This window comes from Psychromonas sp. SR45-3 (assembly GCF_014163575.1).
GTDB classification, from domain to species: Bacteria; Pseudomonadota; Gammaproteobacteria; order Enterobacterales; family Psychromonadaceae; genus Psychromonas; species Psychromonas arctica.
This window is the reverse complement of record NZ_JACJDP010000002.1, coordinates 57,672-115,342: the sequence shown is the minus strand read 5'-3', so window position 1 is coordinate 115,342 and position 57,671 is coordinate 57,672. Positions and strand designations below refer to the sequence as shown.

At 37.7% G+C, this 57,671-nt stretch carries 58 protein-coding genes (2 of these 58 cut by a window edge); 31 read left to right on the top strand and 27 right to left on the bottom strand.

Going from position 1 to position 57,671, the window contains the following annotated elements; all coding sequences use genetic code 11:
- Positions 1–1,331 carry the 5' end (the start) of a bifunctional aconitate hydratase 2/2-methylisocitrate dehydratase gene (locus H5084_RS01870; RefSeq protein ID WP_182689357.1) on the bottom strand. Its footprint begins 1,474 nt before the window's first position, so only the first 1,331 of its 2,805 coding nucleotides appear in the window; its start codon is at positions 1,329–1,331; its stop codon lies beyond the left edge, outside the window.
- 839 nt (positions 1,332–2,170) lie between these two features.
- Between H5084_RS01870 and H5084_RS01865 the strand changes: the two genes are divergently transcribed.
- On the top strand, positions 2,171–3,004 hold the full coding sequence (locus H5084_RS01865; RefSeq protein WP_028867489.1) for a winged helix-turn-helix domain-containing protein: 834 nt from the start codon (positions 2,171–2,173) through the stop codon (positions 3,002–3,004).
- Positions 3,005–3,223: 219 nt separating this feature from the next.
- A complete protein-coding gene (locus H5084_RS01860) occupies positions 3,224–3,586 on the top strand; it encodes a YacL family protein (protein ID WP_028867490.1) in 363 nt (120 codons plus the stop codon).
- A gap of 138 nt (positions 3,587–3,724) precedes the next feature.
- Here H5084_RS01860 and mgtE read toward each other — a convergent pair whose 3' ends face one another.
- The 9 genes from mgtE to kdsC form a co-directional block, all read right to left on the bottom strand.
- Positions 3,725–5,086 carry a magnesium transporter gene (mgtE, locus tag H5084_RS01855; protein ID WP_028867491.1) on the bottom strand — a complete coding sequence of 454 codons (1,362 nt, stop codon included), beginning with the start codon at positions 5,084–5,086 and terminating at the stop codon, positions 3,725–3,727.
- A 15-nt stretch (positions 5,087–5,101) separates the two neighbouring features.
- Entirely contained in the window at positions 5,102–5,377 is a 276-nt protein-coding gene (locus H5084_RS01850) for an HPr family phosphocarrier protein (protein ID WP_182689356.1), read from the bottom strand.
- A 6-nt stretch (positions 5,378–5,383) separates the two neighbouring features.
- Positions 5,384–6,226 carry an RNase adapter RapZ gene (rapZ, locus tag H5084_RS01845; RefSeq protein ID WP_028867493.1) on the bottom strand — a complete coding sequence of 281 codons (843 nt, stop codon included), beginning with the start codon at positions 6,224–6,226 and terminating at the stop codon, positions 5,384–5,386.
- A gap of 15 nt (positions 6,227–6,241) precedes the next feature.
- A complete protein-coding gene (locus tag H5084_RS01840) occupies positions 6,242–6,685 on the bottom strand; it encodes a PTS sugar transporter subunit IIA (RefSeq protein ID WP_182689355.1) in 444 nt (147 codons plus the stop codon).
- A gap of 94 nt (positions 6,686–6,779) precedes the next feature.
- Positions 6,780–8,225 (bottom strand): RNA polymerase factor sigma-54, encoded by a 1,446-nt coding sequence (locus H5084_RS01835; protein ID WP_028867495.1) that lies wholly within the window; start codon positions 8,223–8,225, stop codon positions 6,780–6,782.
- A 49-nt stretch (positions 8,226–8,274) separates the two neighbouring features.
- Positions 8,275–9,000 (bottom strand): LPS export ABC transporter ATP-binding protein, encoded by a 726-nt coding sequence (lptB, locus tag H5084_RS01830; RefSeq protein WP_028867496.1) that lies wholly within the window; start codon positions 8,998–9,000, stop codon positions 8,275–8,277.
- 2 nt (positions 9,001–9,002) lie between these two features.
- Complete coding sequence (lptA, locus tag H5084_RS01825; protein WP_182689354.1) at positions 9,003–9,563, bottom strand: lipopolysaccharide transport periplasmic protein LptA; 561 nt, start codon at positions 9,561–9,563, stop codon at positions 9,003–9,005.
- Positions 9,550–10,113: an LPS export ABC transporter periplasmic protein LptC gene (lptC, locus tag H5084_RS01820; RefSeq protein WP_028867497.1), complete on the bottom strand. Its 564-nt coding sequence runs from the start codon at positions 10,111–10,113 to the stop codon at positions 9,550–9,552. The genes lptA and lptC overlap by 14 nt, the downstream gene beginning before the upstream one ends.
- On the bottom strand, positions 10,114–10,662 hold the full coding sequence (kdsC, locus tag H5084_RS01815; RefSeq protein WP_028867498.1) for a 3-deoxy-manno-octulosonate-8-phosphatase KdsC: 549 nt from the start codon (positions 10,660–10,662) through the stop codon (positions 10,114–10,116).
- A gap of 361 nt (positions 10,663–11,023) precedes the next feature.
- On the opposite strand from kdsC, the gene H5084_RS01810 reads away from it, so the two are divergent.
- From H5084_RS01810 to murA, 7 genes are read left to right on the top strand one after another with little or no spacing between them, the layout of a single operon-like run.
- Complete coding sequence (locus H5084_RS01810) at positions 11,024–11,830, top strand: ATP-binding cassette domain-containing protein (RefSeq protein WP_028867499.1); 807 nt, start codon at positions 11,024–11,026, stop codon at positions 11,828–11,830.
- The gene (gene mlaE / locus H5084_RS01805; protein ID WP_037070800.1) at positions 11,830–12,618 is read left to right on the top strand and encodes a lipid asymmetry maintenance ABC transporter permease subunit MlaE; all 789 of its coding nucleotides are present in this window, start codon (positions 11,830–11,832) and stop codon (positions 12,616–12,618) included. The genes H5084_RS01810 and mlaE overlap by 1 nt, the downstream gene beginning before the upstream one ends.
- A gap of 1 nt (position 12,619) precedes the next feature.
- Positions 12,620–13,093: an outer membrane lipid asymmetry maintenance protein MlaD gene (mlaD, locus tag H5084_RS01800; RefSeq protein ID WP_028867501.1), complete on the top strand. Its 474-nt coding sequence runs from the start codon at positions 12,620–12,622 to the stop codon at positions 13,091–13,093.
- The gene (locus H5084_RS01795; protein WP_182689353.1) at positions 13,093–13,713 is read left to right on the top strand and encodes a phospholipid-binding protein MlaC; all 621 of its coding nucleotides are present in this window, start codon (positions 13,093–13,095) and stop codon (positions 13,711–13,713) included. Before mlaD ends, H5084_RS01795 begins: the two co-directional genes overlap by 1 nt.
- Positions 13,710–13,961 (top strand): lipid asymmetry maintenance protein MlaB, encoded by a 252-nt coding sequence (locus tag H5084_RS01790; RefSeq protein WP_037070801.1) that lies wholly within the window; start codon positions 13,710–13,712, stop codon positions 13,959–13,961. The genes H5084_RS01795 and H5084_RS01790 overlap by 4 nt, the downstream gene beginning before the upstream one ends.
- A 9-nt stretch (positions 13,962–13,970) precedes the next feature.
- Complete coding sequence (locus tag H5084_RS01785) at positions 13,971–14,219, top strand: BolA family protein (protein WP_028867504.1); 249 nt, start codon at positions 13,971–13,973, stop codon at positions 14,217–14,219.
- Positions 14,220–14,238: 19 nt separating this feature from the next.
- A complete protein-coding gene (gene murA / locus H5084_RS01780) occupies positions 14,239–15,498 on the top strand; it encodes a UDP-N-acetylglucosamine 1-carboxyvinyltransferase (protein WP_182689352.1) in 1,260 nt (419 codons plus the stop codon).
- A 202-nt stretch (positions 15,499–15,700) separates the two neighbouring features.
- Here murA and degS read toward each other — a convergent pair whose 3' ends face one another.
- The 3 genes from degS to H5084_RS01765 all read right to left on the bottom strand — a co-directional run bounded on the left by degS (position 15,701) and on the right by H5084_RS01765 (position 19,913).
- Positions 15,701–16,765, bottom strand: coding sequence for an outer membrane-stress sensor serine endopeptidase DegS (degS, locus tag H5084_RS01775; protein ID WP_028867506.1), 1,065 nt, complete (start codon positions 16,763–16,765; stop codon positions 15,701–15,703).
- A 176-nt stretch (positions 16,766–16,941) separates the two neighbouring features.
- On the bottom strand, positions 16,942–18,351 hold the full coding sequence (gene pykF, locus H5084_RS01770; RefSeq protein ID WP_028867507.1) for a pyruvate kinase PykF: 1,410 nt from the start codon (positions 18,349–18,351) through the stop codon (positions 16,942–16,944).
- Positions 18,352–18,566: 215 nt separating this feature from the next.
- Positions 18,567–19,913: a DegQ family serine endoprotease gene (locus H5084_RS01765; protein WP_028867508.1), complete on the bottom strand. Its 1,347-nt coding sequence runs from the start codon at positions 19,911–19,913 to the stop codon at positions 18,567–18,569.
- Positions 19,914–20,160: 247 nt separating this feature from the next.
- On the opposite strand from H5084_RS01765, the gene zapE reads away from it, so the two are divergent.
- The 9 genes from zapE to H5084_RS01720 all read left to right on the top strand — a co-directional run bounded on the left by zapE (position 20,161) and on the right by H5084_RS01720 (position 27,142).
- Positions 20,161–21,270 (top strand): cell division protein ZapE, encoded by a 1,110-nt coding sequence (gene zapE, locus H5084_RS01760; protein WP_182689351.1) that lies wholly within the window; start codon positions 20,161–20,163, stop codon positions 21,268–21,270.
- A 341-nt stretch (positions 21,271–21,611) separates the two neighbouring features.
- Positions 21,612–22,040, top strand: a complete 429-nt coding sequence (rplM, locus tag H5084_RS01755; RefSeq protein WP_028867510.1) for a 50S ribosomal protein L13 — start codon at positions 21,612–21,614, stop codon at positions 22,038–22,040.
- A gap of 15 nt (positions 22,041–22,055) precedes the next feature.
- Positions 22,056–22,445, top strand: coding sequence for a 30S ribosomal protein S9 (gene rpsI, locus H5084_RS01750; protein WP_025565144.1), 390 nt, complete (start codon positions 22,056–22,058; stop codon positions 22,443–22,445).
- 111 nt (positions 22,446–22,556) lie between these two features.
- Complete coding sequence (gene ftnA, locus H5084_RS01745; protein WP_028867511.1) at positions 22,557–23,081, top strand: non-heme ferritin; 525 nt, start codon at positions 22,557–22,559, stop codon at positions 23,079–23,081.
- A gap of 249 nt (positions 23,082–23,330) precedes the next feature.
- Positions 23,331–23,921 carry a ubiquinol-cytochrome c reductase iron-sulfur subunit gene (gene petA / locus H5084_RS01740; RefSeq protein WP_028867512.1) on the top strand — a complete coding sequence of 197 codons (591 nt, stop codon included), beginning with the start codon at positions 23,331–23,333 and terminating at the stop codon, positions 23,919–23,921.
- Positions 23,921–25,198, top strand: a complete 1,278-nt coding sequence (locus tag H5084_RS01735; protein WP_028867513.1) for a cytochrome bc complex cytochrome b subunit — start codon at positions 23,921–23,923, stop codon at positions 25,196–25,198. The genes petA and H5084_RS01735 overlap by 1 nt, the downstream gene beginning before the upstream one ends.
- Positions 25,198–25,935, top strand: a complete 738-nt coding sequence (locus H5084_RS01730) for a cytochrome c1 (protein ID WP_028867514.1) — start codon at positions 25,198–25,200, stop codon at positions 25,933–25,935. Before H5084_RS01735 ends, H5084_RS01730 begins: the two co-directional genes overlap by 1 nt.
- A 106-nt stretch (positions 25,936–26,041) precedes the next feature.
- Positions 26,042–26,677, top strand: a complete 636-nt coding sequence (sspA, locus tag H5084_RS01725; RefSeq protein ID WP_182689350.1) for a stringent starvation protein SspA — start codon at positions 26,042–26,044, stop codon at positions 26,675–26,677.
- Between the two features lie 33 nt (positions 26,678–26,710).
- Entirely contained in the window at positions 26,711–27,142 is a 432-nt protein-coding gene (locus tag H5084_RS01720) for a ClpXP protease specificity-enhancing factor (RefSeq protein ID WP_182689434.1), read from the top strand.
- A gap of 586 nt (positions 27,143–27,728) precedes the next feature.
- On the opposite strand, the gene H5084_RS01715 is transcribed toward H5084_RS01720, so the two are convergent.
- The 9 genes from H5084_RS01715 to miaB form a co-directional block, all read right to left on the bottom strand.
- Positions 27,729–28,697: an alpha-L-glutamate ligase-like protein gene (locus tag H5084_RS01715; protein WP_182689349.1), complete on the bottom strand. Its 969-nt coding sequence runs from the start codon at positions 28,695–28,697 to the stop codon at positions 27,729–27,731.
- Between the two features lie 3 nt (positions 28,698–28,700).
- Positions 28,701–30,227 (bottom strand): inactive transglutaminase family protein, encoded by a 1,527-nt coding sequence (locus H5084_RS01710; protein ID WP_182689348.1) that lies wholly within the window; start codon positions 30,225–30,227, stop codon positions 28,701–28,703.
- A gap of 8 nt (positions 30,228–30,235) precedes the next feature.
- Positions 30,236–31,024, bottom strand: coding sequence for an ATP-dependent zinc protease (locus H5084_RS01705; RefSeq protein ID WP_182689347.1), 789 nt, complete (start codon positions 31,022–31,024; stop codon positions 30,236–30,238).
- A gap of 101 nt (positions 31,025–31,125) precedes the next feature.
- Positions 31,126–32,496 carry an MATE family efflux transporter gene (locus tag H5084_RS01700; RefSeq protein ID WP_182689346.1) on the bottom strand — a complete coding sequence of 457 codons (1,371 nt, stop codon included), beginning with the start codon at positions 32,494–32,496 and terminating at the stop codon, positions 31,126–31,128.
- A 69-nt stretch (positions 32,497–32,565) separates the two neighbouring features.
- The gene (lnt, locus tag H5084_RS01695) at positions 32,566–34,305 is read right to left on the bottom strand and encodes an apolipoprotein N-acyltransferase (RefSeq protein ID WP_259396662.1); all 1,740 of its coding nucleotides are present in this window, start codon (positions 34,303–34,305) and stop codon (positions 32,566–32,568) included.
- Positions 34,302–35,174 carry a CNNM family magnesium/cobalt transport protein CorC gene (gene corC, locus H5084_RS01690; RefSeq protein ID WP_028867522.1) on the bottom strand — a complete coding sequence of 291 codons (873 nt, stop codon included), beginning with the start codon at positions 35,172–35,174 and terminating at the stop codon, positions 34,302–34,304. The genes lnt and corC overlap by 4 nt, the downstream gene beginning before the upstream one ends.
- A 9-nt stretch (positions 35,175–35,183) precedes the next feature.
- Positions 35,184–35,660 (bottom strand): rRNA maturation RNase YbeY, encoded by a 477-nt coding sequence (gene ybeY / locus H5084_RS01685; protein ID WP_028867523.1) that lies wholly within the window; start codon positions 35,658–35,660, stop codon positions 35,184–35,186.
- A complete protein-coding gene (locus H5084_RS01680; RefSeq protein WP_037070806.1) occupies positions 35,660–36,694 on the bottom strand; it encodes a PhoH family protein in 1,035 nt (344 codons plus the stop codon). Before H5084_RS01680 ends, ybeY begins: the two co-directional genes overlap by 1 nt.
- A 45-nt stretch (positions 36,695–36,739) precedes the next feature.
- Positions 36,740–38,161, bottom strand: coding sequence for a tRNA (N6-isopentenyl adenosine(37)-C2)-methylthiotransferase MiaB (gene miaB, locus H5084_RS01675; RefSeq protein WP_182689345.1), 1,422 nt, complete (start codon positions 38,159–38,161; stop codon positions 36,740–36,742).
- Positions 38,162–38,398: 237 nt separating this feature from the next.
- Here miaB and H5084_RS01670 point away from each other — a divergent pair, with 237 nt between their 5' ends.
- The gene (locus H5084_RS01670; protein ID WP_182689344.1) at positions 38,399–39,610 is read left to right on the top strand and encodes an FAD-dependent monooxygenase; all 1,212 of its coding nucleotides are present in this window, start codon (positions 38,399–38,401) and stop codon (positions 39,608–39,610) included.
- A 124-nt stretch (positions 39,611–39,734) separates the two neighbouring features.
- Here the strand turns inward: H5084_RS01670 and H5084_RS01665 are convergent, their stop codons facing one another.
- Both H5084_RS01665 and H5084_RS01660 read right to left on the bottom strand, forming a co-directional pair.
- A complete protein-coding gene (locus tag H5084_RS01665) occupies positions 39,735–41,417 on the bottom strand; it encodes an NAD-dependent malic enzyme (RefSeq protein ID WP_182689343.1) in 1,683 nt (560 codons plus the stop codon).
- A gap of 211 nt (positions 41,418–41,628) precedes the next feature.
- Positions 41,629–42,537, bottom strand: a complete 909-nt coding sequence (locus H5084_RS01660) for a LysR family transcriptional regulator (RefSeq protein WP_182689342.1) — start codon at positions 42,535–42,537, stop codon at positions 41,629–41,631.
- A gap of 295 nt (positions 42,538–42,832) precedes the next feature.
- Between H5084_RS01660 and H5084_RS01655 the strand changes: the two genes are divergently transcribed.
- Entirely contained in the window at positions 42,833–43,519 is a 687-nt protein-coding gene (locus H5084_RS01655) for a type 1 glutamine amidotransferase domain-containing protein (protein WP_259396661.1), read from the top strand.
- Positions 43,520–43,688: 169 nt separating this feature from the next.
- Here the strand turns inward: H5084_RS01655 and H5084_RS01650 are convergent, their stop codons facing one another.
- A complete protein-coding gene (locus tag H5084_RS01650) occupies positions 43,689–43,880 on the bottom strand; it encodes a CPXCG motif-containing cysteine-rich protein (RefSeq protein ID WP_182689341.1) in 192 nt (63 codons plus the stop codon).
- Positions 43,881–44,380: 500 nt separating this feature from the next.
- Between H5084_RS01650 and H5084_RS01645 the strand changes: the two genes are divergently transcribed.
- The 3 genes from H5084_RS01645 (at position 44,381) to sugE (ending at position 46,170) form a co-directional block, all read left to right on the top strand.
- Positions 44,381–44,965: a DJ-1/PfpI family protein gene (locus H5084_RS01645; protein ID WP_182689340.1), complete on the top strand. Its 585-nt coding sequence runs from the start codon at positions 44,381–44,383 to the stop codon at positions 44,963–44,965.
- 142 nt (positions 44,966–45,107) lie between these two features.
- Positions 45,108–45,743: a LysE family transporter gene (locus tag H5084_RS01640; RefSeq protein WP_182689339.1), complete on the top strand. Its 636-nt coding sequence runs from the start codon at positions 45,108–45,110 to the stop codon at positions 45,741–45,743.
- A 109-nt stretch (positions 45,744–45,852) separates the two neighbouring features.
- On the top strand, positions 45,853–46,170 hold the full coding sequence (gene sugE, locus H5084_RS01635) for a quaternary ammonium compound efflux SMR transporter SugE (protein ID WP_028867532.1): 318 nt from the start codon (positions 45,853–45,855) through the stop codon (positions 46,168–46,170).
- A gap of 387 nt (positions 46,171–46,557) precedes the next feature.
- Here the strand turns inward: sugE and H5084_RS01630 are convergent, their stop codons facing one another.
- Positions 46,558–47,190 (bottom strand): putative quinol monooxygenase, encoded by a 633-nt coding sequence (locus tag H5084_RS01630; RefSeq protein WP_182689338.1) that lies wholly within the window; start codon positions 47,188–47,190, stop codon positions 46,558–46,560.
- Between the two features lie 240 nt (positions 47,191–47,430).
- Here H5084_RS01630 and H5084_RS01625 point away from each other — a divergent pair, with 240 nt between their 5' ends.
- From H5084_RS01625 to H5084_RS01605, 5 genes are all read left to right on the top strand, one after another.
- Positions 47,431–47,925: a hypothetical protein gene (locus H5084_RS01625; protein ID WP_182689337.1), complete on the top strand. Its 495-nt coding sequence runs from the start codon at positions 47,431–47,433 to the stop codon at positions 47,923–47,925.
- Positions 47,926–48,175: 250 nt separating this feature from the next.
- Positions 48,176–49,174, top strand: coding sequence for a thiamine ABC transporter substrate binding subunit (gene thiB, locus H5084_RS01620; RefSeq protein WP_310735724.1), 999 nt, complete (start codon positions 48,176–48,178; stop codon positions 49,172–49,174).
- Positions 49,175–49,181: 7 nt separating this feature from the next.
- Positions 49,182–50,813: a thiamine/thiamine pyrophosphate ABC transporter permease gene (thiP, locus tag H5084_RS01615; protein WP_182689335.1), complete on the top strand. Its 1,632-nt coding sequence runs from the start codon at positions 49,182–49,184 to the stop codon at positions 50,811–50,813.
- A complete protein-coding gene (thiQ, locus tag H5084_RS01610; protein ID WP_182689334.1) occupies positions 50,806–51,516 on the top strand; it encodes a thiamine ABC transporter ATP-binding protein in 711 nt (236 codons plus the stop codon). Before thiP ends, thiQ begins: the two co-directional genes overlap by 8 nt.
- A gap of 294 nt (positions 51,517–51,810) precedes the next feature.
- Positions 51,811–52,434, top strand: coding sequence for a PEP-CTERM sorting domain-containing protein (locus H5084_RS01605; RefSeq protein ID WP_182689333.1), 624 nt, complete (start codon positions 51,811–51,813; stop codon positions 52,432–52,434).
- A gap of 138 nt (positions 52,435–52,572) precedes the next feature.
- On the opposite strand, the gene cra is transcribed toward H5084_RS01605, so the two are convergent.
- Positions 52,573–53,553 carry a catabolite repressor/activator gene (gene cra, locus H5084_RS01600; protein WP_028867541.1) on the bottom strand — a complete coding sequence of 327 codons (981 nt, stop codon included), beginning with the start codon at positions 53,551–53,553 and terminating at the stop codon, positions 52,573–52,575.
- Positions 53,554–53,813: 260 nt separating this feature from the next.
- Here cra and fruB point away from each other — a divergent pair, with 260 nt between their 5' ends.
- The 3 genes in view from fruB to fruA are tightly spaced (at most 30 nt apart) and all read left to right on the top strand, a layout consistent with a single transcriptional unit that may run on beyond the window.
- Complete coding sequence (gene fruB / locus H5084_RS01595; RefSeq protein WP_182689332.1) at positions 53,814–54,944, top strand: fused PTS fructose transporter subunit IIA/HPr protein; 1,131 nt, start codon at positions 53,814–53,816, stop codon at positions 54,942–54,944.
- A gap of 3 nt (positions 54,945–54,947) precedes the next feature.
- Positions 54,948–55,970, top strand: coding sequence for a 1-phosphofructokinase (gene pfkB, locus H5084_RS01590; protein ID WP_182689331.1), 1,023 nt, complete (start codon positions 54,948–54,950; stop codon positions 55,968–55,970).
- A 30-nt stretch (positions 55,971–56,000) separates the two neighbouring features.
- On the top strand, positions 56,001–57,671 hold the 5' portion of the coding sequence (fruA, locus tag H5084_RS01585; RefSeq protein ID WP_182689330.1) for a PTS fructose transporter subunit IIBC. It continues 90 nt past the right edge of the window; 1,671 of the gene's 1,761 nt are visible here — the first part of the coding sequence; it begins with the start codon at positions 56,001–56,003; its stop codon lies off the right edge, out of view.

Below are 57,671 nucleotides of genomic sequence, written 5' to 3'. Positions count from 1 at the left end.
GTGTCTTGAGAACCAACGATATTAACGGTAACACGTACGTCAGAACCTGCGTGCAGATTTGATTCAGAAGCAACACCGACTGCATTTTTATTGAATATTTTTTCAACTGCTGTAAGACCTTGGCCTTCATGTGAGATTTCTTTAGATGGTGCATAAACAGGCTGTAATGGAACACCTAAAGTTTCAGCTGCAAAGTTTTGTAGTTTTTTACCAAAAACGATTGCGTAAGAACCACCGGCTTTCATGAATTCAACTGACTGCGGTGTGAAAGCTGAAGAAACGTCCACAAGCTCTTTGTCACCGTTGTATAGTTTTTTCGTTTTAGTATTAATCGTCAGTACTGTGCCTGTTTCTACAGAATAGACTTGCTCTAATACTGGGTCACCATTTTCATTAAGCACTGTTTTGCCATCTGCATCGGTCTTTTTAACCCAGTTTTTAAGGTCTAAACCAATACCGCCAGTTACACCAACAGTTGTTAAAAATATTGGAGAGATACCATTCGTGCCAGCTACAACGGGAGCAAAGTTTACAAAAGGAATGTAAGGACTTGCTTGTTCACCTGCCCATAAAGCCACGTTGTTAACGCCAGACATACGAGAAGAACCCACGCCCATAGTTCCTTTTTCAGCAATTAACATTACTTTTTTGCCTGGATATTGCTTTTGTAGTGCTTGAATATCTGCTTGTGCTTCTGGAGAAATTAAGCATTTTCCGTGTAGTTCACGGTCTGAACGTGAATGTGCTTGATTACCTGGTGATAATAAGTCAGTAGAAATATCACCTTCACCAGCGATGTAGGTAACCACTTCTATTTTTTCAGCTATTTCAGGGAGTTTGGTGTAAAAGTCTGCTCTGGCATAACTTTCAAGAATGTCTTTAGCGACCGTATTACCTGCTTTGAAGGCTTCCTCTAAGCGGCTTGTGTCTGCTTCATACAAAAATACTTGTGTTTTTAATACTTCAGCGGCAGGGTGTGCAACTGATAAATCGTCAGATAATGCTAAATCAAGAAGAACTTGAATTGAAGGTCCACCTTTCATGTGTGACAACAACTCAAAAGCAAATGTAGGGGAAATTTCTTCTACTACAGACTGGCCTAAAATAATTTCTTTTAAAAACTCAGACTTAACACCTGCAGCGCTCGTTGTGCCCGGTAAAGTGTTATAGATGAAAAAATGCAGTGAATCTTTACGGTACTCATTATTTACATCTTTAATTTGAGCAATTATTTCAGATAATAATTCAGCACCATCAATCGGCAGAGGAGCCAATCCAAGATCCTTTTTACGACTTTCAATTTCCTTGATGTACTCTATATATAGATTCATTTAAAACTCTCTCTAGCTATAATGTGCTAACAATATTGTCATCATTAGCAAGGACAAAATTCAGCAGTAGTTTACCTTATTTTTCTACCACTAAGAATCATTTGCTTAATTTAACATTAAATTAACATTAATCTTGTGATTTATGCCTGATAGAATAAACACTTATATTAATCTTATTAAATTATTACTCATTCCGTTAACGCTTTGTCTTGCTCTCTCCTGTGTATATTTATTTTTTGGCTATGAATGATAACGGCCATACATAATTAAAATTTAATGCCTAAGAAAGGTAGGATTTTACTATAAAAATGATTCTGTTTAATGATAACTGTGCCGCTTATTTTCTTTTATTACGAACTATTAATTGTTATAAATATGATTATTTCTTGGTCATACACTACGCATTTAAACAAACACTATCGTGAGACGGTTTATAGCAATATTTTTTTTAAATATTAGAGAAATGATTTACTTGGTAAGTAGGATAAAAGGAGCGCAAGTCAAAAGCTGATTTGCTAAAGCTAAGGCTGTACTAGTGGCTTGAAAGATTGAGTTTTTACTATGAAATTTATACTGTTTTTAGAACAATTAAAGCTGCTTTAAGCAACTTATTAGATTTTTTATTTGCATGATATAAAACTTACCCTATAGTAAATGTTTATGATAAAATTATTACAAAATTATGATGATCATGAAATACGTTTGTGTTTTTATGTTAATTTGATAATATGTTTGAGATTATATAAGAGATTGCTCAAGCAGTCCGAAAATTAAAATAAAAAATAGTCAAATCCACAGAGATTGGCATTTATATAAAACAAAAAATGGGTACTATTATTATGTTAGAAAAAAGTTTAATTGTGGGTGAATTCCACATTGATACAAGCCAAAACAGTTTAATTCACGGAAGTCGAAAAGTTTACTTAGGTCCATTACGTACATCACTATTACATTTTCTATGTAAAAACGTAAACACTGTGGTTACTCGCGAAGATCTAGCTCAACATGTATGGGGACGTCTAGTGACAGACCATACTATCAATCAACATATTTCTCAACTACGCAAAAGTGTAGGTACTTTAAGTCTTCATGGTTTAAATATTTCTACTATTCCTAAGCGTGGCTACATTGCACGAATGGAAGGGTTAGCTGTTTCTGAAAGTACAGTATCTCCAATGGCTCAAGGCGATTTAACTGCAAATGCTATTACGAATATGAAAGTATTAGTCGTTGAAGGTGAAGCGGAAGGTCGTATTCAACTAATTGAACAACTTGAAGCATTAAATGTTTCTTATGTTGAAGGTGTTGCTACTAGTGTAGAAGCTGAACGTTCAATTGCGCTACAGGATTTCGATTTAATCATTGTTGATGCATTATTAGCGGATTGCTCTGGTATCGAGTTAATTAAGTCAATTCGTACTGGTAAAACATCTGCATCTGCTGATATTAGTATTCTAAACTCTCATCATGATGTACAGCGTGAGTTATTAGGCTTAAATAGCCTATTGGACGTTCAAGGTTTATTATTAAAACCATTTGAATCGAACCGTTTGAAGCAAATGCTAATGGTAGCAAGTAAATCTAATGTGTTATTAAAACCACAAGCAGCTTATGAACTAATACCAACTAATGTTGTTGCGACTGCTCAACTAAAAGTAGCAGTTAATTCTTAGTCGTTAACTTTTAGTAGTTAACTAACGTGTAGATAAAACAAAGCCTTTGCATCAGCAGAGGTTTTTTTTGCCTAAAATATCATTGACACTCATTAACTACTGCACTTCGCACTATTACTCATCAAAACTATTAATTCATGGTTTCACATAAATTTCCATGCAGCTATTCTAAAACTGTTTATACTTCTGCTATTAAATAAATGAAAAGAGATTAACGTAATGGAATTTGACTTCAAAAAAGACTATTTCAGTGATAAAGCGACAGTGAAACTGTCTATGGGTCATGAAGCATTTGGAACATGGTTAGAGCAAGAAGGTCAAAAAAAAGGCTGGGTAGAAGCATTAATAACTGTGATTGAACAATTGCAGCAACGTGAAATAACAGAGTATAAATTAATAGGTAGTGAATTTTGTTTATACTTAAATGCAGAAGAGGCAAGTATTATCAATCATAGCTTACATCATTCAGAGTCTGATTTAGAGGATGCAAACGATTTGAGTTTTTATGATCAAGAAATCCAAGCTGAATGTGGATTGGAGGATTTTTTGAATTTAGTGGAGTCTTGGTTAGATTTTATCTGAGCCTGAGATTGCTAAAAATGATCACAAATAGACAACCGCTTATTTTAATATCAACTTGCTTTAATTGAAAAAGTAAATGGTTGTTTATCTGAGCTGAAATGTATATTTTGAAGGTGTATCGGTTATATAAAAACAGGATCAGTGTCGTAATACTAATGTAGCCATACCTAAGAATGAGAATAGACCAATGACATCAGTTACGGTTGTTAATGCCATCCCACCCGCTAATGCAGGATCTATTTTATATTTATGCATCAATAGCGGGATACATACGCCCGCAACACCTGCAATTGACAGATTGATGAACATCGCGCCAGCAATAATATAACCGACTTGCATATCTCCTTTCCAGAGAACAACTGCAGTAGCTACTAATACCGCCCAGATCATACCATTTAATAGCCCTATGGCGGCCTCTTTACCAATTAACCAACGCGTATTACTGCTACTAATATGTCCAACAGCGATACCACGAATAACTAAGGCTAATGTTTGATTACCCGCAATACCGCCCATGCTAGGAACAATGGTCATTAATACAGCAAGCGTTGCTACTTGCTCTAAAGTGGCTTCAAACATATTGGAAACAGAAGCGGCAATAAAAGCGGCAATTAAGTTAACTGATAACCATACCGTACGACGCTTAGCACTTGGTAAAATGGGAGCAAAGGTATCTTCGTCATCATCCATACCCGCCATACCCATCATTGAGTGCTCCGCATTTTCACGTATAATATCAACGACATCATCGATGGTAATACGTCCTAGCAGTTGTTTATTCTTGTCGATAACAGGGGCAGAAATCCAATCATGTCGTTCAAATAGCTTTGCTATTTCATTTTCTTCCATTAAGACTTGTAGTGGTTCAGTGTCATGATTCATCACTTCACTAATAATAGAGGTAGGCTCTACAGTTAATAAAGTAGATAAGGAAACATCGCCAAGCAGTTTGTTATCAGTATCAACAACGTATAAAGCATCGGTAGTATCGGGCAATGAACCTTTTAAACGTAAATAGCGCAAAACTACTTCGATAGTGACATCGGGGCGAACGGTTACCGTATCGGTATTCATCATTGAACCGGCGGTATCTTCTGGAAAGGCGAGAGCTAATTCGACGCGTTGTCTATCTTGTGCATCCATTTGTTCTAATACAGCACGATAAACTGTATCGGGAATACCACGAAGGACATAGGCCAAACCGTCGGTTTCCATGCCTTCAGTCGCTGCGACTAAATTATCAGTGCCCATTAAATTAATGATGCCATCTTTTGCATCTTCGTTTAATTCTTCGAGGATTTCCCCGTGTTGATCATGGTCAGTTAAATTCCATAATACTTTACGGTTAGCTGGAGGAGAAGATTCTAATAGAAAGGCAACATCACAGGCTGGCATTTTGTCCAAAATACTGCGTGCTCGGACAAACATTCCACTATCGAGTGCTTTATTAACTTCTTGAAGTCGTAGCTGGGTATTATCAACCTTAGTGTTTTCCAGCATACGAGCTCCTTTTTATTATTCTTCTTCTAAGAACTTATTTTCTATGAGTTCTGTGACGGCTTGCATCGCTTGTTTTGCTTCTGGGCCTTTGGCTTCAATTTTAATTTCTTGACCAAAACACGTTTCTAATACTAATAACCCTAAAACACTGCCTGCATCCGCTTGTTTACCATTATGAGTGATGATAATTTGCGCATCAAAAGCATTGACGAGTTCAACTAATTTGATGGTTGCTCGAGTGTGTAGCCCTAGTTTATTTTGTATTGTAATTGTTTGCTTAATGATATCCAACAGGAATTACTCCTTTAAACATTTGTGTTCAATTTGTACTTGGTATTTGTGTTTGAAACGTGCTGCTATTTGTTCTGTAACATAAACTGAGCGATGTCTACCACCGGTACAACCGATAGCAATCGTGACATAGTTTCTATTGTTTTGTTCTAAATGCGGTAACCAAGTAAGGAACAGATTTTCGATATTAGTGATTGTTTCTTTGACTAAAGGAAATGTATTCAAATAATCTTGGATCAGCTTATCCTTGCCAGAATATTGTTTTAAATTCTTTTCCCAGTAAGGATTTGGCAGAAAACGTACATCAAAAATATAATCAGCATCTTCGGGATGTAAGTGTTTAAATCCAAAAGATTGAAAAATAACTAATACATTGCTTTTACTAGACCCTTGCAAGTAAATCTTAAGGTGTTCGTTTAAGTTGTGAACGGAGAGCGAGGTGGTATCAATTGAAAAAGCAGCCAATGCTTTCAAAGGAGCAAGCATTTCGTTTTCTAATTCTAAGGCCTGAGATAGTGATAACTTTTGTTTGGACAGCGGGTGTAAACGTCGAGTTTCGCTATAACGTCTAATTAACTCACTGGTTAATGCGTCGATATAGATAATTTCTAATTCGACTTTTTGTTGCAGTGATTCAATCAGCTTTTTTATCGCATCAACGTCAGAGGGCATGTTGCGGATGTCTAAACTGACTGCTACTTTGTTATCTTTAGGATCTACCGTATCAACCAATTGTTCTAATAATTGATATGGGACCCCGTCAATGCAGTTGTAGCCTAAATCTTCTAGGACATGGAGGGCAATTGTTTTTCCTGAGCCTGATCGACCACTAATAACAATTAACTTCATATGCGCTCCTAAATTTTATAGGGTTAATAACTCAAATAGCTTTTCATTCGTCTTTGCGCTGCGTAATTGACGCAGAAATTGCTTATCTAACAGTTTTTGGCTTATTTCTGACAACGCAGCAAGGTATTCTTTACACAGATCCTCAGGAACAAATATAGCAAATAATATATCTACTTTGTTACCGTCATATGAATCATAATCGATACCTGATTCGCATTGCAAAAATACCGCTGTCGCAGGGGAGTCGCTAGATATTTTAACATGAGGAAGCGCAATGCCAGAGCCTACACCTGTAGAACCGATTTTTTCGCGGGCAATTAAACTTTCGAATAATTCCTGTGCATCTAAATTTAACTGCTCTGCAGCAATAATACTGATTTTTTCTAATGCACCTTTTTTACTGGTGCATACCGTTTGGCAGAAGACGGAATCTTTATTTAATAAAGTAGATATTTTCATAATATATTTAACTGTATTCAACGAACGCGCGAGTTTAGCAGGTTAGTATTAAATGACTATAGTTAATCTCATTTTTATTTGCACTGCTCACTATTTAAAGTAATTGTTTACGTTGGTTAGAAGGCGGAATACCTAAAGATTCACGATATTTTGCAATAGTGCGTCGTGCAACCTGAATACCTTTTTCTTCTAATAATTGTGTTATCTTATTATCACTTAAGGGTTTATTTGTCGGCTCTGCCGCGACTAATTTTTTAATTAATGCACGAATCGCTGTTGATGAGCATTCACCGCCGCCATCCGTTGCAACATGACTTGAAAAGAAAAATTTTAATTCATAAATACCACGTGGAGTATGCATAAATTTTTGTGTTGTCACTCGGGATATGGTCGATTCATGCATTTCTACTTCAAAGGCAACATCATTTAATACCATCGGTTTCATGGATTCATCGCCATATTCGAAAAAGGCTTGTTGCTGTTGAACAATACAGTTAGATACTTTTAATAAAGTTTCATTACGACTTTCTAAGCTTTTAATAAACCATTTCGCTTCTTGCAAGTGACCTTTAATAAATTGTGAGTCAGTTTTGCTGATATTACCTTTACATAGACTAGCATATTGCTCGTTTATAGATAAGTTAGGGTCGCAATCTTGATTTAATGAAACACGCCATTGTCCGTTTATTTTTTTAACGTAAACATCAGGTACGATATATTGCGTTTCACTGGTTTCAATACTGTTACCAGGCCTTGGTTCTAAGCTCTGAATTAAACGCATTATTTCAGATAATTGGCTTTCTTTGAATTTGCTTTTTCTGGCTAATGTTCGATAGTCTCGATTACCGAGTAACTCCATATATTGCTCAAGAATTAAAATAGCTTCTTCGCGCCAAGGAGTGCTATCAGGTAATTGGCGTAGTTGAATTTGTAAGCATTCTTGAGTTGAACGTGCGGCAACGCCTAACGGATCAAAATGTTGAATACGTTTTAATACTACTTCAACTTCATCTAACTCTAAGCCTTCAAGATCAGCTTCTAAACTTTCTAGAATGCTTTCACAGCTTGTTGTTAAATAACCAGACTCATCAATTGAATCAATGATTGCCATGGCAATAACTTGATCGGTTTCAGTAAAAGGAGTGAGTTGCATTTGCCATAACAAGTGATCCTGTAATGAAGTCGAGGACTCACCTTGATAAACGGAATCTTCGCCGTCATAAGCTACAGCATTAGAGCTAGTACCTGTGATAGGTGTCGATGTGTATGACTCTTCCCACTCTTTTTCTGCCGGTAAATCATCGGAAAATTCTTGTTGTGAGATAGCCTCAGAAGTATCAAGTTGGCTACTGTCAGATTCTTTAACTGTTTCTTCTGAACCCGTTTGATCATCTTGTTCTAAGAGAGGATTGGAATCTAGCGCGTTTTGAATCTCTTGTTGTAGATCGAGTGTTGAAAGCTGCAACAATTTTATTGCTTGTTGTAATTGAGGAGTCATCGCTAATTGCTGACCCATTTTCAATTGTAAACCTTGTTTCATCAAAACATATATTCCTAGAACTTATTGCTCAATTAAAAATAACTATACCTTAAAGTTTAAATTCTTCACCTAGATAAACGCGTTTTACATGATCGTTTGCTAATATTTCGTCTTGCGTCCCAATAGCTATAATTTCTCCGTGACTTACGATATAAGAGTGCTCACACACGTCCAAGGTTTCACGGACATTATGGTCAGTAATTAATACACCTAATCCACGGTCTCGCAACTGTTGGATGATATTCTTAATATCGATAACCGAAATAGGGTCGACACCAGCAAAGGGTTCGTCAAGTAAAATAAATTTAGGTTCAGTCGCCAAGGCGCGCGCAATTTCAACTCGGCGGCGCTCGCCACCTGATAAACTCATGCCTTTATTATCTCGAATATGTGTAATATGAAACTCTTCGAGTAGCGTATTCAATTTTTCGTCTCGCTGTGCCTGCGTTAATTCTTTACGAGTTTGTAGAATACCCATGATATTTTCTGTCACAGTCAAGCGACGAAAAATAGAAGCTTCCTGTGGTAAGTAACCAATACCTTTTTGCGCTCGAATATGCATGGGATCACTGGATATATCTTGATCATCAATGATAATAGAGCCTTGATCTTGTTTAACTAAGCCAACAACCATATAAAATGAGGTGGTCTTACCTGCACCGTTAGGCCCTAATAAACCGACGATTTCACCTGTTTTAACTGTTAACCCTACACCATTAACAACAGTTCGGCCTTTATAGCTTTTTACTAATCCTGTCGCACGTAATTCAGCCATCTTTATTTTTCCTCTTTTATTGTTTTTGGTGTAGAGGAATTAGATGACTTTTTAGTTTTATCTTTTTCAAATTGAGCGGGTAAAAAAATCGTCTTAACACGTTCCTGCTTTGCTTTATCGGTGCTGACATTAAGCTCTTGAGACTCTAGGAAGTAGACAATTTTAGCGCCATTAATCTGGCTATCTAATTGTTTTATTTGCGCATTTTTGGTTAACGTTATTGTACCTTTTGCGACGTCATAAAGAATATGTTTTGCCTGTGCATCTAACGGTTTACCATCATCTTGAGTTTGATAGAAAGTAGCCAAATTACCTTCAGCTATCATCGTCTCATGGTTAGCTTGTTTACCACGTACAACAGTAAGTTTATCGGCTGTAATTTTAATTGAGCCTTGGGTAAGCAATACTTCATCGGTAAAGATGATGGTATTACTTTTCATGTTAGCATGTTGTTTTACCGATGAAACGTGAATAGGTTGATCAAAGTCAGACTCAATTGCAAGTGCACTTGCACTGAACAATGTGAAAGAAATAAGTGAAACTGCTAATTTATTTAGATTCATTAAAATATACCGCTTTTGTATTCGAATTAAGTGTCATTTCTTCTGTTTCCATCGATGCCCACATACCAACTCCTTGCTGACGCATTTGTGGTCCAGTCCAATTGACTTGTAATGGTGTGGTGATAATTTTGCTATCTAGCATCACCGTGGCTTCATCAGTAGACATTGTTTGTACGATCTGATCTTTACTTAAGTTTTCAATCAATACTTTACCTGAAAGTATCAATTTATATTTATCCGTTAACGTACCGTTTAGGCTAGTTAATTGCCATGTGGAAACGACACCGGTTTGTCTGTTTTTGTTATAAACGATGACTTTAGGCGACTCAAAGTGAGTTGACTCATCTTCCGAATAGTTAGTCATTTTATCTGCAAAAACACGATAATCATTAAACCCCAGTTGATCATAATGCTGGCTTGTCACATCATCGGCGATATAACTTGGATGGTGCTCTGGTAATGAGGGCACCTCTGTTTCTGGTTTAATATACACCCAAAATACAAAGGCGACGATTAAAGCAATAAAAGGAATGCTTTGACGTTTATTCATTTATTCACTTTTACCTTGCGTCATAGATAGTTGACCATGGCATTGTAGGAATAGGTCACATATTTCACGTACCGCACCAAATCCACCTTTGGTTGTTGTCACTAAATCTGCCTGCTGAATCACCAACGGATGAGCATCATTAACAGCGACACCTAATCCAGAAAGCATCATGGCAGGTAAATCCACAACGTCATCACCGATATAGGCCGTTTGTTCTGGCGTTAATTGTAATTGCTCAAGTAATGAATGATAAACCGTTAACTTGTCATCTTTACCTTGAAAAATATGTTTAATACCTAATGCACTCATTCTATTTTTTACGATATTAGATTCTCTGCCTGTAATAATCGCAACATCAATACCTTGTTGCATGATCGCTTTTAATCCAAAACCGTCTTTTGTATGAAATGCTTTTAATTCTTCACCATTATTTCCCATATAAATTCGACCATCTGAAAAAACACCATCAACATCACATACAAAAAGTTTTATTTTTTGTGCTCGTTGAAAATTAGTTGTGCTGATTTTTCCATAGGGTGTATCGATCATTTATAGGCTCTTTTTTAAATAGGTGGTGATTTTAGGGTAAAAATATCAAAATGTGTACATTAAGGCGAGCATTGTTTACTTGAGTATTTAACTGTCATCATAACAAGACTGCTTATTTTTAAATAGCGTAAACAAGACTAATACTTAGATTATTTAATTAATTCACTGACTAATCGATTAATGAACAACCTATATTAATTGAAAATAACCGCTATCCTCTGACTAATTTTTGCTTTTTTAGAACTTTATGGGGTAAATTCGCTCTAAATTGATACTTTACTGACTTTATCGTCGATTATTAATTGCCTTTCTTGTCTGAATTATTAGACTGAGCTTTCGTTTCCTTAGAGAAAATGTATTCATGCCAACATCACACATTGTTATCAATCAACTTAGTTTCTCGCGCCAGCAAAAGAAAATATTTGATAACCTCGATATGCAATTTGAACGAGGTAAAATTACTGCCGTGCTTGGGCCAAGTGGAATAGGTAAAACTACCTTATTAAAATTAATCGGTGGACAGATCCCCGCGGACAGTGGCGAAGTTATTTTTAATGGCACATCTATTCACCAATGTTCACAAAAAGCGCTTTATGAAGTTAGAAAAAAAATGGGGATGTTATTTCAAAGCGGTGCTTTATTTAATGATCTGACTGTATTTGAAAATGTCGCCTTTCCGCTACGAGAACATACTCAGTTAGATGAAAAGCTCTTAACAACATTAGTGTTAATGAAACTCAATGCCGTCGGTTTACGTGGTGCAAAGGATCTGCATCCCTCACAATTGTCAGGGGGGATGGCGAGGCGTATTGCGTTAGCACGTGCGATTGCGCTAGATCCTGAAGTGATCATGTATGATGAACCTTTTACTGGTCAAGATCCTATTTCAATGAATGTATTATTAAAACTAGTAAAACAACTTAATGATACCTTAGGCTTGACCTCCATCATTGTTTCTCATGATGTCAATGAGGTGCTATCGATTGCTGACAACGTGTATGTATTTGCAGAGAAAAAAATCATCGCTGAAGGCTCTGTTGAGGAAGTGTTAGCGCAAAAAGATAATGCATTATTACAACAATTTTTAGCTGGTGCAGTGCAAGGTCCTGTTCCATTTCATATGCCTGCTGATGACTATCAAGCAGACTTAGAAAAGGCGAATCTATAATGCAACAAGGGGGACTGCAATTGTTACAAAATATTGGTGCATTTACGTTACAACAAATCGGAGGTGCTGGGAAATCGGCGTTGATGTTTTATCGTACGTTATTTACTAAGCCTCACCCTAAATTATTTAGTTTGTGTATTAATCAACTATATCATTTAGGTATTTTATCCTTACCTATTATTGTCACTGCCGGCCTGTTTATTGGTATGGTGCTGAGTTTACAAGGTTATTATGTCTTAGTGGATTATGCGGCGGAAGAAAGTTTAGGTAGCATGGTTGCGCTATCATTATTACGCGAACTAGGGCCTGTTGTCGCAGCCTTGCTATTTGCTGGAAGAGCCGGCTCGGCATTAACCGCTGAAATTGGTTTAATGCAAAGTACTGAGCAAATTGCGAGTATGGAAATGATGGCGGTTTCTCCATTAAAACGAGTTATTGCACCACGCCTCATTGCAGGTATTGTTGCATTACCTTTATTAACACTTATTTTTAATGTTGTGGCTATCTGGGGCGGTTATTTAATTGGTGTGAGCTGGATGGGGATTGATGGTGGTGCTTTCTGGTCGGTTATGGAAGGCAGCGTTAATTTCGGTCCTGATGTGCTCAATGGTATAATCAAAAGTCTTATCTTTGCTGTTATTGTTACTTGGGTTGCTTTATTTAATGGTTTTCACGTTATCCCTAATGCACAAGGCATTAGTAGAGCAACCACAAAAACCGTGGTGTTAGCTTCATTACTCGTTTTAGGAATGGATTTTTTACTAACTGTTATTATGTTTGGAGGCTAAAATGCCACAGAAAAAATTAGAAATATGGGTTGGATTATTTGTTGTTGCAGCGATAGCCTCTTTTGTCGTGTTAGCATTTAGTGTCGCAGGATTATCGTTTAAAGGTGAAGGTAATAGTTATACGTTACAAGCTAATTTTAATAATGTCGGTGGATTAAAACCACGTGCACCGGTTAAGTTAGGAGGGGTTGTTGTTGGACGTGTTGAATCAATTTCTTTAGACAAAGAATCTTATACACCGCTAGTGACACTTTCAATGTTTGAAAAACAAGGTTTTTATCCTGAAACTTCTTCACTTGCTATTTTAACTTCTGGTTTATTAGGTGAGCAATATGTTGGTATTAAACCTGGTTTTATCGATGACGGTATTGAAATGTTAGCAAACGGCGACATGATTGAAGATACTAAGTCTGCATTGGTGCTTGAAGATCTAATTGGGCAGTTTATTTACTCTATTAATAATAAGGACGACTAATGCGTTTATTTATTTATGTTTTTGCATTTTTATATTCTCTATCATTTTCACTGATCGCAAGTGAGAGTGACATTACCAACCCTAATCAAGTACTACATTCAGTATCAACGACTACTTTTAAGCGCTTAAACGATGAAAAAAGCCGCTTACAGAGTGAACCTGAATATATTAAGGTGATCATCAAAGAGGAACTTATTCCTTTCTTTGATTACAAATACACTGCCTATAGTGTGGTAGGGCCTAATCTAAAAAATACAACGCCTGAGCAGCGCGAACAGTTTGTCGATGCTTTTCTTGCATACTTAATCAATGCTTATGGACTCATATTAGGTAAATACGATCAACAATCACTGTTGATACTTGATATTAATAACTTTAAGGGTAAGAAAATTGTCAGTATTCCTGTTAGAATGACCGACAATAATGGACAAGTAACGCAATTAGATTTTAAATTGCGTAACAATTCAAAAACAGGTGAATGGAAAGTTTTTGATGTGATTGCGGAAGGTGTCAGCATGTTAGATACCAAAAAATCTGAATTACGACCATTGATCCAAAAACAAGGGATTGATGAAGTGATCAAACTACTATTAGAGAAAAATAGTGAGTTTGTATCATGAGCAACGACCTGTTGCTTAGTCTAGATTTATTGCTCGCTAATTTAAGTGAGCAAACATACCCTGCGATAGAGACTTACCAAGCGGTTAATAATGTCGATTTATCTCAAATAACTAAAATTGATTCTGCTGGTGTCGCTTACTTAGTGCAAATTAAAACCAAATACCCTGCGCTGAAGTTGATTAATGCTTCGGACAAATTACGCATTCTCGCTGAGCTTTATGGTGTAGAAAACCTTTTTGAAAAATAGTGGTTTATTATGAATACAGAAAAAATTAAAGAGAAGTTGGAGCAAGCTCTAACATTAGATGTTTGTATTGTTAAAGGTGACAGTGGCACTTTTCAAGTGATCGCAGTCAGTGACATGTTTATTGACATGAGTCGTGTTAAAAAACAACAAACAATTTATGCTCATTTAGCGGATGATATTGCTACCAATGCAATCCATGCGTTAACCATTAAAGCATTAACGCCAGATGAGTGGCAAAAACAAAAACATTTTATTTAGTAGGTTAATAAGGATTTTCATGGGTCAATTTATTATTCAAGGTGGCTGCCAGTTAAATGGCGAGGTAACTATTTCTGGGGCAAAAAATGCCGCATTACCAATCCTATTTGCTACTTTATTATCTGAAGGTGATATTACATTAAGTAATGTACCTCTTTTAAAAGATATCTCTACAACGCTTGAGTTGTTGCAAGAACTCGGTGCAACCACACAACAAGATAAGCATACAGTAAAAATTAATGCTAAAGGTGTTAAAAACTATACCGCTTCGTATGAGTTAGTAAGAAGTATGCGAGCTTCTATTTTAGCATTAGGGCCTTTGGTTGCTCGTTTTGGTGAAGCTGATATTTCGCTACCTGGTGGTTGTGCGATTGGGGCTCGTCCAGTGAACCTTCATATTCACGGTTTAGAGCAAATGGGCGCAACGATTAAAGTTGAAGATGGCTTTATTAAAGCGCGTGTTGACGGACGTTTAAAGGGCTGTCATCTATACATGGATCTAGTGAGCGTAACAGGCACCGGTAATTTAATGATGGCAGCTGCGCTAGCCGAAGGTGTTACTACCATTGAAAATGCAGCGAAAGAGCCAGAAATTGTTGATCTTGCTAATTTCATTAACGGTATGGGTGGTAAAATATCAGGTGCTGGTACTGATACCATTACTATTGAAGGTGTTGAAACCCTAGGTGACTGTACTTACCAAGTACAACCTGATCGCATTGAAACCGGTACATTTTTAGTGGCTGGCGTTGTGAGTGGCGGTAAAGTACGTTGTCTCAAAACTGATCCTCAGCTCTTAACCGCTGTTCTGTCTAAGCTTGAAGAAGCTGGAGCGTTAGTGACAACTGGTGATGACTGGATTGAAGTTGATATGACTGGCCGCACTTTAAAATCAGTTAATATTACCACGGCTCCACATCCTGCATTCCCTACGGATATGCAAGCACAATTTACAGTACTTAATACGGTTGCGCCAGGCACTGGACGAATCAAAGAAAATATCTTTGAAAACCGTTTTATGCACGTACCTGAGCTAATTCGTATGGGTGCTAACATCGAGTTAGATGGCAATTTAGCTATTTGTGGTGATAACGACAAGTTAAGCGGTGCAATCGTCATGGCAACTGATTTACGAGCATCTGCTAGCCTTGTTATTGCTGGTTTGATTGCACAGGGCGAAACAATTGTTGATGAAATTTATCATATCGACCGTGGCTATGAAGCGATTGAAGATAAATTGATTCCATTGGGTGCAAAAATGCGTCGTGTAGAGTCTTAATTGATATAGCGTATTTTTGATATTGATGAGAAAGATAAAAAAAGAAAGCTAAGGCTTTCTTTTTTATTATCTAATTTTTAAGAATAATCGATTGTGCTGTGCTTTATTAACAGCATGAGGTAGTTGATTTGGCTGCTTCAGTTACTGAAGTTATCACAGCTGTTTATGCCAGACCTAAAATCAAACATATTATTGATAGCTTTTATTGTTGTAATTCACCAATCATGACATCAAGGACTTGTTCTTTACCCTCTCTTAAAATTGTTATTTTTGTTGCAGAACCAGGTTTGATTTTAGCTATTTTATCCATGGTTACAATTAAGTTAATTGCATCTTTATCATCAATTTTTAGAATAATGTCATTCTTTTGCATACCGGCTTTTTGTGCTGGTCCGTTGTCGACTATTTTTTTAACTATAATACTATTTTTCGCCTCTAGCCCCCATAAGCGAGCCAGTAAGGGATCTAAATTCTCCGCTTCAATACCTAATGAGCCACGAATTACTCGTCCATCTTGAATTAGACTCTGCATGACAAATTTTACTAGACGATAGGGGATGGCAAAACTAATGCCGTAAGTCACGTTACGTGTACCTGTGTAAAATTCTGACGTGTTAATCCCAACAAGTTCTCCGTAACTATTGATCAATGCACCGCCGGAATTACCTTCATTAATAGCTGCATCGGTTTGAATAAAGTCTTGTCGTCCTGTACTGCTCATCCCGCTGCGACCAGTTGCACTGATCACGCCTTGAGTAATGGTTTGGCCAAGATTGTAAGGGTTGCCAATAGCTAATACTAGATCTCCGATTTCTGCAATATAATCAGAATTTTGTGGGATCACTGGAAGGTTGTTTGCTTCAATTTGTAATACTGCAAGGTCAGTGATCACATCACTACCAATTACATTAGCAGTAAATAAACGACCGTCTTGTAAAGCAATTAAGATTTGGTCTGCTTCAGAGATAACATGGTGATTAGTGACAATATAACCTCTCTTATCAAGGATAATACCAGAGCCTAAACCCGTAGGTTGTAACTGTTGTTTAGAACCCACGCTAGAGTCTATATATTGCTGAGAGTAAATGTTAACAACTGAAGGTGCTGCTCTTTTTACTGCATCAGAGTAACTAATAAGTGCAGGTTTATAACTGCGATCATTTTCTAAGCTCTTATATATTTTTGGCCCATAAATAATCAGCGCGGCAAGGAATAACCCCCACAGAACAGGTTTAACTAGATAATTAACGTATTGTATTAGCTTCATATTTTTGACTAATGGGTAATGAATACAAAAAATGGAAGCTTAGTATATAGAAAACTATGCACAGACGGAAAATTAGTTTTTAATTAATGGGAATTTGTACAAAAAAAAACATCGCCCTGAAGCGATGTTTGATTAATTTATTTTCTTATTTTAATCGCTCAAAGAGCGGCTAATCATTAAGAAATAACGTGTACAGAAGAAGTATTAGTTGTACCAGAAGAAACTAGTGCACCCGTTACCATCACGACTTTATCGCCTGTAACCACTAAACCTTGCTCTTTAGCTAAATCCATACCTAATTTGTAGAACTCTTCCATTGTTGCTTGTTGCTCGATAACTTTTGCAGAAACACCTTTAGTTAATGCTAATTGTTGACGAGTTTTAGCATTACTAGTTAATGCTAAAATAGGCATTGATGGGAAATATTTACGAATTGAACGTGCTGATTTACCTGCACCTGTCGCAACAATAATTAATTTCGCACCTAGCTGCTCTGCGTTTTTAACTGCACCGCTACATACTGCTTCAGTTATACGAAGGTCCGCATCTTTTTCTTCCACTACTGGATGAAGTACGCTGTCAGTACGTGCACAGATAGAAGCCATTATTTCCACTGCTTCAGCAGGGTATTTACCTTTAGCTGACTCGCCTGAAAGCATTACTGCATCAGTACCATCGATAATGGCATTCGCAACATCGCCAGCTTCAGCACGTGTTGGACGTGGGTTTTTGATCATTGAATCAAGCATTTGTGTTGCTGTAATAACAGGCTTACGTGCTTTGTTCGCTTTCTCTATCATCATTTTTTGTGCAAAGATTACTTCTTCAACAGGAATCTCAACACCTAAATCACCACGAGCAACCATGATTGCGTCAGAAACTGCTAGGATCTCATCAAAATTATCAACGCCTTCTTGGTTTTCAATTTTAGAGATGATTTGAATATTTTCGCCGCCGTTTGCTTTTAATAGCTCACGGATTTCTAATACATCTTCTTTTTTACGAATAAATGAAGCTGCAATAAAGTCTACATTTTGCTCACAACCAAAAATCAAATCGCCTTTATCTTTTTTAGACAATGCAGGTAGTTGAACTTTAACACCAGGCAGATTAACACCCTTGTTTTCGCCTAACTCACCCGTATTCATTACTGTACAGATAACGTTAGTATCAGTGATGCTTTTTACTGTCATTTCAATTAGACCATCGTCTAACAATACAGTGTTTCCAATAACAAGATCTTTTGTTAAGTTTTCGTAAGTTACTGCAACGATAGTGTTATCACCAACGATTGTTTGGTCTGTAGAAAGCGTGAATTCTTGACCTGCAGTTAATAATACGTCATTACCGTTTTCTAATTTGACAGTACGGATCTCTGGGCCTTTAGTATCTAAAAGAACAGCAACATTTTTACCAGTTTCTTCACACACTTCGCGGATACGTGTAATTCGAGTACCATGTTCGATGAAGTCACCGTGTGAAAAGTTAAGACGCATTACATTCATGCCGTTCTCAACTAGTTTTGTTAACATTTCTTTAGATTCTGATTTTGGACCTATCGTACATACAATTTTAGTTTTTCTCACCGTCTTTTCTCCAAGAGTGATTGTGCTTTTATTACTTATATTATTTACAGTTTTCTTTAATTTTCTTTTTTATTCTTTAGGGCGCGTATTTTACAAGAAATTTTTCAATAAAAAATGATTTATGATCAATAAATCTCCGTTATGTAGATATATATCTAAATTAAGCAGATATATATCCAAATTTTCTGTAAATTTATTACATTTTCTAGTTGAGCCTAGTCCAAAATAATATAAATGAGTCTGTTATTACGCATTATGTTTAATGCTCTCATATTTTTAGCCTGCTCCAGTGCAGAAATAAGTTCCGCTTGATTACTGATAGCAGTCTTATTGACCGCTATTATTTTATCGTTTTCAAGTAAACCTATACGGCTTGCCATTGAATTTGGTTTTACTTCTACTACATTGACGCCAGCAACTGATTGCCCAGGTGCTATATCTTTTAAGATAGCACCTTCAAAAATAACCGGTAGAATAGGCGTTAATTTTGCTTTTGCAGTTGTTGTGTTGCCGCCTAATATAACGTTAATATTTTTATATTTGTTGTCTTGAATCACGCTTAGGCTTACTTTTTTTCCTGAACTTAAAGTTCCTATTTTTGCACGTAATGCTGCAAATGATTTTATAGCTGTTCCATTGATTGCGGTAATCACATCTCCTGCTTTTAAACCGGCTTTATCGGCAGCTGAATCAGGAGTGACTTGATAGATAAACGCACCTTTTGTTACATCTAATGAAAAGCTTTTAGCTAAATCTGGTGTTACTTCGCCACCCTTAATACCCAAAATACCTCGGCGAATTTCGCCAAACTCAAGTAATTGTTGTGTGAGGTTTTTAACCATGTTCGATGGAATTGCAAAAGCGATACCAATGTTGCCGCCATTAGGGCCCAATATAGCAGTGTTAATACCAATTAATTCGCCATTTAAGTTAAGTAGTGCACCACCAGAGTTACCGCTATTAATAGCAGCATCTGTTTGAATGTAATTTTCTAGGTTTTGTAAATTAAGACCACTACGCCCTAATGCACTGACAATACCCGAGGTAACCGTTTGCCCTAAACCAAAGGGGTTGCCGATGGCAATGGTAAAGTCACCGACCTGTAATTGGTCCGAATTTGCAAATGTGATCGCAACTAAAGGTTGCTTACTTTTTATTTGCAATAAAGCAATATCACTTTGTGGATCTTGACCAATGACAGTGGCTTTATATTGATGCCCTGAAGTTAAGCTGATAACGATATCATCTGCATTTTCAATCACATGGTAATTGGTGATGATATATCCTTGCTGTGCATCAATAATCACGCCGGATCCTAATCCTGAAAATTGTTGTGGAGGACGTTGAGGCTGCAAAAACTCTAATAATTCATTAGGTACTCCCGGAGTTGCTGTACTTTCACCAAATACTGAAATATCAACCACGGCGGGACTTACTTTTTTAATCAGAGGGGCTAATGTGGGTAATGCTTTACCATTGATGTTATTAGGTAAGGCGGCAATGGAGTTAAAGCTAGTGATTATTAAAATCACCAATAAAAGGGAATGTTTAAAAACACGCATTGGGGCTCCTTGTAAATGATGATCAAAGCATCTGTTATTTGTTCATTATAAAAGATAATAATGATGATTAATGACATTTCAACTGTTTAAATAATGTTACTACTAACCTTTATTAAGTTGTTAACCATTGCATCAGTATTTCGAGAGATAAACCGCAAAACCTATTTCCGATCGCCTTTGGTACTATTTAAATAGTGCTAAAATATGTTATATAAAGATTAACTTACTGAATTATTAAGACATTAATGTGACGCCACTTTCTTTATATCAAGCCGACTTATTAAAACCCAACTTTTTTGCAGATCCTGCTCAATTGCAAGCCGTTACTATGTTGCAACGGTTATATGATGATTTATTACAAAATCAGACTAAGCCCGTACAAAAAAGTTCACTATTACAGCGACTGTTTAAGACCACTAACTCGTCTAAATCTGAGATCAAAGGTCTGTACTTTTACGGTGGGGTAGGGCGCGGTAAAACTTACCTTGTAGATTTATTTTTTCATGGCCTTAAAACAGAGCGTAAGCAACGTTTACATTTTCATCATTTCATGCTGCAAGTCCATAAACAGTTAACCTTATTGCAAGGGCAGTCAGACCCATTAAAAGAAATTGCTAAGCAGTTTGCGAGTAAAACAGACATTATCTGTTTTGATGAATTTTATGTAGAAGATATTACCGATGCGATGATATTAGCAGGTATGTTTGAAGCATTATTTGCACAAGGTGTGGTATTAGTTGCAACTTCTAATATACATCCCAACAATTTGTATCGAAATGGCTTGCAACGGGCACGATTTTTACCTGCAATTGAGTTAATTAATCAGCACTGTGAAATATTTAATCTAGATGGTGGAAAAGATTATCGATTAGGACGATTAATTGAAGCTGAAATTTATCATTATCCGTTAGATAAAAATGCAGCAATTCAAATCAAAAATAGTTTTGAAACCTTTGCTGCCGGTGATAAAGAGTATCAACAGGCGATAGTTATTAATGACCGTTCGTTAAATACAATCGCCTTTAGCAACGATACATTAAGCATTGAATTTAGCGAGCTGTGTGATGGCCCTCGCAGTGTGCATGACTATATCGAACTAGCTATTTTATATCGAACAGTATTGGTGTCGAATATTCCTAAAATGGATGACCAACATAACGATCTAACACGCCGTTTTATTGCCATGGTTGATGAATTTTACGATCGCAACGTGGTCCTTATTATTTCCGCAGAAGTGGACGTGTTGGAATTGTATCATGGCACTCGCCTTGCTTTTGAATTCCAACGCTGTGTTTCTCGGTTATTAGAAATGCAGAGTAAAGCCTACCTAAGTAAAGCCCATCATCTTGATTTATAAGCATTACTTTATAAACTTTGAGTTCTATTTTTATTAAAAAGTAGAACTCAAATCATGTGTTTGTATGGGGAATGGTTATAGGCATTTTAGGTCTGCAATGAAGCTTTTATAATAGTAAATCCTTGCCTGTTAAAAACTTGTACATAAATATGTAATAAACAGGTGATCTCTGTTGTAGTTTTCTATACAATATGGCCGCCCACGTTATCCACCTCCCCAATTGTAATGGTGGATCTGTTTACGCTAGACGTATTCGAAGGGATACGGAAAGGCGAAAAATACATTTTTGACTGCAATTATGCTGTCATATTTTTTTAAATCATTAATTTGGGTATAACTTAATGAAAACTTTTGTTGCAAAACCAGCTGAAGTAAAACGCGACTGGTTCGTAGTTGACGCTGAAGGTAAAACACTAGGTCGTTTAGCTACTGAAATCGCTTTACGTTTACGCGGTAAACATAAAGCTGAATACACTCCTCACGTTGATACTGGCGATTACATTATCGTTATCAATGCTGAGAAAGTTACTGTAACTGGTAACAAAGCTAAAGGTAAAATTTACTACCACCACACAGGTTTCATCGGTGGCATTAAAGCAATTAGCTTTGAAGACTTAATCGTACGTGCTCCTGAGCGTGTTATTGAAAAAGCTGTAAATGGTATGTTACCACGTGGTCCTTTAGGCCGCGCAATGTACCGTAAATTGAAAGTTTATGCTGGTTCTGAGCATCAACATTCTGCACAGCAACCACAAGTTTTAGACATCTAATAGGAATATAAAACAATGGCAAATCAATACTACGGCACAGGTCGTCGCAAAAGCTCTACAGCTCGTGTGTTTATGAAAGCAGGTAGTGGTCAAATCACTATCAACAAACGTAACTTAGATGAATACTTTGGTCGTGAAACTGCATGTATGGTTGTTCGTCAACCATTAGTGTTAGTAGACTCTGCTGAAAAATTCGACCTAAACATCACTGTTAAAGGTGGTGGTACAACTGGTCAATCTGGTGCAATCCGTTTAGGTATCACTCGCGCATTAATGCAGTTTGATGAAACACTACGTTCTGAATTACGTGGTGCAGGATTTGTAACTCGTGATGCTCGTAAAGTTGAACGTAAGAAAGTCGGCTTACATAAAGCACGTAAACGTCCACAATTCTCTAAACGTTAATTTCGTTTTTACGAATTGCAAAAAAGCCCAGTTTATACTGGGCTTTTTTTTGCTTGTTTTTTAATGGTATGAGCCTTAAGGTTAGGCAATAAATAATAAGAGGAGAAAATAATGCTGAACGTGGCGATGGTTGAAAAGTTGAATGAGCAAATTAACCTAGAGTTCTACTCTTCAAACTTGTACTTACAAATGAGTGCTTGGTGTGAAGATAAAGGTTATGAAGGTGCTGCGGAAATGTTGCGTAAGCATGCAACAGAAGAGATGGAGCATATGAACCGCTTATTTACTTACGTTAGTGAAACAGGTGCGTTACCTATTTTAGGCTCAATTGATGCACCCCCTGTTGGTTTTAAATCTTTGAAAGAAGTATTTGAAGAAACCTATGAGCATGAATGTTTGATCACCAGAAAGATAAATGAATTAACACATGTTGCTTTCACTACTCATGACTACTCAACATTTAATTTTTTACAGTGGTATGTTGCTGAGCAGCACGAAGAAGAGAAATTATTTAAAGGCATTCTAGATAAAATCGATTTAGTTGGAGAAGATGGTAAAGCCTTGTATTGGATCGATAAAGATCTGGCTGAAATTGCAAAATCGGGTGCGACTTCAATTATGGATAATGCTGTTTAAGCTGATAAAATTGAGTCGTTTCTTGCTTATAGAGCAAATCTAATGAGAGCATGGTCAATTAAGCCATGCTTTTTTGTATTTCCCCCTCAAAAGTAATGTTAATGGCTTGTAAATGGCAAGCGACTTCTTTAAAATTCAGCGAGTTTTTATGCAAACATTCGTAATTCATAATTCAACGGATTGATGTATACCCCCCAGTTTTGTAATTTTTGAACTGCTTTTTTAGTAGCTCACAATGGAGATGGTTAAATGAGCAATGCGCCTGTTAATTCTGGTCGTCGCAAGTTTCTGACACTAACAACAGGAGTTGTTGGTGGAATAGGGGCTGCTGCAGTGGCAGTACCTTTTGTGAAATCTTGGAGTCCAAGTGAAAAAGCTAAAGCTGCTGGTGCGCCAGTTAGTGTAGATATTAGCAAAATCCAGCCAGGTCAGTTAATTCGTGTCGAATGGCGTGGTAAACCGGTATGGGTAGTTTCTCGTACACAAAAAGTCATTGATGAACTCGCGACATTAGATAGTAAATTACGAGATCCTCAATCAGCAGAACCACAACAGCCTGAATATGTTAGTAAATCTGGGCGTTCTTTGAAACCAGATTTATTTGTTGCTGTGGGTATTTGTACTCACCTTGGTTGTTCTCCAACTTACTTACCAGATTCATTTGGTGAGCAAGTTGAGGGGGTAGAATCTGGTTTTTTCTGCCCTTGTCATGGTTCAAAATTTGATATGGCAGGACGCGTATTCCAAAATGTACCTGCACCATTAAACCTCGTTATACCACCACATTATTATGTATCTGATACAACGATTCTTATTGGCTTAGACAAAGGAGATGCCTAATGCTTAAAAAATTAGCGATGGGCGGCATTGACTGGATTGATGCACGTATTCCGATGACGGATACGTGGAACAAACATCTAGCGCAATACCCTACACCAGTAAACTTTAACTTCTGGTATTTTTTTGGTTCATTAGCAATGTTAGTGCTAGTTAACCAAATTCTAACTGGTATCTGGTTAACAATGCACTATAACCCTTCTGCTGAAGGTGCGTTTGCATCAATCGAATACATTATGCGTGATGTACCTTACGGTTGGTTATTACGTTACATGCATTCAACCGGTGCATCTGCTTTCTTCGTGGTTATCTATTTACATATGTTCCGTGGCTTAATTTACGGTTCATACCAAAAGCCGCGTGAATTAATTTGGATCTTCGGTATGTTGATCTTCTTAGTGTTGATGGCTGAAGCATTCATGGGTTATTTATTACCTTGGGGACAAATGTCTTTCTGGGGTGCCCAAGTAATTATTTCATTATTCGGTGCGATCCCTGTTATTGGTGATGACCTAACACTTTGGATCCGAGGTGATTACGTTATTTCTGGTGCAACGCTTAATCGTTTCTTTGCGTTACATGTAGTTGCATTACCATTAGCCTTAGTGGCTTTGGTATTCCTACATATTGTTGCGCTACATGAAGTGGGTTCAAATAACCCTGATGGTGTAGAGATTAAACAGAAGAAAGGTTCTGCCTCTGAAGAAGCTAAAGGTAAGTTCACGTTCCACAAGCAATACAGTGGTAAAAAAGATATTATTGATGCGATTCCTTTCCACCCATATTTTACGGTGAAAGATATCATGGGCGTGTCGGCATTTTTAATCTGTTTTGCGGCAGTGATCTTCTTTATTCCAGAGGGCGGCGGTTTCTTTCTTGAGCCACCTAACTTTGAAGCTGCAAATGGTTTGAAAACACCAGCGCACATTGCACCAGTTTGGTATTACACGCCGTATTACGCCATTCTACGTGCGATACCTGATAAATTGATTGGTGTTGTGTTCTTTGGTGGTTCAATTGCGATCCTATTTTTATTACCGTGGTTAGATCGCTGTAAAGTTAAATCAATACGTTACCGTAGTTGGATTCATAAACTAAATATTACACAGTTCATTATCTGTTTCATCGTATTAGGTGTACTAGGTGCATTAGCCGCAACACCGTTATATACGCTTATTGCACAGATTGCATCTGTCGGATATTTTGGATTCTTTATTGCACTGTTCTTGTACAGTAAAAATGAAAAAACCAAACCATTACCAACGAGGTTGACACACTAATGAAAAAATTATTGATCGCCTTAGTGGCACTTTTACCGAGTTTAGTATTTGCAGCAGGCACAGCGGTTCATTTAGATAAAGCTAACTATGATTTAACGGATAAAGCATCATTGCAAAACGGTGCAAAATTATTCATGAACTACTGTTCTGCTTGTCACTCAACTGCGCATCAACGCTACCAACGTGTTGCGACTGATTTAGGGATCCCAGATCAGTTAATGAAAGACAACCTAATTTTTACAAATAGTAAAATTGGGGAGTTAATGACAAACAGCATGGATAAAAAAGATGCGGCTAAATGGTTTGGTAATGCACCATTAGATTTAACCTTGGAAGCACGTTTACGAGGACCAGATTGGATTTATACTTACCTACGTTCTTTCTATAAAGATCCTGCTCGCCCATTTGGTGTGAACAATGTTGTCTTTAAAGATGTGGGTATGCCGCATGTATTGGAAGAGTTACAGGGGATTCCAACTGCCGTTTTCGAAACTACTGTTGATGAAAAAGGCGTTGAACACCACCAAGTTGTGGCACTGGAAAGTGTCGAGTCGGGTGAGATGTCATCCGATGAGTATGACCGAGCGGTGTTAGATCTGGTAAACTTCCTAGTCTATTCAGGTGAGCCGAATAAACTAGAGCGTCAAAGCTTAGGTTTTTGGGTAATTGGTTTCCTAATTATCTTATTTGTACTGAGTTACTTATTGAAGAAAGAGTACTGGCGCGATATTCACTAGTCGCCGACACACTTTCTTTATTATCTTATCGGCAATGGTGTCACTATGACGTCATTGCCGTTTGTGTTTTTTAAACACTTAATTTTTTAACTACTAGGGGTATTCCATGGCCGTAGCTGTAAATAAACGTTCAGTAATGACGTTGTTCTCAGGACCATCTGACTTATATAGTCATCAAACTCGCATCGTTTTAGCTGAAAAAGGTGTCAATGTTGACATCACAACAGTAGACGAAGAGAACCCATCTGAGGAGTTAGCTGAGTTAACACCAAATAGTGATGTACCAACATTAGTTGACCGTGAATTAGTTTTATATAACTCACGTATCATTATGGAATATTTAGATGAGCGTTTTCCGCATCCACCATTAATGCCTGTATACCCAGTTGAACGAGCTAAAAGCCGTCTACTAATGCAACGTATTGAAAGTGAATGGTATCCTTTAGTGGCAACCATCATGTCGGGTAATGAATCTAAAGCTGAACCTGCTCGTGTAAAATTACGTGCTAAAATTCTTGAAGTTGCACCTGTATTTGAACACTTTGCTTATTTCATGTCTGAAGAGTTTACGATTGTTGATTGTTACATGGCTCCTTTGCTATGGCGTCTACCTGAGTTAAAAATTGACTTAGGTTACGACAACGTAACGGGCTTGAAGAGTTACATGGTTAAAGTATTCGAACGTGAATCATTCCAAGCATCAATGACTGAAACTGAACGCGAAATCCGTATCGGCGCTTAATTCTTAATTTTGTAGGTATTTTATATGTCGGAAATGTTAGTACAACGTCCTTATTTAATGCGCGCTTTCTATGACTGGATAGTTGATAGTGAATGCACGCCTCATGTAATTGTCGATGCGACCAAACCACATGTTGATGTACCATTACAATTTGTAGAAAATGGTAAAATTGTATTAAATATTGCGCCGCGCTCTGTGGTTGATTTTTCATTAGATGATAATGCGTTATCCTTTAATGCACGATTCTCAGGCATCCCAACACAAGTGTATGTGCCTATGTATGCTATTGAGGGGATTTATGCACGTGAGAATGGTGCAGGTACTATTTTTCCTGATGAGCCAGCATACGATGAGTATGATGCGCCTATGCAAGTCGTTGAAGATAAGAAACAAGTACAACAGGATACAAAAAGTACTAACACAAAAGGTAATAACAAAAAATCGTTCCTTACTGTGGTTAAGTAGCTAAATAGTATTTACAGTATATAAAACATTTAGTTATACCTTTTTAAAAACCGAGCTTGCTCGGTTTTTTTATGCCTTTTGTTTTTAACGTCGTAATACAATTCAGCTAAATAGCGAGTCATTGTTGTTGGTTAAAATAGATCACTCTGGGTTAGATATTTTGCAAAGAGAACAATTATTTGACGCAATTTTTGCTTTGAGTGGATGTGTTTTTCCTTGCCAATAATTGGTCCTATACTTATACCATTAACTCCGCTAGCTAACTGATCAATCTTACTGGTTAAAAGGAGCTATTTTCGCGTTAAAAACTGTGTAAAGGAAGCAACCGTTTACGGCAATTTTACCTTAAACTAACTCCTTTTTCCTACGTAATATTTGATCATTAAATTAACGGAATTAATGGTATTAGTAACATTAATGGTATAACTGGCCATCTAATCTGGTTATGTGGGTTTAGGTATTAAACAAGAAATGATTAAAGACTAGTTTATGAAAGCAAAAAGCCGATAACAGGTTATGTTATCGGCTTTATTGTATGTATTGAGTCAGGCCTTAAAAAGGCTACCAACTTAACCTTTAATTATCATCACAGTGTTTCTATTAAAGGTGTTTCTGCAAAATGCTTTTTAGAAAAAGCAACGCGTTCTTCCACGGTCATTTTGTCTGCATCCTTTAAGCTTTCGACTAATTTAAGGCGAGGTAAGATACCTGTACCATTAGCAATTTGAATAGCCAATCCTGGGCGTGCATTGAGTTCTAATAGCATCGGGCCGATATCGCGATCTAATACCATATCCGTCCCTAGGTATCCCATTCCTGTCATCTCGTAACAACTTGCTGCTAAGTAAATCAAACGCTCCCAACTAGGCACTACAAGTAACTTTAGCTCTTTATCCGTGTCTGGGTGACGTTCAACTGGCAAGTCGAACTGAACTGCATTAATAGCCTTTCCTGTGGCGATATCAATACCAACACCGACAGCACCTTGATGTAAATTTGCTTTACCATCGGAAGCGGCCGTTGAAAGGCGCATCATTGCCATCACAGGAAAACCTTTAAATACAATAACGCGTACATCAGGTACACCTTCAAAGCTAAAACCATCAAATGCACTATCGAATTGAATTAAACCTTCGATTACAGCAACATCTGCGCTACCACCTAAGCTGAATAAGCCCGCTAAGATATCAGTCACATGGCGTTTGATCTCTGAAAGACTTTCTTCATTACCATTGGATTTGTAATAGCGACCATTTTTAACTTTGGTAACAACAAGAATCCCCTTACCACCACTGCCTTTAGCAGGTTTTATTACAAACCCGGGAGTATTGGTAATAAACTGTTCGACGGTTTCTACTTCCGCTTGCATGGTAATCACACCTAAAAGGGCTGGTGTGGTGACATTTGCATCACGTGCAATAATTTTAGTTTTTAATTTATTATCCACTAAAGGATATAAACGTCTAGGGTTGTAACGGCCTATATATCGGCTGTTACGTTCATTCATCCCCATTATGCCTTTTTTCTTTAACTTAAAAGGGCTACAGAAAAACATGCGCTACCCCTTGTCCACTAATGGCTTGAAGCGGCGTAATTCTAGTAAGCGGTATCCAGTATAACTGCCCAGTAAAAGCACTAGTGCCATAACCACAAATTGCAGTCCAATAAAGTTAAACATCAGGTGTCTAGTGACATCATTACTCATTACGAAGTAAGCAAATACAGCTACGATCAAACTACCACCACCTTGTTTGAATACTTCTTTAGCGCCTTCCTCTTCCCATAACACTGACATACGCTCAATGGTCCAAGACAAGATAATCATTGGGAAGAATGTGATTTTAAGGCCTTCAGTTAATCCAAGTTTGTAAGACAAAACACCAAACATCGCAATCAATAGAATAACCATAATAATCACGGTGGAAATACGCGACACCAGTAATAAATTTAGGTGCGAAAGGTAGGAGCGAATAAATAAACCGACAGCAACTAACATCACAAAGCCGACAATGCCTGTGATCAAACTAGTTTGAATGAACGCCATTGCGATCAACACCGGCATGAAAGTACCAGATGTTTTTAAACCAATCAAAACACGCATCATAACCACGATCAGCACACCTAATGGAATCATTAAAATGCCTTTAAACAAAGACTGATCTTCAATCGGTAAACTATGGATCGAGAAATTGAATAAATGCTCATTATCATTTTTTTGCAAAATAGCTGCTAATGCTGGTTGGTCTTGCTGAATCATTGAGAAACTAACTTTAGAATTTACTCCTCCGGTTAATTCTAATAATGCTTTACCACTTTGATCCCACAATAATAGATCTTTACGATCTACTTCTTGAAGGCTTGATGCATCAAATAAGCGAGACTCAATTTTTCCATTTTTTTCTTGAAAAACTTCAATCAAGGGCTGCAAATGCTGACGGCGACGACCATCTTCTAAAACTAACGCTCCGACTTTTTTAGTGGGAATCTTCGCTTCGTTAAGTAATCCAACCAGAATGTTTGTTTTAGAGTTTTTAGAAGCAAGTACCAATCTAATACTTTGATTAGGTTGTTCTGCATTTAATTGTTTTAAAATTTCACGAGTAAAACTAAAAGCATCAGCACTGGTTTTAAAGGCATCTTTAATGATATCAGTACCAGCAGCTAGGCCAGCAGCACCATATTCAGGATCAAATAGCTCAGGCATTTTAGCGATAGGCTGATCTACACTCTCGCTATCGACTAGTAGCTGAATATTGTAATAAAGTGTTTGAGGACCTGTCGCCTGGCGAATTGTCCACTGTGCTTGTGGTTTATTATCTTCATATAAAAAAGATAAACCGTAACCCGGAGAAGCTGCATTTTGACTAATTTGCGTATAGCCCGCTTGGCTATTTGGTGTGCTCAATGAGGCGAGCACAGGTTTTCCGGTCGCTTCAAATTCAATCTTGGCATCAATATTCCAGACTGACCGTGTTTCACCTGGCATCCAAGGGATATCAAAAGCCAAATGGCGTTGTACTGTTTGAAACACACCCAGTAAAAAAAGTCCTGCTACTAAGGTGAAAAAGAAAATACGAGCATTCATTAGGAGTCCTATTTATTATTTTCAGCTTGATACTTAGGGTGAATATAATCTTGGCTAACATCAACAATCATGACGTCTTGTATAAAGCTACGACCAATGAGTACTGCATAGTCCATGTGTTGACGGTCGGTTAAGGTAAATTCAGATTGCTGAGTAATATTACCAACACGTACATTAAGCTTGATCACTGGGCGGCGATCTTTTTCACCTGGTTCGCTAGATTGTAATATTTTTACGTAACGATCGATTCTTGCTTCAATTATTTTTGCTTCTGCATCTTTATCGTGTGCCATGTTAAAACGAACCCAATTTTTACCATCACGTTCAAAATGTTGAATATTCACTGCATTAATTGATGAGGTAGCGGCACCAGTATCTACACGTGCTCTGAAACTTTTCTTCGCTTTATTGATATATAGCCACTCAGTTTGACCCAATACCGTTTTATCTAGGTAAATATCGCGTTTACTCACTTTGCTAACAACAACATTGCTTCTTTTCGGAGTTGCTGCCGCAGCTTTTTGGATTGCTATTTGTTGTGCTAATTGTTGATTAAGTGTCTGCGCTTCTTTTTGTGTTTTTTCCAAATCAGTTTTCACGGCTTCTAATGAGCTTTTTTTTTGTTCAATATCTGCTTTGGAAGTCGCTAATTCAGTTTCTAACTCTGTAATTTTTGTCGCTTGTTCGGTGAGTGTTTGCTGAATTTTTTGTTCAGTTTCAGTGGTAGAAATAGAGATACATCCAACGGTCAAAAATAGTGAAGTAAGTGTTATAATGGCCGTTTTTTTTAAAAACATGCGATTTCCTTAGCGTTAGTTAAAAATCAAAAAAATATGGTATCAGTTTGCGCTATAAATAGCAGTGATAAATTGCTTATGAAGCCCTTTATCGTTTAGGTTTAAGTCGGTAATACATTCCTAAGCCAGTGTTTTTTGTGTACTCGGTGAATGACTAATATTACTTTTATTAACTCCTCAGATAGCGTGACAATATAAGCTTCTACTAAACTGAAATTATAATAAGTTACTGCAACAAAAGTCAGTGGAATACCAACACACCACATGCAAAATATATCCATAAATGTACTGTAATTGATATCGCCGCCACTGCGTAGTACGCCAATAATCCCAATAAAGTTCACTACCCGGATAAATAGCGCGCAAGCAAGTACTAACAATACCTGTGATGCACTTGCGTTAGCCGATGTAGAGAGTGTTGGAAATAACGATAATACCGGCTCTCTAAAATAAATGATCAGCGGTATAAATATAAATGCTAAAACCGGCACAAATAAAATAAATGTCCAAGCTTGTTGCCAAGCTCTATCGAATGCTTTTGCTCCTAGCTCATGACCAATCATGGTGCCACTAGCAATTGCTACACCAATAAATAAGGCGAATATCGTTTGTTCTATCGTGGACACCATACTCATTACAGCTAACTCTTGTACACCAATCATGGCAAAGATTAGGGTATAAACAAAAACGCCTAAAGCCCATCCGCTATCATGTAATATCATTGGAATCGCAAGTTTCAAGTAACGTTTGATGTCTAACAGTGATAAAGCAGTCTTTACCTCTACTAAACTGGCTAAGATAAAAGGCCTTTTTTTAGCAATAAATAATATCAATAATAGCATTTGAATGGCGCGAGCTAAAAAAGTTCCCCAGGCGCTACCTTCTACGCCCATTGCTGGAAAACCAGCATGCCCAAATATTAATATATAGTTAAAAAAAGCATTCAATGGTAGTACTAAAAAGCTAATATTCATGGCCGTTTTAGTATCACCAGCAGAGCGTAATGCGGTCTCTAATGGCAACACGACTGCGATAAACATAAAGCTGTAGGCTGTGATTTGTAAATATTGGTTAGCGAAAATAAGCAACACAGGATCATCACTGGCTAAACCTGTGACAGAGCTTGGCGAGAGTACATAAAATGCAACAAAAGGTAAGGTGACAACAAAACTAATTAATAAAGAGGTAATTAAACTACGACGTAAGCCTGAAAGCTCTTTTGCGCCAAAATATTGAGCAGCAAGCACACCGCCAGCATGGCTGACACCGACCATCATTAGCAAGTTAAAGAAAAATACTTTATTACCTAAACCGACGGCTGCAATTTCAGTTTCACCGAGTTGACTCACCATCAGGATATCCACTAACCCAAGAAATGAATAAAGCAGAGATTGTAGAGTGATAGGTAACGCTAAGGTCCACAGTTTTTTTTGAAAGCCTTTATCGCGAAACGTAAGAATTTTATTTTTCATAACACACCTTAATCAACTTCTGAGCGAGCAGTTTAGGAAATAGTTTTAGTTTTGTTTAGCTGCTGATGATTAAACGGCTTGTCTTTTTTTTAAAATAAACGCTGATAATAAAGCAAAAAAACAAAAGATAAATAATGGTATTTGCCCTATTTGTTGATAAGGGGTTTGTCCATAGGCGGGTTGTACTGAACGTCTTAATACCGCGGCTGTATTTGATGGTAATCGACCTAACTCATCACCGACACTGTTATAAATTGCTGTTATACCATTATTCGTACTGCGTAATAGTGGTCGTCCGAACTCAATAGCACGCATTCTCGCTATTTCTAAATGTTGATCGGGGCCAATAGAGTGACCAAACCAAGCATCATTACTTAATGTGATAATCAACCCTGTTTGTTGATGAACATTCTTTCGTAATAGTTCCGGAAAAGCAATTTCATAACATAGCGCTGGTGCTAAAGTTGTTTGATCAAATCTCAAGTTATTTTGTACTTGTTGGCCTCGATTAAAGCTCGACATTGGCAAGTTAAAATAAGGTGCAAGAGGGCGTAAAAGATCTTCAAAGGGAACAAATTCACCGATAGGTAATAAGTGATGTTTATTGTATCTATTGGGACTTATCGGCGAATAGCCTTGTCCTTCTGGCAGTTTTCCGAGCATGATAATGCTATTAAAGTATTCATTTTTTCTAATATTATAATTAATAATACCCGTTAATAGTGTTTTACCTTGATTTGCTAATTCCTTTGATAAAGGTTGTAGGAAACGCTGCATATCAATTTCAAGACCTGCAACTGCTGACTCTGGCCAAATGATTAACTCATTTTTATTGGTTTGTTGCTGGCTTTTTATATTAGTTTGTTCGGCATCTGCTTTAGTTGTTTTATTAGCTTTAATTTTTGTTTCACTTTGAGCGTTGATAAGTGGCTCTGAAAAAGGCGGCACGCGAGGTTTTGACAAGTCTAAATATTTAAACAAAGAGGGATACAGTTGATCCGCTTTCCATTTTTCATTTTGGTCAATATTACCTTGTACTAATGCCACATTGATTGCTGGCTGTAATTCGGTGAAGGTAAGTTGTTGTAAGCCGTAACCGCTAGACACTAAAAATATAATCAATAGGAAAGATAGCTTTTGTACTGATTTAGATACGGGTTGTATTGATTTCGAGACTTGTTTAGATATCTTTTTAGATAGCGATTGTAATTGTTGAGAGACCAATAACGTTAATGCTGAGCAAATAAGAATAATAGCTAAGGTAACGCCTTGCACACCAAAAATCGGTGCAAATCCAACTAAGGGGGTATCTGCATGACTGTAACCAAGGTAAGCCCAAGGCATACCTGTTAATACCCAGCCACGTAACCAGTCCGTGATTAACCATAAACTCGGTAAAATAAGCAGCAATCTGATCGCAGAAACTGATGGAGGGAGCTTAATTTTATAAGTTAACCATAGCGCGATGGTGGGAAACAAGGCCAAATAAGCACACAATACAACAATTAATAGGCCACTAACAATACTCGGCATTCCGCCAAAAAGATCCATGCTGACATAGATCCAGTGCATAGTGGCAACGAACATTGAGAGGTTAAAACTAAAGCAGACTAAGAATAGTTTTTTGTTGGGTAATTGCGTATGTTGCAGTAATAACAATAAACCAACAAACGAAGGGTACAAAACCCACCATTGTTGGAAAGGTGCAAAAGCAAAGACTTGTATCGAGCCTAACAACGCTGCAATCATTAATTGCCCGAACTGAGTAGAAGCGATTCTACTCAGTGATTTGCTTAAGCTTTTGTTCAATCTCTTTTAAGCTCTTTTTTTAGTTCTTTTGGAACACGTACTTGTAATTGTACTAAGCGACGATTGTCTGCATTTGTCACTTTAAACTTATGCTCATTAATGGCTATCTTTTCACCACGGCTAGGTAAATGGCCTAGTTCATGCAAAATTAATCCACCAATTGTATCTTGGATTTCAATATTATAATCGGTTTCAAAGAACTCATTAAAATCAGCCAGTGTGGTGAGCGCACTTACTGTGTAAGTACGTTTGCCTATTTGACGAATTTCATCTTCTTCTTCGTAATCAAATTCATCTTCAATTTCACCGACAATCACTTCTAAAATATCTTCAATAGTGACCAATCCTGAAACACCGCCGTATTCATCGACAACGATTGCCATATGATAACGTTGGCTTCGGAATTCTTTTAAAAGGGTATCTAAGCGTTTACTTTCAGGAACCACAACGGCTTCTCTGAGGATGTCTTCTATTTTAAACTCATCAGGATCTGAGCTGAAGCCATATTGAATCAGATCTTTGGCTAATAACAAACCAACAACGTGGTCTTTATCTTCAGTGATCACAGGGAAGCGGGAGTGGGCAGAGTTGATGATCTCTGGTAATAATTCTTCAACTGGTTGATGTAAACCCAATGTCACCATTTGTGAACGTGGGATCATGATATCTCGAACGCGCATCTTAGACACGTCGATCACACCTTTTATCATTTCTTTGGTTTTTTGATCGATAACTTGGCGCTGTTTAGCACTATCAATCACATCTAATAGCTCATCTTGACTTTTTGGCTCGCCTTGGAAAAGGTTGCCTATTTTATCGAGCAGACCTTCTTTAGGCTGCTCGTTGCTAGAATGGTAATCTTCCGACATTAATTTTATTTACTCTTTTTCGCTTAAATAAGGGTCACCGAAACCTAACTCAATCATGAGTTTAGTTTCAATGCTTTCCATTTCTTCTGCTTCATCATCATCAATATGGTCGTAACCTAATAAATGCAGCGTACCATGTATTAACATATGTGCCCAATGTGAGACCAACGTTTTCTGTTGCTCTGCTGCTTCTTTTTCAACCACCTGTTTACAGATTACTAGATCCCCTAATAAGGGTAAAGTGATCCCAGGCGGGTTTTGAAAAGGAAAAGATAAAACATTCGTTGGTTTATCTTTTTCTCTATATTGGTGGTTTAACTGCTGACTTTCTTCACTGTCTACAATACGCACCGTCAATTCAGCATCATCGCGTATTATATCACTAGCTGCAAGGATGGTGGCACTTATCCATTTTTCTAATTGTGCCAAGTCAGGCAATGCTTGTTGGTTTTCACTCGCAAGCTGTAAATCCACATAAAGTTCCATTACGCGTTTCTCGCTTCACTTTCTGCTATTTCTTTCTTTCTATCAAAGGCATCGTAAGCTTTAACAATACGTGCAACAACAGGATGTCGAACAACATCATCTGCTAAGAAAAAGTTAAAGCTGATACCTTCATCGACTTCACCTAATACTTCAATTGCATGGCGTAAACCAGATTTTTGATGGCGAGGTAAATCGATTTGTGTAATGTCACCGGTAATCACCGCAGTAGAATTAAAACCAATACGTGTTAAGAACATTTTCATTTGTTCTGTTGTTGTATTTTGGCTTTCATCTAAAATAACAAATGCATCATTTAACGTGCGTCCGCGCATATAAGCCAGAGGTGCAATTTCAATAATGTTTTTCTCAATCAGTTTTTCAACTTTTTCGAAACCTAACATTTCAAATAATGCATCGTATAAAGGGCGCAAATAAGGATCTACTTTTTGTGATAAATCACCTGGTAGAAAACCTAGCTTTTCACCTGCTTCAACAGCTGGGCGGGTTAATAGAATACGACGAACTTCTTGGCGCTCTAACGCTTCTACGGCACAAGCTACGGCTAAGTAAGTTTTACCTGTTCCGGCAGGGCCGACACCAAAGGTAATATCATTACGAAGAATATTACTTACGTACTTAGTTTGGTTTTCACCACGCGGTTTAATAACACCGCGTTTAGTTTTAATGGTTAAACTCTTAAAACCAACCTCTTCTGATGCCGGCTTTACTTCTAGTAAACGGTGTTCACTGATTAAGTTTTGTAAGGCTAAATGTACATCTTCATCTGATAAACGAGGCGCTTTGCCTTTAATTGGTTGCGTCTCAATATATAAGTCATTCAATAAGTCACTGCAGGCTTGAGCGTAACGGTGCTCACCAACCACTTGAAAATGTGCATCTTTATAGATTACTTCAACACCTAAACGGCGTTCAATTTGCTTAATATTATCGTCAAATGAACCGCATAAAACCGCTAAACGGTCTTTGTCTGCGGGGATTAATTCAAGGTGTACTGTCGTTAATTTTGTGGTCAAATTGTAACGCCTTCTTTTGCTGAGCTAAAAGTGATAAAAATAAAGTTAAGCTGGTATAAAAGTTTCAACACCAATCTTGTTCGCTTTTTTATTCACAATATCACTTGGTCGAATTGATTCTCGTAGATTCATTTCTGATTCTCCACGCACAAACTTACCACGAATTGAGTTGGTATGTACTTCAGTAATTTCAACATCAACAAAACCACCGATTGAGCGATGATCGCCTTCGAAGTTTACAATACGGTTGTTTTCGGTACGGCCGCATAATTCCATGATGTTTTTACGTGACGGACCTTCTACTAAAATACGTTGTATTGATCCTACCATACGGCGACCAATCAATTGAGAGTGCTGATGGATTCGATCTTGTAAGATAGCTAAACGCTTTTTCTTGGTGTCTAACGTAACATCATCTGGCATATCTGCCGCTGGTGTACCAGGACGTTGGCTATAAATAAAGCTGTAGCTAGTGTCAAAACCAATGTAGTTGATAAGATCCATGGTTTGTTGGAAGTCTTCATCGGTTTCATTTGGGAAACCAACGATGAAGTCTGAACTGATCGTTAAATTAGGACGCACTTCTTTTAATGCGGCAATTTTTTCTTTATATTGAGCAACCGTGTGGCCACGTTTCATTAAGTTTAAAATACGATCCGCGCCTGCTTGTACTGGCAGATGTAAAAAGTCCACCAATTCAGGAGTATCACGGTAAACATCAATGATTTCATCAGTAAAATCGATTGGATTACTGGTGGTATAACGTAAACGGTCAATACCATCAATTGAAGCAACATAACGCAATAATTCAGAAAAACTACATTCTTCACCATCGTGCATTGCACCAATGTATGAATTTACGTTTTGCCCCAATAAATTAATCTCACGCACACCTTGTTCAGCAAGCTGCGCAACTTCTAATAAAATATCATCTAATGGACGGCTAACTTCTTCACCACGTGTATAAGGTACAACACAGAAAGTGCAATATTTAGAACAACCTTCCATGATTGAAACAAATGCCGTTGCACCTTCAGCTTTAGGTTCTGGCATTGAGTCAAACTTTTCAATTTCAGGAAAACTGACATCAACCACGTTACCTTTGTTTTCTTTTACATCTTGAATCATTTTTGGCAAACGGTGTAACGTTTGTGGGCCAAAAACAATATCTACATAGGGCGCTCGACGGCGGATTGCTTTACCTTCCTGTGAAGCAACACAACCTCCAACACCAATAATGATGCTAGGATTTTTTTCTTTTAGTTTTCTCCAACGACCGAGTTGGTGGAATACTTTTTCCTGCGCTTTCTCTCGAATAGAACAGGTATTGAGTAGGATCACGTCAGCATCTTCTGCTTCATCAACAGAAACATATCCGTTGCTCGCATTTAAAAGGTCCGCCATCTTAGATGAATCGTACTCATTCATCTGACAACCCCAGGTTTTAACGTGTAATTTCATGCTCATATTCACTGCCTACTATGCTGACTAATTAGTGTGTTTCTTAAAACGAGGTCGCATTTTACGCACATCAAGGCAATCATGCTACTTTTTGTTTGCATGCTTTTCATTCGTTTTTCTATTTCTCTTGATAACTCTCTGTATCTTGATTTTAAGCAATTAAAAAATCAGGTTAATTTTCCCAAGGGGCATTCTTTTACGTACAATAACCTATTAAATATCAATTCAAAAATTGAGGGTGTAATGGCAAACAGAGAAATTATTATTGTTGGCGGTGGAATGGTCGGTGCTTTATCTGCATTGCTACTGGCTAAACATGGCGATACATTACACCTTATTGAAAAGTCACCGGTGCTAATGCCTGAGCAAGGTGAGCCTTTTGACCTGCGTGTTTCAGCGTTTAGCGCTCAAAGTAAACACTTACTTGAACAAGCTGGAGTTTGGGATGATATACCGCTTGACCGCTTATGTGCTTATCAAGGTTTAGAAACATGGGAAAAGGGTAGTCAAAAATTAGCTTTTTCAAGCGATGATATTGGGGCTGAGCAATTAGGCTATATCGCAGAGAATCGTTGGATCCAAACTGTACTGTGGCAGCGCCTTAAACAGTTAGCGAATGTTCACTTCTATGAACAGACAGAAGTCGTGAATATTACCCAGCATGTCGACACTGAAAATAAAAACCAACATGTCGACGCTGAAAATAAAAACAGCCAGCGCATAGTGACGGTGACGCTTGCAGATCAACAGACTATTCGAGCTGATTTATTGCTGGCCTGTGATGGTGGTAACTCAGGGGTACGTAAACACTTACAACTGCCTGTGACAAGTTGGGATTATCGCCAACATTGTTTATTGATTAATATAACCACCGATTGCGCGCAACAAAGCGTGACTTGGCAAGAGTTTAGAGAAACAGGCCCTTGTGCTTTTTTGCCACTAGCAGGTAATAATGCAAGCTTAGTGTGGTATCACAGTCCACAGAAAATAAAGCTGCTACAAAGCTTAAATAATCAGCAGCTCAAACAAACTATTTTAGCGGAATTTCCTAAGCTTGAATTTGATTTTGAAGTCCATAATAAAGGTGGGTTTCCACTGACTAGACGCCATGCTAAAAAATATTATCAAGGCAGTGTGGTGTTGGTCGGGGATGCAGCTCATACTATTAATCCATTAGCAGGACAGGGCGTTAATTTAGGTTTCAAAGATGTGCAATGTCTTGTGGAACTGCTCACTCAATGTAGCGATTTATCGATTCCAGAAATATTAAAACGTTATCAATGCCAGCGTCGACCTGCCAACTTATTAATGCAAACAGGCATGGATGTGTTTTATAAAGTCAGTAAGTCCGATGACCCATTGATTCGTATCATAAGAAAAAGCTTTTTAGGCGTAGCCCAACAATCGGGACAAATTAAAAATAGAGTGATGCGTTATGCGATGGGGATTAATTAAGCAATATAAAAAAGCCGCTCATTGGCGCTATAAAAGAGCAAAAACGGCTTTTTTGTTGTTCTTTCTTATTAACAGTTAGCGTATTTTGTCGCTAACTGTTGTTTCCAGAAATCGGTTGTTGTTCCTAGAAAGAGGTGCGGCGGTAACTACGGTATTTAGGTAGCCAGAAGTTATCTTGCAAGCGACGTTGCATGTTTTCTTCTGTTACAGGCAAAGCTAAATCATCTGCAATGGCTTGCTTTGCAACGGCGTAAGCTATTTTTTCACTGATCTCTCTAATCACTGCCAATGGTGGTAATAGTGCACCTGGTGCTTTGTCGTAATCCATTGAAGCATCAGCTAAGGCTTGGCTGGCCGCCATTAACATATTGTCACTGATCCCTCTTGCTCGTGAGGCTAATACTCCTAAACCAATACCTGGGAAAATATAGCTGTTATTACATTGCGATACTTCAAAAGATTGATCTTTAAATAGAGTATTAGGGAATGGACTGCCCGTTGCAATAATCGCTTTGCCATTACTCCAATTAGTAATATCTTGCGGTGTACCTTCAACGCGAGAAGTTGGGTTTGACAGCGGCAATACAATCGGATTTTCAGTATTCGCACATAAGCTTTCAATAATGCTTTGCGTAAATAAACCTGTTTGACCACTAACACCAAATAACACGGTTATCTTCGCTTGTTTAACCACTTGCTCTAACCCTAACGGTTGGCTGTGATCCCAGTTTTCGATATCAGCTGCCTTTTGTACTAAAGACATTTGGAAACTTTGTAAATCAGTCATGTTATCCGTTAATAAACCATAACGATCAACCATAAATACACGCTTACGAGCTTGCTCTTCAGTCAAACCTTCACGTTGCATTTGTCTAATAATATGCTCTGCTATACCACAACCTGCAGAGCCAGCGCCTAAAAATGCAATATTTTGTTGGCTAAGCTTTTGCTTTTTATTTAAACAAGCCGCTATCAGCGTACCTACGGATACGGCTGCAGTGCCTTGAATATCATCATTGAAACAACACAGTTGATCGCGGTATTTGTTTAATAATGGTGTTGCATTGGTTTGTGCAAAATCTTCAAATTGTAATAACACTTCTGGCCAACGACGTTTCACCGCTTGAATAAATAAATCTACAAATTCATTGTACTCTTCGCCTGTGATGCGAGGGTTACGCCACCCCATGTACATTGGGTCATTAATTAGTTGGCTATTATTAGTACCTACATCTAATAAAATAGGTAAGCAATGCGCCGGGCTAATCCCACCACAAGCTGTGTATAAAGCAAGTTTACCAATTGGGATCCCCATGCCCCCGATGCCTTGATCGCCTAAACCTAAAATGCGTTCACCATCGGTCACTACAATCACTTTTACATTTTGCTTAGTGGCATTCTGTAACATATCATCAATTTTATGACGTTCAGGGTAAGAGATGAATAGACCACGTTTACGACGGTATATTTTAGAAAACTTCTCACAAGCTTGTCCCACCGTTGGTGTATAAATCAACGGCATTACTTCTTCGATATGTTGCTCGATGAGGTGATGAAATAAAGTTTCATTTGTATCTTGGATGTTTCGTAGATAGATATGTTTATCAAGATCGCTTTTAAATGAAGACAGTTGCTGATATGCACGAAATGATTGCTCTTCAATCGTTTCAATCGTGTGTGGTAACAAACCCGTTAAATTAAAATTATCGCGTTCATCGGAGGAGAAAGCACTGCCTTTATTTAATAGTGGGGTTTCTAATAGTGCAGGCCCTGCAAAGGGAATATATAAAGGACGTTTGAGTGGCATAATAAAATCTTCTTAGTGAATAAAAGTATGTCTTAATACATACCGATAATTAATTGTATAGGAATTCAACGAAGATCGGCTTAAAGATGTTAAATTTTTGTTAACGAGCTGGGATCTGTTGTTCTTTGTGCTTAACTTTTGTTGTACAAAATAGTATCAAAAGATCAACGTGCCTAAAACAAAAACGTTCAAATAATATCCTAATTAGCACCTAGTTCAGCCCCTGTTGACCTTTTTTAAAGTAATTTTTCAGGTAATCGATTAATAACCGCAATTTTTTAGATTCTGCAGCGCCCGGTGGGAACACTGCATATACTTCAATATCATTAAATTGATACTCAGAGAGTAACTGAATTAGGCGTCCAGACTTTATTTTAGGCAGTGCATCATAACTTGGAATGCGTCCTAAACCATGACCTCCTTCAACAAAGGCCGTGCGTGCTGCGGCATTATTGGTACTGATATTACCTTTTAATTTGACGCTGTAGGAGCGGCTGCCTTTTTTCAGCTCTAACGTAGTAGGCGCTAGTTTATAAAGGATCCATTGGTGCGCTGTTAATTGAGCAGGAGTTGTTGGGCGGCCATATTTTTGTAAATATTCAGGCGCAGCGCACAAGCAGGTATTCAACGTTGATAGTTTAGTCGCCTGTAAACCAGAGTCAGCTAATTCCGCACCACGGATTGCAATATCAAAACCTTCTTTGATAATATTTACTACTTCATCGCTAAGGTTTACATCTAGTTGAATATTAGGATAAATCTTCGCAAAAGCGTTCAAGGCGGGCACGATGGCATGTAATCCAACATTCATAGGGCAGGTTATTTTAATTAACCCCGTTGGGTTGTTCTTTAAGTTCTCTATCTGCTGGTTTGCTGCTAAAGCTTGTTCGACAATCACTTTACAACGTTGGTAATATTCGCTGCCAGCTTCCGTTAATGTAATGCTTCGAGTTGAGCGATTGAGCAGTTTAATACCTAATTGGCTTTCTAGTTTTTTAATATGGTAGCTAACCACGGCGCGTGACAATCCAATATGTTTTGCAGCTGCACTCAAACTACCTTGTTCAATAACTTGGGCAAACACCACCATGCTTTTTAATTGTTCAAATGACAGTTCCACTGTGACCTCTTTTTGTCGTTTATTGATGTTGGTTAGAGCTGTGTATTAACCTCCACTTAAATTTCAATCTAATAGACAGATAGTAAAAAGGGTTATTTCTTTCGTCGATGACCCAATATTACTTATTCACAAGCAAAATCCCTCTAGTGCATGTTCATCTGATTTTTAATTGTATCAACTATTGAAACAATGTTGTTGATAAAGTATGCATTGTTCAATTTTGTATAAGGTTTATACTTTCTCAATCAGCTAATAACTAGCTATTAAACACTCTCTCAACATTAAGGGCATTATCATGAGTAAGAAAATATTAATGGTTCTAACATCACATGACAAACTAGGCGATACAGGTAATAAAACAGGCTTTTGGGTTGAAGAGTTTGCTGCCCCTTATTACGTTTTTAAAGATGCTGGACTAGATATTACATTAGCATCACCGTTAGGCGGACAACCACCAATCGATCCATCAAGTGAAATGGATGATTTTGTTACCGAAGCTACTAAACGTTTTGACGAAGACGCTGAAACAAAACAACAACTAGCCAATACAGTGGCATTATCATCAGTGAATGAAGCTGATTACGATGCAATATTCTATCCTGGTGGTCATGGCCCATTATGGGATTTAGCTACTGATGCTAAATCAATTAAATTGATTGAAGATTTTTTAGCCGCTAATAAGCCTGTTGGCGCGGTATGTCATGCAAGTGCGGTGCTATTAGACGTTAAAGACAGTGCCGGTGAGTTTGCAGTTAAAGGTAAAGCAGTTTCTGGTTTTACTAATAGTGAAGAAGCAGCAGTTCAATTAACTGATATTGTGCCATTTTTAGTGGAAGATGAACTGATTAAACGCGGTGCAGATTACCAAAAAGTAGATGACTGGAATGCTTTTGCAGTACAAGATGGTCTGATTATTTCAGGGCAAAACCCAGCAAGTTCTGAGCTGGTAGCTAAAAAATTGTTAGCACATCTGAATGCTTAATGATTAAAAATTAAGTTACCGTTATTTTAAGAACCTTTATTTACATAAAAAGTTTACATAAAAAGTTTTCATAAAAAATTGGCATATTAAAATTGCCATATTAAAAAACCGCAATGAATGATCTTTATTGCGGTTTTTTTCGTTACAAGCAATGAATTCTTAATGGCTGCTAGTTATTGTCGCTGCTCACATTAACACTTAACTCGCCGCTTTCATCATCACTAACAAAGAAGTTAATGGGTTGGCAGCAGACTTGGCAATCTTCGATATATTCTTGATCGATATCAGAGGGGTCAAGTAGTATGGTGATGGTTTCACCACAATAGGGACAGTTGATCTCTGCTTCTTGTAGAAATGCCATGTTGTATCCTTTTCTTTATGTCAATTTTACTTAATAGCAATTCCGGCGACACTACTTTCTTTTATCAGAAAAGAAAGTAGGCAAAGAAACTGACACCGTGTCACTTTCTGATCCAAGTCATCAATTACTTTTCTAACGCACCAGTTCAAATGGCACATTCATGCGCCAAATGAAAGTAATCCTAACACCCTGTTTGGCTTTGCTAAAAGGAATTAATGACTCGGGAAAGCTCAACGGTGGGACGTTGTAGCTGCATTGGGTAATGTTTTGTTTATAGCATTTTATATTTTTATTTTGAAACCCACTTATTACATGGAAAGTGATTGTTCGGATTTATTCCTTCTTTTTGGATCCTACCGCCTTTATCACTATTATTAATCGTTATTTAGCTTTTGTGGTGACAGGTCTTTTTTGTACCATATTGGTTGAGAAAAAGATGATAAGGCATTAATGTTCCTTTCAAAAATAAAAAACTTTTACATGCAAGGAGTGCATAGCCGATGAATATTGGAATCTACATATACGATAATGCAGAGGTGCTTGATTTCTCTGGCCCATTTGAGGTGTTAAGTACCGCTAAACGTTTGTCTGGGCATGATTGGAATATCTTCCTGATTGCCGAAAAGCCGGCACTTGTGCAGGCGCGAGGTGGGTTCCCTATTCAACCACACTTTTGTTTTGATGCGCATCCCGATATCGATGTGCTAATAGTTGTTGGTGGGGTGCATACAGAGGAAGTTAAAAAAACAAAAGTGATCACTTGGATGGCTGATATCGCGGTCAAATCTGAAAGGGTGCTATCAGTGTGTACTGGTGCGTTTATTTTGGCTGAAGCGGGGTTGTTAGATGATTTGACAGTAACTACGCACTGGCAAGATATTGATGATCTTAAGGCGGATTATCCGAAGTTAAAGGTAATAGACAATCAACGTTGGGTTTCTCAAGGCAAATATATTACATCGGGAGGTATTTCGGCAGGAATAGATATGAGTTTACATTTAGTCTCCGAGTTAACAACATTATCATTGGCAGAAAAAACAGCAAGGCAAATGGAATATCATTGGCAAAAACACACATACTCTTGAATGTCATATGCTACTCGAATATTTTTGATGTGGGTATAAATAGCTTTTATTACTTTAATTCAAGCCTTAAAAAATATACGCGACATAGAATAAATGATATTGATGTCAGCATATATAATGTTTCAACAACAGGGATTAATAAATGGACATCGCAAACTACCTACCCGAACTGCTTTCTGTCACTGTGATTGCTATTTTTATGGCGATTAGCCCAGGTGCTGACTTTGTGGTGATCACGCGCAATAGTATGTTCCATGGCAGGCAGAGTGGTTTGTACTCTGCCTTAGGCATAGGCTTAGCGATTTGGATCCATGTTGCTTACTCGATTGCAGGGTTGGCGATTATTATTTCAAAATCAATCATTTTATTCTCATTGACCAAGTATTTAGGCGCGGCTTATCTTATTTATATTGGTTATAAAACCTTCACTTCCAAAGGTAACTTGAGCGCAGAAGGGCAAACGGTTGAGCCTAAGTTATCGCGTCTAGGCGCAGTCAAACTGGGTTTTATTACTAATGCATTAAACCCTAAAACGACACTATTTTTCTTGAGTTTATTCACGCAAGTGGTTAATCCAACAACACCCGTTTGGGTGCAGCTGTTATATGGATTAATCATCTGCTTAGCACATATTTTATGGTTTACTGTGGTGTCGTTATTTTTTAGCCATCCTGCGCTGGTGAAAAAATTTAATACACACAAGAAAAAAATTGAAAAATTAGTAGGTAGTGTATTAATTGGTTTTGGTATAAAAGTGGCGGTAGCCAGTAGCCAGTAGCCTTTATAAAAATAAACCTTTTATACAAATATACAGATAAAAAAAGGGCATGAGGACGACCTCATCTCTCAACATAAACTGGGGACGGCCCCAATAATGAGAGGTGAATATGAGTTGGTTTTTATTAGTGCTAGCAGGTTTGTTTGAAATTAGCTGGGCAGTTGGGTTGAAGTACACAGAAGGTTTTACAAAGTTATGGCCAAGCCTTTGGACGGTCTCTTCGTTAATTATAAGCTTCACTTTATTGGGACTTGCGGTTAGAACCTTACCCGTCGGTACTGCTTATGGAGTGTGGGTCGGTATTGGTGCTGTGGGAACTGCTATTTTAGGTGTTGTATTATTTGGGGAGTCAGCTTCATTATTGAAATTTATCAGCCTTGCTTTTATTTGTATTGGTATTGTTGGCCTTAAAATCGCGCAAAGTTAGGGCGAAGTTAATGTTTTTGCATCGAGCTTTTACTGTTCATTATTGTAGGGGGCATAAGGTTGCAATCTGTACTTTTGGTGTGGGCAACCTTTGAAAGTGAGCAAACAAGTGTTTGTTAAAATTGATAGTACGGCAGTGTTAGATTTTGCCATCACTTGCAAAGCCTCGGGTGTTACCCATTTTCAATTATTAAATACTAGCGCTGAATATGCTGAATGTTGAATGCTAAAACCGCTAAGATACTTTTTTTGTTAAGGTGTGTATTAATAAAAGTTGTTTTGATAAGGCTTCCATAAAGATTAGATAAAGTTAAGGGCAAATAAAAAAGCAGATAAAATTCACTTATTTTATCTGCCAAGGTTGGGAGTAGGTTTAAGCGATATAAAATTAAAGCTCAGTAACAAAATTCATGTATTGCTCAATGTCGCCTATAACAGCTTGGTGCATTAACTTACCCGTTTCTAATACGTAAGGCTGATTGAAGTGGATATCCCACAGATCAGATTCTTTACGCCAATGCTCATAAACCGCTAGCGCATCGTCTTGACCCTCAATGGTGTACAAATCAAAAAGGATATTGCCTTCTTCTTGGCTGCGAGTTTGCGTTATATGATGTTCAAATTGAGTGAGTAATCGCGTTCTATACTGCGGTTTTATTTTGAAAATAAAGAAAATAATACAAAGCTCGTCCTGTGCATGGGAATATTTAGGATTTTTCTCATATAGCGGTGCAGGCGTTGTTTCGTTTAAAGGCATCACTTCAGGTGCGCTATTACACATCATGGCTAATGCTTCAAGTAGTTGCTTGGTATAATCCTGTGCAGAATGGTGATCAACTGCAGCTTGGTTTTCAAAACGTTCGTAGGCAAAAAAGAGATTAGGAATTTTTTTATCTTGATATAAACGCATTTCAAGTAAACCAGCTTCATTTTTTGAGCCTTGTTTATCATTCTCAAGTAATACTTTAAATTGTTCAATGTATTCAGTTTTAATATCAAACTTAACTATTTGTATAAGCATTGTGCATTCCTATTCGCTGTAATATGTTGCGAATTATGCGCACTAGTAATGAATAGAGGAAGAGAGTAAACATCCAATTAATATGGAATATATTATCCATAATCATGTTGCTTCTATGTCGAGGTCATTAAAATTATATTTCACAAGTGATAATCAATATCAATAAGGTTGTTTTATTTCTTTCTTTAGATGATAATAAGTATCACTTAAAGACTGGTTAATACTCAAGGAAGGCAAGTTATGTTTAACTGGAAATATTTAACGAACAAAGTTACTGCTGCTGTTTTAAGATATGCACGTGTTAAATCATCAGTAATAGTTCAGGCTGATACTGCTGTAAGCCATAAAGAAATAGGGGGGGTGGCGTTAAAAAAGCAAGTCTCATCAATACAAAAAAAGCCTAATAATGTTAGTCAACATATTGATAAAAATGCCATCTCGTCAAATCAACGCGCATTAATACAGTTAAATCTATGTGATGTTATTAGTCCTGATATTGAAACGGCTAATGAAGTTATTACGGCCGCTACCGATGAATTTTTAGATCAGGCTAATGCATATAATGCTTCTGGAGATCGGGTTTTGGCTAATATTCAATATAAAAAAGCTATTACCTTGTTACAAACGGTACTTGGTAGTCACGATGTCAGTGATAAATATTACGCACTGCTAATGCGTACTATTGGCCGTATTCGCTGTGAATGGGAGCTATTTAACCATAATACTCAAACATAGATTGAAACAGAATTATTGGTAGTGTCAGGGTTTACAAACTTTACTCAAACCCTATTCAACCTCTAACTAAACAGAAGAGGGATGACGATGATTATTTTTTATTGTTACTCGATTATTGTAGGGAATAGAAGTCTATTTTAGACATTAGTATTGAATAATTGTCGATACTGTAAATAGTTGATCATAGTTATTGAGCAATTGTTATAATCCATCAATACTTTAATATTAATCATTAGTAATGGATGACATAGTGAATAAGACTCTCAGCAATTTAATAACCTTAGCAACATTAATAGCAACGCCTGTTTTCGCTGCATCGCAGGAAAAATTAACCGTTTATACATACAGTTCGTTTGCTTCAGACTGGGGGCCAGGACCAAAAATAGAAGCTGAATTTGAAAAATTCTGTGCATGCGACCTGGAGTTTATTGCGTTAGATGATGGTGTATCAGTATTAAATCGTTTGCGTTTAGAAGGTAATAATAGCGAAGCTGATATCCTTTTAGGGCTTGATAATAACTTAATGGCCAGCGCTAAAAAAACAGGGCTATTGAGTGAACATAATATTGATTTAAGTACGATTAAGATGTCCACTGATTGGCAAGATAAAACCTTTGTGCCTTTTGATTATGGTTATTTTGCATTTGTTTATAACAGTGAAAAATTAACTAACCCACCTAAGAGTTTAAAAGAATTGGTCGAACAACGTGACGACTTAAAAATCATCTATCAAGATCCTCGCACTTCAACTCCAGGGTTAGGCCTGATGCTTTGGATGAAATCTGTTTATGGTGACGAAGTCAATCAAGCTTGGAAGCAACTTGCTAAAAAAACGATAACTGTAACCAAAGGTTGGTCTGAATCCTATAGCATGTTTCTAAAAGGAGAGGCCGATATGGTGTTGTCTTATACAACCTCTCCTGCTTATCATATGATTGCTGAAGGCAAAAATCAGTTCCAAGCTGCGAGTTTCACTGAAGGTCATTACACACAAACTGAGGTGGCGGCTGTGGTTAAAAGCAGCAAACATAAAAAATTAGCGAATGAATTCATGAGCTTTATCCTGAGTGATGCTTTTCAATCTAAAATCGCAACCGGTAATTGGATGTATCCGGTTACCGATGTGGCATTGCCAGAAGAGTTTAATCAACTCGTCTCACCGACTAAGTCATTGTCATTCTCAAGTGATGAAGTGGCAGCAAAACGCAAAGCATGGACAAAAGAGTGGTTGATCTCATTAACAGATTAATCACTTAATGCCACTTATTAACCCATTAACGGTATTTGTCAGATTACTTAAACCTGTTCAAATTCCCGGACTTTTGCTGTCCATTGGCATCTTTTTGTTTGTGCTAATGGCAGTCAATGCACTGTTTGCTTATTCTCCGGTTTTAGAGGTAACGGCTATTTGGTCTGATCCTTATTATCGGCACATTACAACATTTAGCTTTTATCAAGCTGCATTATCCACCCTATTAAGTGTTTTATTCGCGATCCCCATTAGCCATGCTTTGTTTAGGCGAGAGTTTAGGGGCAAAGCTTTATTACTCAAGTTATTTGCAACAACCTTAGTCTTACCGGTGCTGGTGGCTGTCTTTGGGTTGTTAGCTATTTATGGTAATAGTGGTGTGTTAGCGGGTATTTTTGAATATTTTGATAGCATATTACCTTTCTCAATTTTTGGATTAAATGGCATTTTATTGGCCCATGTTTTTTTTAATCTGCCCTTTGCTTGTCGTCTATTTCTACAGGCATTAAATGCTATTCCAGATAAACAGCACCAATTAGCTACGCATTTAGGAATGAAGCATTGGAATAAATTTCGATTTGTTGAATGGCCACAGATTGTTGCTCAATTACCACATGCGGCAGGGCTTATCTTTATGCTTTGTTTTAGCAGCTTTGCAACGGTAATGGCATTGGGTGGCGGGCCTAAATCAACCACTATAGAGCTGGCTATCTACCAAGCAATTAAATTTGATTTTGATTTGCAGACGGGGGCTTTACTTGCATTATGGCAAATTTGTATATGCGCAGTTTTAGCTGTTTTTATTCAAAAATTATCGCATTCATCATCCTTAACAGCCAATTATCAAGGGCCTAAAAATACCTTTTATCATGATTCATGGATTGCTAAATGTTGGGATTTTAGTTGGATTATTGTGATTTCCCTATTGGTAATTCCACCGTTGTTAATGGTGGTTATATCAGGGGTAAATACTCAGTTTTTTGTTGTCTTAACCGATATTAAATTTTGGTTGGCCTTTAAAAACTCATTGCTCATTGCTTTTTTTGCAGCTCTTATTGCTGTGAGTTGTGCTTTTTTTATTTTGTTAGCGAGTCGGCAGTGGCGATTGATTGGACTTAATGGATATGCTGATAAAATTGAAATGTTAGCCACCATTATATTAGTCACCCCTGGTTTAGTGATCAGCACAGGGTTATTTTTACTGTTAAGAGATATCGGACATTTTTCTTCCCTAGCCCTATATATAGTGATTGCAGTTAATGCATTAATGGCTTTGCCTTTTGTATTAAAGAGTTTGTCATTACCTATGTTACATAATGCTCAAAAATATGAATTATTATGTGCGAGCATAGGTGTATTTTGGTGGCATCGTTTTTATTGGGTTGAATGGAAAGCGTTACGACGACCTATTTTACAAGCGCTGTGTTTAAGCTTTGTGCTGTCCGTGGGCGATTTAAGTGCGATTGCATTATTTGGTAGCCATAACTTTAGTACTTTACCTTTATATCTTTTCCAATTATTAGGTAGTTATCAAATGCAGTCTGCAGCTGTCATTGCGTTGGTGCTATTGGTGTTGAGTGTGGGTATTTTTATAGTGGTGGAATATCTATTTAAAGAAAGAAGAACTCAACATGATTAAATTTACAGACGTTAATTATCATTATAAACAGCAAAGCTTTCATTTTGATTTAGAGGTTGAAGCCGGCAGTGTAGTCGCAATTCTTGGGCCAAGTGGAGCCGGTAAAAGCACGCTTTTAAATTTATTGGTGGGTTTTATTACACCTGTGCAAGGAGAGATCAAAATAAATAACGGTTCAATCCTTAAGCAAGCACCGCATCAGCGACCACTTTCAATCTTGTTTCAGGATAATAATCTATTTACGCACCTTTCTGCCTATGAAAATATTGCATTAGGTTTACATCCTGGCTTAAAACTTAATGCTGAACAAAAGTTACGTCTACATACTGTCAGCGAGCAAGTTGGTGTAGAGAACTTATTAGATCGTTTGCCTGCTCAACTTTCTGGAGGGCAGCAACAACGTATCGCGTTAGCGCGTTGCTTTGTACAGGATAAACCTATCCTACTGCTAGATGAGCCTTTCTCTGCCTTAGATCCTGTGTTGCGAGTGGCAATGTTGAAGTCAGTTAAGTCATTGGCTAAATTACAAAATGTTACCGTGTTGATGGTCACTCATCATATTCATGATGCATTGTCCGTAGCCTCTGACTTTGTTTTTATCGACCGAGGCACTGCCTTAGCCGTTGAAAAAATTACTTACCTCAATACGACTCATAACAATAAGCAACTAGTGGATTTTTTGAGCGCCGAAATGAATAGGTGATAGGATTTTTTCGGTATACTATTTAATCAATTTAGGCCATATTCTATTCATGAACAACGACTTATGGTGTCGCTTTAATGATTTTAGTTCTACTAGTTGTATTAATTATAATGATTTCTCCCATGGAAGTGTCAGCTTTATTTACAACTTAATTGTAGGTAACTAATTATGGGTAATTACATGGTTGATATTTAAGCAATTGTTAAAGTTGGATCGTTACTTGCTCCTTTGTAGGTATATTGTTGTTTAACTATTCCCTATAAAACGTAAACAAGGGAAGTAAAGGAGTACTTTATGAAATTGAAATCAATGAAATCGATAGTGACATGCATGATTTTCTCAATTGCGAGCTTATTTAATATAGCGAATGCAAGTGTACTGACCGGGAACTTAAATGTGGATAATACATTTTCTGCATATTTAAGCACCGATGATAACGTACAAGGTGCTTTATTAGTCTCTGGTAATGATTGGACTGTAACGGACACTTTTAGTACTAATTTAACGGCAGGAACAGACTATTATCTACATGTTAAAGCGCAAGACTGGGGCTATATAGCCGGATTTTTAGGTGATTTTAGTATAGATACTAATGATCACGTGTTTAACAACGGTTTGGCACAATTATTAACTAATAATGTTGATTGGAATGTAAGCACGACTGGTTGGAATAACTATACAACTGCTAGCACTAGTTTATTAGGTACCTCTTATAATGGAATCGGACCTTGGGGGTTAAGAAGTGGTGTTGATGCCAATGCAGATTGGATTTGGTCATCTGAATCTTATACTGATTTAAATGCCTATTTCTCAACCACAATTACAGCTGTAACGGCAGTACCTGCGCCATCAACAATGATTATCCTTGGTCTAGCGCTTATTGGCTTAGCATCACGTCGATTCAAAAAACAAGCTTAATTTAATAAGCTTAATTTATAAATTAAGCTTTACTTAAAAGCACCACTCGAAAGTTTGGTGCTTTATTGTTTTTAAGATTCAAAGATTCAAAGATTCAAAGATTCAAAGCTTCAAAGCTCCCTCTGTGCCATACCAGTTCTATGCTCGAATTATAATTTTCCTTGGTATTAACTCTAATCCCGTTTGATAACGTTTAGCTGATGCATTTAAACCTAGTTCCAGTGCACTGTCTGCAATCAGTTCGAATTGCTGTGCTAAAGAGTTAATTTTAATCGGTAAAAAGTCTAACAAGCGATTATCACCAAAGGTAGCTAGTTTGACTGTTTGCATGAGCGTTGGTTGCTCAATTAACACATCTAAAATACCTTCCAACATCGTATAAGAAGTCACAATAATGGCATCTGGTATTTTGTCTTCTGCTACCCATTGTTTAAAAGCGGCTTTGCCAGATTCACTATTAAAGTGCTCGCCATAAATAGAAGTACAGGTTATTCCTTGTTTTTCGGCTTGCGCTTTAAAACCTGCGTGACGTTGACGAGAGATATTTAATGTAGGTAAGGCGCCAATCAGGCCAATAGACTTTACATGCTCAGTGATCATGGATCCTGTTAATTCATAAGCACCATCAAAATCCTCACTGATCACACAGCCAAAATATTCATCATCTAAGGCGCGGTCAAGGGCAATAATGGGCGTGCCTTGCTGTTGTATTTTCAAATAATACTCGCTGCCATCAGGCAATGAACTCGCAACAAAAAGCGCATCAATACGACGACTCAATAATGCTTTTACTAAGTTCTTCTCTGTTTCTGGATCATCATCTGAACATCCAATCAGTATTTGATAACCTGCTTTACGAGAATTAGATTCGAGTAATTTGGCTAATTTTGTATAACTGCTGTTTTCAAGATCTGGAATGATCAGCCCAAAAGATCGGCTACTACCAGCACGCAGGGCTGACGCAGCATGGTCAGGACTATAATTGTGTTCATTAACAACCGCCATTACCCTCAGTTGCGTCTTTTCACTGATCCTATATTTCTTGGCTTTACCATTAATGACATAGCTTGCAGTGGTTTTTGATACGCCTGCTAATTTGGCAATATTATCTAATGTCATGGTTAAGATCCTTATTTATGTCGACAAGATCAAATTAATGCAAGTCTAATATGTTTAGTAGTTGCATTATATGCTGAATCGATTCACTATGAAAGCTGAAACGATTCAGTAAGACTTAAAGTTTGCAATAATTGAGACCAGCGTAACGTATTAATTATTATTTTATAAGCTTATTGAAAATTTTTTGAATGTTTTGCTGAATCGATTCAGTAAAGCGTTAATAGCGAATAATTCATTAATAGAGCGAGAGGTTAAGACCGATGCTGACACTAACTAATAACGATATAACCTTACAACAAAGCGCAAGTGATAAAACCACTGCCATTAAAGCAATTGCTAAGCAACTGACTGATAACGGTTTAGTGGCGGAGCAATACGTGACTGGCATGCTTAACCGAGAAAAACAAAATTCAACATTTTTAGGTAATGGCATTGCGATTCCTCATGGCACAACAGATACACGAGATTTGGTGAATAAAACCGGTGTTGTGGTACATCATTTCCCTGAAGGGGTGAATTGGGGGGATGGAAATGTAGCTTATGTCGCAATTGGTATTGCTGCTAAGTCTGACGAACACTTAGGTATTTTAAAGCAATTAACTAAAGTGTTATCTGCTGATGATGTAGAAGGTAAATTAAAACAAGCTAAAACAAAAGATGACATCATCAAGTTATTAAACGGTGAAGTGCAGTTTGAAGCTGACTTCAACCCCGCTTTAATACATTTAAATTTCCCAGCGACTGACATGATTCAAATGAGCGCTGTCGCAGGTGGCCTATTAAAAAATAGTGGTAGTGTAGAAAGTCAATTTGTTGCTGAGTTAGTCACAAAAGAGGTCACACATCTAGGTAATGGCTTGTGGTTAGTGAGTGGAGACCAAGGCGTTAAACGTTCTGCTATGTCTATTTTAACGACTAGCGAAGCCTGCGAATATAAAGGATTACCAGTAAAGGCCGTCATTGCTATTGCTGCTTGTAATGATTCACATCGTACGCTGTTAAACACCATTAGCCAGTTGGTATTTGAGCAGCAACAAACAAAAATTTTCACCTCCACTGCCGCTGAATTAGTCGCTTTGTTCTCCGGTTCAGTACAACAAGTCTCTGTTGATGGCGATAATGTCGCGACGTTCAAAATTCAAAATGCACACGGTTTACATGCTCGTCCTAGTGCAATGTTAGTGGCAACCGTTAAGAAATATAAATCAGCAATTAAAGTATCAAATATTGATGGCGAAAATAAATTCGTTGATGCAAAAAGTCTGATGAAAGTGATTGGTTTAGGGGTTAAACACGGTAACTCATTACAATTTACCGCAGAGGGGCCTGATGCAAAAGAAGCGCTAGTAGGTATTGGTGAAGCGATTGCTTCTGGCCTGAGTGAGGGGTAAATCATGACTAATCAACATGCGATTGAAGATAATAAAGTGGTCACTATCACATTGAACCCTGCATTAGATTTAACAGGTAGTTTGGATACCTTAAATACTGGCTCGGTAAGTTTAGCAAATACTGGTTCATTACATGCAGCAGGTAAAGGCGTTAACGTTGCAAAAGTACTTTCTGATTTAGGTGCAGAGGTGACTGTCACTGGTTTTTTAGGGCGTGATAATGAAGTCTTGTTTTGTACCTTATTTAGCGAAATGAATGCTCAGGATAAGTTTATCCGTGTTGATGGTTCAACGCGTATTAATGTCAAACTAGTCGAAAAAAATGGCCAAGTGAGTGATATTAATTTCCCAGGTGTTGAAGTTTCTGAACAAGCTATTGGTGAATTTGAAACTGCTTTATTTAAGTTAGCTGAAACGCATCAGTTTTTTGTGCTTGCAGGTAGTTTACCTAAAGGTATTTCACCTGAACTGTGTGCAAGTTGGATAGAAAAGCTACATCAACTGGGTAAAAAAGTCATATTTGATAGTAGCCGAGCTGCGTTAGCTGCTGGCTTAGATGCACACCCATGGTTAATTAAACCCAATGATGAAGAGCTATCAGAATTTATCGGACGTGAATTGAATACGCCTAAAGCTTGCCAACAAGCGGCACAGGATCTGGCCAGCAAGGGTATTCAAAATATCGTTGTGTCATTGGGCTCAAAAGGAGTGATGTGGTTAGACAGCACTGCGCAAGATGAGCCAAAAAACCAACACAGCCAAAATGACCAAAACAACACCTTGTGGCGCTACGCCCAACCACCAAAAATGAATGTTGTTAGTACTGTGGGAGCTGGAGATACGTTAGTAGCAGGTTTTTGTTGGGGACACATGAAACAGTGGCAAGCAGAACAAACATTATCGTTTGCTACCGCGCTATCCGCCCTTGCTGTGACGCAAGTAGGCGTAGGCGTACCTAATCTTGAAGCAGTAACTGAATTACAAAAAAAGATCACTCACAATAACCCTATTTCAACAAGCGTGTAAATACGCCAATAACTAATTTAAGGATTGAATATGAAAAATATAGCTATTGTAACTGCATGTCCAAGTGGCGTAGCAAACAGTATCATTGCTGCTGGTTTATTAAAGCAAGCAAGTGAAAAGTTAAACATTAATGCATCGATAGAGTGCCAATCAACGGTATTACCTGTTGAGCCTTTAACTGCTGCTGTTATTGCTGCTGCCGATGCGATTATTATCGCCACCAATAGCGATATCGATACGACACGTTTTGTTGGTAAAAAAGTATATCAAGGTGCGATTGCTGATTGTACGGAAGATCCACAAGCCTGGTTGGGTAATGCAATTAATTCAGCTCAAGAGTTAACTGCTGCTAAAGCTAGTAAAGGTGCAATCGTTGCTTCAACTGCTGCAATGAATAGTTCTGACAGTAATAGTGCAAAGAAAATTGTTGCTATCACAGCTTGTCCAACGGGAGTTGCACATACCTTTATGGCTGCTGAAGCGTTAGAGAGTGAAGCTAAGCGCCAAGGGCATATTATTAAAGTAGAAACACGTGGGTCGGTAGGTGCAAAGAATCAATTAACGGATCAGGATATTGCTGATGCGGATCTAGTGATTATTGCTGCTGATATCGAAGTACCACTTGAACGTTTTAATGGTAAACGTCTGTACAAAACAAGCACTAGTTTAGCACTTAAAAAAACCGAGCAAGAAATCACTAAAGCTTTTTCACAAGCTTCAGTTTTTCAAGCAAGCGGTTACGTAAACTCATCTCAAAGTGAAGAGAAGAAGGGCGTCTATAAACATCTTATGACAGGGGTTTCACATATGTTGCCTGTTGTTATTGCGGGTGGTTTGTTGATTGCGCTTTCGTTTGTATTTGGTATTGAAGCATTTAAAGAAAAAGGCACGATTGCTGCAACCTTGATGGATATTGGTGGTGGTGCTGCTTTTGCATTAATGATCCCCGTATTGGCTGGTTTTATTGCATTCTCGATTGCCGACCGCCCAGGTTTAGCACCGGGTTTAATTGGTGGTATGTTAGCAAGCCAACTTGGTGCAGGTTTCTTAGGGGGGATTGCAGCGGGTTTCATCGCAGGTTACGCAGCTAAATTTATTGCGGATAAAGTGTCATTGCCACAATCAATGGAAGCCCTTAAACCTATTTTGATCATTCCTTTTGTAGCGAGTCTATTCACTGGCTTAGTGATGATTTATATTGTCGGTGGTCCTGTTGCTAGCATTATGGCTGCACTTACTGAATTCCTAACTAATATGGGGTCAACTAATGCTGTTCTATTAGGAATAGTATTAGGCTGTATGATGTGTTTCGATTTAGGTGGTCCTGTTAATAAAGCGGCATACACATTTGGTGTAGGTCTATTAGCTTCTCAATCATACGGTCCAATGGCTGCTATTATGGCTGCCGGTATGGTGCCTGCGCTTGGTATGGGCTTAGCAACTTTCCTTGCGAAGAAAAAATTTATTGATAGTGAACGTGAAGCCGGAAAAGCATCATTTGTTTTAGGGTTATGCTTTATTTCTGAAGGTGCAATCCCATTTGCAGCAAAAGATCCGATGCGTGTTATTCCAAGCTGTATGGCTGGTGGTGCATTAACGGGTGGTTTATCTATGTTGTTCGGCGCACAGTTACTCGCTCCGCACGGTGGTTTATTTGTTCTGTTGATTCCAAATGCAATCTCACCGGTATTATTATACTTA

Excerpts from the sequence above, each read along its gene's own strand:
- H5084_RS01795 (WP_182689353.1), top strand. The coding sequence starts at position 13,093 with ATGCGTTTATTTATTTATGTTTTTGCATTTTTATATTCTCTATCATTT.
- H5084_RS01655 (WP_259396661.1), top strand. The coding sequence starts at position 42,833 with ATGAGTAAGAAAATATTAATGGTTCTAACATCACATGACAAACTAGGC.
- H5084_RS01605 (WP_182689333.1), top strand. The coding sequence starts at position 51,811 with ATGAAATTGAAATCAATGAAATCGATAGTGACATGCATGATTTTCTCA.
- H5084_RS01670 (WP_182689344.1), top strand. The coding sequence starts at position 38,399 with ATGGCAAACAGAGAAATTATTATTGTTGGCGGTGGAATGGTCGGTGCT.
- H5084_RS01790 (WP_037070801.1), top strand. The coding sequence starts at position 13,710 with ATGAGCAACGACCTGTTGCTTAGTCTAGATTTATTGCTCGCTAATTTA.
- pfkB (WP_182689331.1), top strand. The coding sequence starts at position 54,948 with ATGACTAATCAACATGCGATTGAAGATAATAAAGTGGTCACTATCACA.
- H5084_RS01810 (WP_028867499.1), top strand. The coding sequence starts at position 11,024 with ATGCCAACATCACACATTGTTATCAATCAACTTAGTTTCTCGCGCCAG.
- H5084_RS01650 (WP_182689341.1), bottom strand. The coding sequence starts at position 43,880 with ATGGCATTTCTACAAGAAGCAGAGATCAACTGTCCCTATTGTGGTGAA.
- rpsI (WP_025565144.1), top strand. The coding sequence starts at position 22,056 with ATGGCAAATCAATACTACGGCACAGGTCGTCGCAAAAGCTCTACAGCT.
- H5084_RS01710 (WP_182689348.1), bottom strand. The coding sequence starts at position 30,227 with ATGAATGCTCGTATTTTCTTTTTCACCTTAGTAGCAGGACTTTTTTTA.
- sspA (WP_182689350.1), top strand. The coding sequence starts at position 26,042 with ATGGCCGTAGCTGTAAATAAACGTTCAGTAATGACGTTGTTCTCAGGA.
- lptC (WP_028867497.1), bottom strand. The coding sequence starts at position 10,113 with ATGAATAAACGTCAAAGCATTCCTTTTATTGCTTTAATCGTCGCCTTT.
- ybeY (WP_028867523.1), bottom strand. The coding sequence starts at position 35,660 with ATGGAACTTTATGTGGATTTACAGCTTGCGAGTGAAAACCAACAAGCA.
- H5084_RS01765 (WP_028867508.1), bottom strand. The coding sequence starts at position 19,913 with ATGCGTGTTTTTAAACATTCCCTTTTATTGGTGATTTTAATAATCACT.
- lptA (WP_182689354.1), bottom strand. The coding sequence starts at position 9,563 with ATGAATCTAAATAAATTAGCAGTTTCACTTATTTCTTTCACATTGTTC.
- miaB (WP_182689345.1), bottom strand. The coding sequence starts at position 38,161 with ATGAGCATGAAATTACACGTTAAAACCTGGGGTTGTCAGATGAATGAG.
- H5084_RS01720 (WP_182689434.1), top strand. The coding sequence starts at position 26,711 with ATGTTAGTACAACGTCCTTATTTAATGCGCGCTTTCTATGACTGGATA.
- H5084_RS01645 (WP_182689340.1), top strand. The coding sequence starts at position 44,381 with ATGAATATTGGAATCTACATATACGATAATGCAGAGGTGCTTGATTTC.
- murA (WP_182689352.1), top strand. The coding sequence starts at position 14,239 with ATGGGTCAATTTATTATTCAAGGTGGCTGCCAGTTAAATGGCGAGGTA.
- H5084_RS01840 (WP_182689355.1), bottom strand. The coding sequence starts at position 6,685 with ATGAAAATATCTACTTTATTAAATAAAGATTCCGTCTTCTGCCAAACG.
- ftnA (WP_028867511.1), top strand. The coding sequence starts at position 22,557 with ATGCTGAACGTGGCGATGGTTGAAAAGTTGAATGAGCAAATTAACCTA.
- H5084_RS01640 (WP_182689339.1), top strand. The coding sequence starts at position 45,108 with ATGGACATCGCAAACTACCTACCCGAACTGCTTTCTGTCACTGTGATT.
- fruB (WP_182689332.1), top strand. The coding sequence starts at position 53,814 with ATGCTGACACTAACTAATAACGATATAACCTTACAACAAAGCGCAAGT.
- degS (WP_028867506.1), bottom strand. The coding sequence starts at position 16,765 with ATGAAGCTAATACAATACGTTAATTATCTAGTTAAACCTGTTCTGTGG.
- mlaD (WP_028867501.1), top strand. The coding sequence starts at position 12,620 with ATGCCACAGAAAAAATTAGAAATATGGGTTGGATTATTTGTTGTTGCA.
- H5084_RS01835 (WP_028867495.1), bottom strand. The coding sequence starts at position 8,225 with ATGAAACAAGGTTTACAATTGAAAATGGGTCAGCAATTAGCGATGACT.
- mlaE (WP_037070800.1), top strand. The coding sequence starts at position 11,830 with ATGCAACAAGGGGGACTGCAATTGTTACAAAATATTGGTGCATTTACG.
- H5084_RS01865 (WP_028867489.1), top strand. The coding sequence starts at position 2,171 with ATGTTAGAAAAAAGTTTAATTGTGGGTGAATTCCACATTGATACAAGC.
- H5084_RS01665 (WP_182689343.1), bottom strand. The coding sequence starts at position 41,417 with ATGCCACTCAAACGTCCTTTATATATTCCCTTTGCAGGGCCTGCACTA.
- H5084_RS01730 (WP_028867514.1), top strand. The coding sequence starts at position 25,198 with ATGAAAAAATTATTGATCGCCTTAGTGGCACTTTTACCGAGTTTAGTA.
- lptB (WP_028867496.1), bottom strand. The coding sequence starts at position 9,000 with ATGGCTGAATTACGTGCGACAGGATTAGTAAAAAGCTATAAAGGCCGA.
- corC (WP_028867522.1), bottom strand. The coding sequence starts at position 35,174 with ATGTCGGAAGATTACCATTCTAGCAACGAGCAGCCTAAAGAAGGTCTG.
- sugE (WP_028867532.1), top strand. The coding sequence starts at position 45,853 with ATGAGTTGGTTTTTATTAGTGCTAGCAGGTTTGTTTGAAATTAGCTGG.
- rapZ (WP_028867493.1), bottom strand. The coding sequence starts at position 6,226 with ATGAAGTTAATTGTTATTAGTGGTCGATCAGGCTCAGGAAAAACAATT.
- thiQ (WP_182689334.1), top strand. The coding sequence starts at position 50,806 with ATGATTAAATTTACAGACGTTAATTATCATTATAAACAGCAAAGCTTT.
- petA (WP_028867512.1), top strand. The coding sequence starts at position 23,331 with ATGAGCAATGCGCCTGTTAATTCTGGTCGTCGCAAGTTTCTGACACTA.
- rplM (WP_028867510.1), top strand. The coding sequence starts at position 21,612 with ATGAAAACTTTTGTTGCAAAACCAGCTGAAGTAAAACGCGACTGGTTC.
- H5084_RS01860 (WP_028867490.1), top strand. The coding sequence starts at position 3,224 with ATGGAATTTGACTTCAAAAAAGACTATTTCAGTGATAAAGCGACAGTG.
- H5084_RS01735 (WP_028867513.1), top strand. The coding sequence starts at position 23,921 with ATGCTTAAAAAATTAGCGATGGGCGGCATTGACTGGATTGATGCACGT.
- mgtE (WP_028867491.1), bottom strand. The coding sequence starts at position 5,086 with ATGCTGGAAAACACTAAGGTTGATAATACCCAGCTACGACTTCAAGAA.
- H5084_RS01705 (WP_182689347.1), bottom strand. The coding sequence starts at position 31,024 with ATGTTTTTAAAAAAAACGGCCATTATAACACTTACTTCACTATTTTTG.
- thiP (WP_182689335.1), top strand. The coding sequence starts at position 49,182 with ATGCCACTTATTAACCCATTAACGGTATTTGTCAGATTACTTAAACCT.
- H5084_RS01715 (WP_182689349.1), bottom strand. The coding sequence starts at position 28,697 with ATGTTTTTCTGTAGCCCTTTTAAGTTAAAGAAAAAAGGCATAATGGGG.
- H5084_RS01700 (WP_182689346.1), bottom strand. The coding sequence starts at position 32,496 with ATGAAAAATAAAATTCTTACGTTTCGCGATAAAGGCTTTCAAAAAAAA.
- kdsC (WP_028867498.1), bottom strand. The coding sequence starts at position 10,662 with ATGATCGATACACCCTATGGAAAAATCAGCACAACTAATTTTCAACGA.
- H5084_RS01625 (WP_182689337.1), top strand. The coding sequence starts at position 47,431 with ATGTTTAACTGGAAATATTTAACGAACAAAGTTACTGCTGCTGTTTTA.
- H5084_RS01785 (WP_028867504.1), top strand. The coding sequence starts at position 13,971 with ATGAATACAGAAAAAATTAAAGAGAAGTTGGAGCAAGCTCTAACATTA.
- H5084_RS01630 (WP_182689338.1), bottom strand. The coding sequence starts at position 47,190 with ATGCTTATACAAATAGTTAAGTTTGATATTAAAACTGAATACATTGAA.
- cra (WP_028867541.1), bottom strand. The coding sequence starts at position 53,553 with ATGACATTAGATAATATTGCCAAATTAGCAGGCGTATCAAAAACCACT.